Genomic DNA, 56,935 nt, shown 5'->3' on the forward strand with positions numbered 1-56,935 from the left:
AACGCCTGCCTGGGCTTCGTCAACGGCATCACGCTGGCCGCCAACATGATCGACTCCGGCCAGATCAAGTACGCGCTGATCGTGGCCGGCGAGGACGCCCAGGCCACCCAGGAAACCACCTTCCGCCGCCTCAACGCCGAAACCTCCACGCGCGACGACTACTTGCGCGAGTTCGCCACCCTGACCCTGGGCTCCGGCGCCGCGGCCGCCGTGATCGGCCCGGCCGACACCCACCCCGGCGGCCACCGCATCCTCGGCGGCGTTTCCCGCGCCGGCACCTCCCACCACGAGCTGTGCGTGGGCGGCCCTGACGGCATGTTCACCGACACCAAGGGTCTGCTGGACAACGGCCTGGAACTGGTCACCGACGCCTGGCACGAGGCCCACGCAAACGGCTGGGACTGGCGCAGGATGGACCGCTACGTCACCCACCAGGTCTCCAACTCCTACACCAACGCCATCATCAAGGCCGTCAACCTGGTCCGCAGCCGCGTGCCCATCACGTTCCCGAAGTGGGGCAACGTGGGCCCGGCGTCCCTGCCCATGACGCTGGCACAGGAGGCCCAGACCCTCAACCCCGGCGACCGCGTGCTGTGCATGGGCGTCGGCTCCGGCCTGAACACGGCCATGATGGAGATTGCGTGGTAGCTGGGACCTTGGCTGCCTCCCCCTCTTTTGCGGCCGGACCCTGGCCGGACTCTTTCGCGGCCGAACCCTGGCCGGGCGTGCGCGCGTCCTGGCGCCGCACCCTGGCCGTGCCGTCCACCGCGTCCGTGGACGCCCCCGGCACGTCGCGCCAGTGGCACTTCCTGGACAACGCCGGCGACGTCGCCGCCACCGGCATGGAACCCGCCGGCACCCTCCTGTGCGTGCACGGCAACCCGACGTGGTCCTACCTCTGGCGCACCTTCCTGGCCGGCGCCACCTCCCCCGCCGTGCTGGCCGCCGGCGGCCCGTGGCGCGTCATCGCCGTCGACCAGCTGGACATGGGCTTCTCCGAACGCACCGGCACGTTCCGCCGGCTCGAGGACCGGATCACCGACCTTTCCGACTTGACCGCCGCCCTGGGCCTGGCCGGGCCCGTGGTCACGGCGGGGCACGACTGGGGCGGGCTCATCTCCCTCGGCTGGGCCACCCGCCACCGCGGGCAGCTGGCCGGCGTGGTCCTGACCAACACGGCCGTCCACCCCGCGGGCTTTTCCCTCCCGCCCGCCCTGAAGCTGGCGCTCCACCCCGCCGTCCACAAGTGGGGCACGACGACGTCCGCCGCCTTTTTGCGCGTCACGCACGGGCTCGCGCAGCCCGCCCTCGCACCCGCCGTGCGGGACGCGTTCATGGCGCCGTACCGCACGGCCCTGCGCCGCGCCGGCGTGGGCAACTTCGTCGCCGACATCCCCGCCGATCCATCACACCCGTCCTGGGCGGCGCTGGATTCGGTGGCCTCCGGCATCCGCACGCTGGGCGTCCCCGCGCTGATGATGTGGGGACCCAAGGACCCGGTGTTTTCGGACCGCTACCTGCGCGACCTGCTGGGGCGCCTGCCGCAGGCCGACGTCCACCGCTTCGAGGGCGCCAGCCATCTGGTCCAGGAAGACCGCGACACTGCCGCCCCCGCCTTCGACTGGCTCGCGAAAAACGTGATTGGCGGCGCTTTCGACGGTCGAACGGCGGGCCCCGCGAACGCGTCGAGACCCGGCCCCGGTCCCGGTGGTCGAGCAGCGAGCCCCGCGAGCGCGTCGAGACCCGGCTCCGACGCCGAACCATTCCGCCCGATGCTCGCCGAGCTGGACTCCCGGCGGGACGACCACTCGACCGCCATCGTGGACATGGTCCCCGCCGCCGGCAGTGCTCCATACGCTGGACGGCCTGCAGGCCCCGCGAGCGGCGGGACCGGCGGGGAATCGAACCCTGGTTTCCAGTCCGTGTCGTGGGCGCAACTGGCCCGCGACGTGGACGACCTCGCCGCCGGACTGGCCGACCTCGGCGTCCGCCGCGGCGACCGCGTCAGCCTGCTGGTCCCCCCCGGCATCACGCTGACAACGCTCATCTATGCCTGCCTTCGTTTAGGCGCGGTGATGGTGGTGGCCGACGCAGGCCTGGGCACCCGGGGCATGAGCCGCGCCATCAGGGGCGCCGGACCCGCCTTCCTCATCGGCATTGAACGCGCCCTCGCCGGCGCCCGCCTGCACAACTGGCCGGGCGTAAGGGTCAGCGCGGGGGACTTCACACCGGCAACGGACGCGGCCAAGCGCAGGCTGCTCGGCGTCGCCGCCACCGTTCCGGAACTGCTGGCCAACGGCCGCGTCCTGCGGCTCTCGGAAGCCGCCCCCGCCTTTGAACCGGCGCAGCCGGACGAGGATGCCGCAGTGCTCTTCACCTCCGGTTCCACGGGCCCGGCCAAGGGCGTCGTCTACACGCAGCGCCGGCTGGCCGCGATGCGCGACACCCTCAAGGCCACGTACAAGCTGGAGGCCGGCACGGCATTGGTGGCCGGCTTCGCGCCGTTCGCACTGCTGGGCCCGGCACTGGGCGCCACCTCCGTCACCCCCGACATGGACGTGACCGCCCCGCGGACCCTCACGGCCGCCGCCTTGGCGGACGCGGCCGCAGCCATCAACGCCACGGTGGTCTTTGCCTCTCCTGCCGCCCTGGTTAACGTGGTGGCAACCGCGGCGCAACTGACGGCCACCCACACGGCTGCACTGTCCGGCGTCGACCTTGTGCTTTCGGCGGGCGCTCCGCTGGGCGAGCCGCTGCTGGCCAAAGTCCAGGAGCTGGCCCCGCGCGCGGCACTGCACACGCCGTATGGCATGACCGAGGCGCTCCCCGTGACGGACATCAGCCTGGCCGGCATCCGCGAGGCCGGGGCCGGCAACGGCGTGTGCGTCGGGGTGCCCGTCAGCGGCGCCTCCGTGGCCATTGCGCCGGTCAATCCGGATGGCAGCGTGGACCCGGTCCCCACCACGGACGCGGAGGTCACCGGCGAAATCCTGGTCCGCGCCCCGCACGTGAAGGAGCGCTACGACCGCCTGTGGATCACGCAGGAACACAGCACGTCCATCCCGGGCTGGCACCGCAGCGGCGACGTCGGCCACCTTGATGCCGAGGGGAGGCTCTGGGTTGAGGGCCGCATGGCGCACATCCTGGCCACGGCCGACGGCGTCCGGACCCCCGTGGCCGGAGAACTCACCGCGGAGCAGGTGCCCGGCGTGGCCCGGGCCGCCGTGGTGGGCGTGGGACCCGCCGGGGCGCAAGTTGCCGTGGCCGTCGTGGAGACCACCCCGCCCGCGAAGCGCTCCGGGTTGGCCGGGCCTGCATTGGCCGCGCAGCTCCGTGCCGCCGCCTCCGGCGTTGGCCTGGAACTGGCAGCGGTGCTGGCCATTGACGCCATGCCCACGGACATCCGCCACAATTCCAAGGTGGACCGCGCGGCGCTGGCCGCCTGGGCGTCGCGCATGCTCGCGGGGCAGAAAGCGGGCCGGCCGTGAGCACTCCGGCCCGTGACCGGGTCCTGGTGACGGGAACCAGCGGACTGCTGGGGCGGGCCGTGGCACAGCTTTTGCATGACCGCGGCTACACGGTGCGGTCCCTGCAGCGCAGTGTGGTCCACGATCCGTGGGAATCGGTCCGGGGATCGGTGGCGGACCCCGACGTGGCGGCGCGCGCGGTGGCCGGGGTCGGCGCCGTCGTGCACCTGGCGGCGAAGGTGTCCTTCGCCGGCGAGTGGACGGAGTTTGTGGCCACCAACATTGTGGGCACGCGCCAGCTCGTGGCCGCGGCGAAGCATGCCGGCGTGCGCGACTTCGTGTTTGTCTCCTCCCCGTCGGTGGCGCACTTCGGCGCATCGATCGCGGGTGCCGGGGCCGGCACCGCGGACCCTTCGCGGGCCCGCGGATTTTATGCCCGGTCCAAGGCCGCCGCGGAGGAGCTGGCCCTGGCCGAGGACTCCCCCGGGTTCCGCGTCGCGGCCATCCGCCCGCACATTGTCTGGGGTCCCGGCGACACCCAGCTGGTGGAGCGCGTGGTGGAACGTGCCAGGGCCGGGCGCCTTCCCCTGCTCGACGGCGGACGCGCCCTCATCGACTCCACGTACGTGAACAATGCAGCCGAGGCCATTGTGCGCGGGCTCGAGCGCATGGAGCACGCGCACGGACAGGCCCTGGTGGTGACCAACGGCGAGCCGCGGCCCGTTGGCGAGCTGATCGCCGGCATCTGCGCCGCCGCGGGCGTGCCCGCCCCGGCGTTCTCCGTCCCGGGCTGGCTGGCCCGCGGAGCCGGATCCGTCATTGAGAGGGCGTGGACCGCCGCCGGGACACGGGGCTGGGTCCATGACGAGCCACCCATGACCCGCTTTCTGGCCGAGCAGCTTTCCACGGCGCACTGGTTTGACCAGCGGCACACCCGGGCCGTGCTGGACTGGACGCCGTCCGTGTCCATTGACGAGGGCCTGGCCCGGCTGGCGGAGTACTACCGCGGCCGGTCCTGACCGGACGGTCCCGTCGGTCCCGAACCGTCACCAAACCTTCCCCCGCGGGTGCGTTTCAGCGGGGCTTAGCCACCGCGGGTGCGTTTCAGCGGGGGTTAGCCACAACGCCCACGTTTCAGCTGGGGTTAGCCACCGCGCCCACGTTTCAGCTGGGGTTAGCCACCGCGCCCACGTTTCAGCTGGGGTTAGCCACCGCGCCCACGTTTCAGCTGGGGTTAGCCACCGAAAGGGCGTTCTAACCCCAGTTCCAACGGCTAACGCACGTGCCATCGTCGCGGCTGCTGTGCGCCCCGGCGGCAAGCACTGAACCGCGGCAAGCATTGAACCGCGCCAAGCATTGAACCGCGCCAAGGCGGAGGAGCTTCAGCGGTGTGTGTGGAATCACGGCGGGTGCCGGATCAGGCCGCCCGGGCTCCGACCGCTCGCTGGTAAGCGGCAAAAATCCTCGCGCAAACCTGTTCAGGGTTTTCCAGGTGCTTCCACTTAAGCCGGACGAAGGTCCAGCCCTGTTCCATCAGGGCGCTTTCGCGTTCACGCTCCTTAATGAGAGCGTCAGGCGTGGATGTGTAATCGAAGTACTTGCCGTTGCCGTCGAACTCCACAATGAGCTTGGCTTCGCGCCAGGCAAAGTCCGGGCGGTAATCATCACCATCAACGGTCAGCGTGATTTGAAGTTCGGGGGGAGGAATCGGCAGGTCAGCCATGATCAGACGAGTCCGGCTCTCCCCGGCAGATTCGGACAAGGCGTTCAGCGCCCGCACCACCTTCCGCGCCATCTTGACGCCTTTCCGCCCGCCCATGGCCATCAGCGCAGCATTCAACTGTTCCATGGTCAATCCGTGATGAAGTGCGGAATCTCCGATGACGACTGCCTGCGCAAAAGACGCCGTCATGGCGCAATCCAGAACCGTGCGGGCCAGGTCGGTGAACTGCGTAGTTCCAATTCCAGCAAAGAACTTGCGCACGATGTCGCCAGGCGGAATCTCGAAGTTGTGCAGCTTCACATCGGCGGAGGAGCCGCGCAGCGATGACTGGTAACCGGCATTGGCGTGGATGTCTGCCGGGCAATCCCAGGTATGCAGTCCGTGCAGGCGTGCCGCGCTGAAATGCGTGTACACCAACGCGCCGTGCGAGACGGCAATGTGGGCGGCCAGACGAATCTTGGCCTGCTGCCACGGCGGCTTGCCGGTCCACCTGTACCGCGGAACGTAAACGCCGCGCCGCAGCCGCACCAGGAGTCCCATTCGGACGCCGTCGGAAATGAACCGCGTTCCCAGGCCGGCTGCGTGCAACTGATCCGCAGTGGCCACCAGCCGGTCCGCCGGCCAGAGCCTGCGAAACATGGCCTCAACAATAGGTCTGTCCATGTCCATGAGTCTGGAAAGTAAATGGACCCGGCACAAGGTACGCACGCACGATTGTGGAAAAGACGCCGATGGTGCCGCGCAGGGCGCCCACAATTCTTGGACTTGGCTGCGTTGCCGGTGGTTCCAGCACCGCTTTGGTCCCCCAACGTCCAGCAGTCACGGGTGTCCCCGGGACTCCAGCGCTCCAGCGCCGCCGGGACTACAGGCGGGCGTTGCGTGGTTTCGGCTGGCAGAAGGGACAGCTGTAGGAGGACCTGTTCATGAAGGTGTCGCGGCGGATGGTGGTGGACAGGCCGGCAGCGGCGCACCGCAGGCACGGCCGGCCCTCGCGGCCGTAGGCATTCAGCGACCGGGAGAAGTAGCCCGACGCTCCGTTGACGTTGACATACAGCGAGTCAAAGCTGGTGCCTCCGGCCTCGAGGGCCCGGGACATGACGTCCCGGGCAGCGTGGACAATCCGCTCCGTGTCCGGCCGGCGCATGGTGTCCGTAGGCCGGGCGTAGTGCATTTTCGCCGCCCAAAGGGCCTCGTCCGCGTAGATGTTGCCGATGCCCGATACCAGCGCCTGGTCCAGCAGTGCCCGCTTGAGTCCCGTTTTCCGGGCGCGGAGCCTGCGGTGCACGGCGTCGATGTCGAAGTAGGGGTCCAGCGGGTCGCGGCCAATGTGGGCGGCCTCGGAAGGGATCAGGGCCCGCCCAAGACCGGGCGCGCTTCCCTGTCCTTGCAGCCCGCTGCCGGCGGCATCGCGGGTTTGAATCCCCCACCCCCCGGGCAGGCCGTCCGCAGTGGGAACCAGCGAGGTGACGAACAGTCCGCCGAAAATCCGCTGGTCGATGAAGCGCAGTTCCTCGGGCGCGTCGTGGCGGGGGGAGAAGGAGAACCGGACCTTCAGGTGCTTCTCGTACGGCTGGCCGGCGGATTCCACCAGCAGCTGACCGCTCATGCCCAAGTGGGCAACGAGCGCGGTGTGCGGCGGCTCGGACCCATAGGCGGCGCCGGCGGCGGGCGCCCCGGCAGTGACTGCCGCCGCCGGCGGCGCATCCGTCAGCGGCATCCACAGGAACTTCCCGCGGCGCACCACGTCCAGAACGGTGGCACCCACCAGGTTTCCGGCAAAGTCCTCAACGCCGAGCGCATGGCGGCGGATGGAGCGGGGGTCCGGCACGGCGACAGCCGTAATGGTCCGCCCCGCGACCCAGCGTTCCAGGCCGCGGCGGACCACCTCGACTTCGGGCAGCTCCGGCATTTACCCTGCAGCGCGCCCGGCGGCTGCATCCGGGCCGGCGGCAGCGGCATCCGCAGCCCCGGCAGGAGGGGCAGGCGGGGCCCCCGCGGAGGGGGCTCCGGCGTCGTACCCGGAAGGCCCCGCATGCTTCGAGCGAGAAAAGCGCTCCTGCAGCACCGTCCAGCCGTCGGCGGCGGCGGCGCGCTCAGCCTCCTTCTTGGACGGGCCGGAGCCGGTGCCGAAGTGCTGTCCGCCGATGAGCAGGCGCGCCTCAAAACTGCGGTCATGGTCGGGGCCGGTGCCGGTGATGTCGTAAACGATCGGGCCCAGGTGGCGGGCGGCGGAGATTTCCTGGATGTTGGTTTTCCAGTCGGTTCCGGCGCCAAGGACATCGGAGTCTGCCAGCAGGGGCCCCACGAGGCGCATGACCAGGTCGCGTGCCACTTCAATGCCGTTGGTGAGATAGGTGGCGCCGATGAGCGCTTCCATGGTGTCGGCCAGGATCGATGACTTGTTGCGGCCCTTGGTGAGGCGCTCGCCCTGGCCGAGGTAGATGAATTCGCCCACGCCCAGCCCGCGGGCAATCGAGGCGAGGGCGCGGGTGGAGACCACCGCGGAGCGGCGCTTGGCCAGCTCGCCCTCGGGCAGCGCGGGGTTGTCGCGGTAGAGGGCGTCCGTGACGGAGAAGCCCAGGATGGAATCGCCCAGGAACTCCATGCGCTCGTTGGTGGGGATGCCACCGTTTTCATATGCGTAGGAGCGGTGGGTCAGGGCAAGACGAAGCGTCCCGGCATCAATAGTGACACCGAGACGCTTCAACAGCAGTATGTGTCCGTCCTCGAGCTTCGGGGGTTCCGCGACCGAGGACATGAGCAGCTCCTGCAAAAAATATTAATCAGTGAACGAACGGGCCTGTTGGCCGCACGGACATCTTAGACGTCGGCGACCTTGCGGCCCTTGTACTCCAGGAACAGGGCGGTGCCTGCGGAGTCGGTGACGACCTTGGCCTGGTGCGGCAGGCTGTAGACAACCTGCCCGTTTTCGATGGTCTTGACCAGGTTCGGCGCGGTGGCCTTCCACTGGGAACGGCGTGCGCGCGTATTGGCACGGGACATCTTCCGCTTGGGAACAGCCACGGCAAACTCTTTTCTCTCGATAAGCTGCCGGCACATGCCTGCAGCTAAAACTTACGTTGCTAGTTTTCTTCGCCGGTTAAGCCCTGTAGGGCAGACCACCTGGGATCCAGGATCTCGTGGTGGTGCCCAGGCTCATCCGCGAGGCGTATTCCGCATTCGGAACACAGGCCCTCGCAGTCTTCCCGGCACACCGGCTGGAACGGCAGGGCGGTTACCACTGCGTCCCGCAACACCGGTTCAAGATCGATAGAATCGTGCTCGACCCAACGTTGCGTGTCTTCGTCTTCATCCAGGCCCACGGGGGGTTCCTCGTAGAAGAAAAGTTCTTGCACACCAACTTCAAGTTCGTGCTCGAAGATCTCCAGGCACCGGGAGCACTCGCCTGTCACATCGACAAGCACGCTGCCCGACACCAGAATTCCTTCGTGGACGGCCTCAAAGCGGAGTTCCAGATCCAAATCGGTTCCGGGCGTCACCTTGATGAGCGGGGTGCCAAAATCCTCTGGCACGGGAATACGTTCATTGAAAGTCCGCATGCTGCCCGGGCTTCGCCCAAGCTCCCTGACACCTATGGTGAGGGGCGTGCCGTGGTTGGACTTGTTGCCCAACGTGGTTGCGCTAATGAGAACTCCTGAATGAACATACGACCGACGCACCATCCTATCCCGAATACTCGCGGGCATCAAAACGTGCGGTTACCAAAGCCATTTCGGCCTTGTTCAGTCTACGCCAGCCTCCGGTGGGGAGTCGAACCGTCCCGGGGCGCGCCGCCCGTGATCTGGCTCTCAGGAGGCACGACGCCGGACGGCCGGGCGCACGACACTGCTGTGCGCCGCGGCCCGTACGCACAACGGGACCGTAAACCGCGGCACGCTACAGGCGCGGCGGGACCACCGGCGTCGGACGCGTGTCGGGGCCAACATCCCCCTGCAGCCGGCGCAAAACGGCGCGGGGCACAAAGTCGGAAACGTCCCCGCCCAGGGAGTGGACTTCCTTGATGAGCGTGGAGGAAAGGTGCAGGTAGCGGCTGTCTCCGGGCAGGAAGACGGTTTCAACGCCGGAGAGCTGGCGGTTCATGGTGGCCATGGGCAGCTCGTAGTCAAAATCGGAGGACGAGCGCAACCCCTTGACAATGGCGGCGACCCCGCGCGCGTGGCAGAACTCGGAGAGCAGCCCCTCCCCCATCGGCTCCACCACAATCCCCGACAGGGCCGAGAACGTGGTCCGGGCCATGTCCAGTCGCTCGTTCAGCGTGAACCGGTACGTCTTGGCATAGTTGGTCGACACCGCCACTATCACCTCATCAAAAAGTGCTGTGGCCCGGGCGATGACTTCAATGTGCCCCTTGTGGATCGGATCAAACGATCCTGGGCATACGGCGCGCTGCATAGCTGTGAATCTATCCGATGAACGCCGCCGTGACGACCTGTTTTGTTCCATGTCGCCCCGTGACCTGGCCTACTGGCCGGTAGGCTTCGGGCCCCCGCGCCGGCAGCGCGCCAGCCCCGCGCCGGCCCCGCGCCGGCAGCGCGCCAGCCCCGCGCCAGCCCCGCGCCAGCCCCGCGCCGGGTAGCCTATTGACGGGAGCGCAGCAGCCCGGACCAGCCGGGCGGTCCCTGCAGCAAGGAGCAGCAATGAGCACGCCATGGCAGCGCACCGCGGAAGGCGCCAACCTGTTGGGGCCGGACGGCTCCCTGGCGGTGACCATCTTCGAGGAAATCACCACGCTCGCCAACCGCCACGGTGCCATCAACCTGGGCCAGGGCTTCCCGGACGAGGACGGCCCCGCCGAGCTCGGCCGCATCGCCCAGGACGCCATCGCCAACGGCAACAACCAGTACGCGCCGGGCAAGGGCATGCCCGACCTTCGCGCGGCCGTCGCCGAACACCAGGAACGCTTTTACGGCCTCACCCCGGACCCGGAAACCGAAATCATCATCACCACGGGGGCCACGGAAGCCATCGCCTCCGCCATCCTGTCCCTGACCGGCCCCGGCGACGAGGTCCTCACCTTCGAGCCCTTCTACGATTCCTACGGCGCCATGATCGGACTCAGCGGCGCCAAGCACACCACGGCGGCGCTGCTGGCCCCGGACTTCATGCCGGACCTAGCCACGCTGGAGGACGGCTTCAGCCCGCGCACCAAGATGGTCATTGTCAACAACCCGCACAACCCCACCGGTGCCATGTTTCCCGTGGAGGTGCTCAGCGAAGTGGTCCGCCTCGCCATCAAGTACGACGCCGTGATCCTCACCGACGAGGTCTACGAGCACCTCACGTTTGGTCCCCGGCACATACCCGTGGCGACGCTGCCCGGTGCAGCCGACCGCACGCTGACCGTGTCCTCGGCGGGCAAGACGTTCTCCTTCACGGGCTGGAAGATCGGCTGGCTGTCCGGGCCGGCGCGGCTGGTGGCCGCCGCCCGCACCGTCAAGCAGTTCCTGACCTATTCCTCCGGCACCCCGTTCCAAACTGCCATCGCGGCGGGCCTGCGCATGGATGAAAGCTTCTTCACCGATGCCGCGGCCACCCTCCGGCGCAAGCGCGACATCCTCAGCGAGGGCCTGCGCGCCGCCGGCCTGGACGTGCTGCCCTCGCAGGGCACGTACTTCATCAATGCGGACACCGCCGGGCTCGGCATCACCGACGCCACCGGGCTGGCCCGCAGGCTGCCCGGGCTCATCGGCGTGGCCGCCATCCCTGTCCCCGTGTTCTGCCACCCGGACGGCGCCCGCCGCACCCGGTCCCTGCTCCGCTTCGCGTTCTGCAAGAAGGAAGAACTGCTGGAACAGGCCGCGGGACGGCTGGCCACGCTTAAGGACAGGATGTAATGGTGCTGGCCAGCCGCTACCTGCGCGACAGCGGCGTCCACGCCACCCTGGATGCCGATCCCTGGCACGCGGACGCCTTTGTGCTCAGCATCGACAACGCCGAGCAGTCCCAGGTCAACCTGGCCCACCCGGAGGAGGTGTTCTACGAATACCTGCACCGGATCGCCAACGCCGTGGACCTGGTCAAGCCGGCCGGGGAACCCGTCACCGCCCTGCACCTGGGCGCCGGCGCGCTGACCCTGGCCCGCTACATCCAGGCCACGCGCCCCGGCTCCGTCCAGCACGCCGTGGAGCTGGAACGCGAGCTCCTCGACTTTGTCCTCGAGCACCTGCCCCTTCCCGCCGGCACGGACCTCACCAGCCACGTGGGCGACGCCCGCGCTGCACTCGCCGAGCTGCCCGCGGGACTGAGGTTCGACGTCGTCATTCTGGACATTTTCAGCGGACCGGACGCGCCGGCCCACCTGGCGTGCACGGATTTCTACCTCGAGGCAGCGGCCGTGCTGGCGCCCGGCGGCGTGCTGGCCGTCAATGTGGGCGACGAGCCCGGGTTCTCGCTGGTGCGCAGCCAGACGCGGGCACTGCGCGCGGCCATGCCCGGCGTCGCGGCGTACGGCGCCGCCCAGCTGTTCACTCGGCGCTACCCCGGCAACATCATCCTGCTGGGCCGGGACGGGGGCTGGCCGGCGGAATGGTCGGCGGCCCTGGTGGCGGCCGGCCCGCACCCCGCCACGGTCCTGGCCGGCGTGGACCTCGACGACCTCGCGGGCTAGGCCGGCCGTGGGAGGGCCGGCCTGGCTGCGGACTGTCAGGCGTCTTCGCGCAGGAAGTCCGGCAGCTGCTCCACGAAGACGGTCTGCGGCGGCTCGAAATACATGACCAGGACGCGTTCACCCACGGGATACACGCTCGTTTCGTCGTAGGGGTGGGCATGGAACGCTGTGGTGCCGCCATGGAACGCAATCATCACCTCGCCCACCGTCCCGGGACCCACCAGCCCCGACACGCGGCCCACCCGTCCCGTCAGGCTGCGGTCCAGGTCCCTACGGTTGGGGCGGCTGCCTGCCATCGCCCCTGCCCCTCTTCAGCGAATCGGTCAGGGCCGGCAGGTAGCTGCCCACCTGGGCCAGGATGCCGCCCACCATCTCGTTGACGCCGTCGCCGCCATTGAGGACCGTCAGTTGGCCCACGTGGCCAAAGGGCTCGGCGGCCGCGGCAACGATTGCGGGCATGTTCTCCGCCAGCTGCTGGGAAATGACGGCCTCCTGGTTGGTGCCGAGGGCCTCCGCCCGGGCCCTGATGCCGTCGGCTTCGGCGAGGGCCTTGGCCTTGATGGCCGACGCCGCCGCCTCCCCGCGCGCCTTGGTCGCCGCCGCCTCGGCCTCGCCCGTGATCTTCGTGGCGCCGGCCATGGCCGCGGCGGCCGCGGCGTTGGCCTGCGCCTCCACCTCGGTCTTCCTGGCCCGCGCCTCGGCGGCACTGATGTCCGCGGACTTTTGGGCCTCTGCCTCCGTCCGCTGCGCGTAGGCCCGGGCGTCGGCCGGTTTGCGGACGGTGGTTTGGAGCTTTTGTTCCTCGCGGTCGGCCTCAAGCTTGGCCACCTGGGTCTCCTGGACCACCACCTGCTGGCGCGCGGTCGCATCCGCCAGCGGGCCGGCCTGCGCCGCGTTCGCCCGGGCCCGCTCGGCGTTGGCCGCTGCGGCCGACTGCTTGATGGCGGAGACACTCTGCGCGTCCGCAATGAGCGACGCCGCCTCGGCCTCCTTCTCGGCCGCCTCGCGGTTCCGGGTGGCCTCGGCGATCCTGGCTTCCATCTTCACCTGGGCAATGTGCGGCTTCGCCAGGTTCTGGATGTACCCGGTGGGGTCCTCCAGGTCCTTGATCTGCAGCGAGTCCACCACCAGGCCCAGCTTTTCCATTTCAGTGCCGCTGGCGCTGCGCACCTGGGAGGCAAGCTTGTCGCGCTCCCGGATGATCTCCTCGACCGTCATGCTGCCGATGATGGACCGCAGGTGGCCCTCGAAGACGTTGTACACCTGGCTTTCCATCTTGGCCTGCTGCCCCAGGAAACGCCGGGCCGCGTTGGCGATGAACGGCGTCGAATCCCCGATCTTGAAGATCACCACCCCCTGCACCACCACCTGGATGCCCTGTGAGGTAACGCAGTTGACCTGCAGCTCGGTTTCGTTCAGGGTCAGCGACAAGGCGCGGACGGTCTGCAGCCCGGGAACCACAAACGCACCCTTGCCGGTGACGATCTTGAAGTCCATGCCGTCCGTGGTGGCGGGCCGGCCGCGGGTGAAGCCGGAGATGATCAGGGCCTCGTTGGGTTCGGCCACCTGCCACATCATCTTCACGGACACCCGCACCAGCACCAGCAGCACCACCAGCGCCACGATGATGGCGATGAGGGGAAGAAACGCTAACAGTAGTTGCATGGCCGTGGCCTTTTCGCGGGGCCAGCACTCGTCCCGACGGCTGGCCGTGGGCCGCCGGACTGGCCGACGGCCTGAAAATGAAGTTGTGGGTTGTCCGCGGTGTCGGGGCACCGCTGGATGCCGCCGCCGCGCCAACGGGCTCGACGCCGGCAACGCGCCGGCGGCGGGAACGAACGGCTCTGCGAACGGGCCGATTCCGCACGGGAAACGGGCCTCGTTGTTGGGTGCAACGCTACTCGCACATGCTTGGATTTGGCCCTCTGCCGGCCGTGAAAACTGCGCCGCGGCGCGTCGCCCTGCCGCGTGGCGCGGGTGCCAAGCGGGCCGAAGCCCGTCCCGATAGACTTGAGCGGGCGCGTTTTGGCGGGCCCGACCATCACCTGCGTTCCTGGAGCCTAAATGACACCGTCCCGCACCACCCCCAACCGACCCGACAAGCCGAAGGGCCAAGGCCAGGCACGTCGGATGACACGGGCGCCGGGCGGTGCCTGGGCCCGGAAGCGTGTCGCTGCCGCCGGCGTGGCCGGGGCCGTCGTTGCCACCGCCGCGGTGTCACTGGTGGTGGCGGGGATGCCTCTCCTCCACAACGTCCTCGGCTCCAGCACCGCGGAAAAAACAACGCAGGCCCCCATAGTCATCACCACCCCCGCCACACCGTCCGTGTTCCCGACGTTTGAGCGGCCGGAATATGTTCAGCCCGCCGTGCCGGCGTCGGCGACAGCAGCCGTCAAGGCCACCACCATCAAGGTGGGTTCCGACAAGACGGGCAGGATCATGCCGGAGGGACTGGCCGGACTCTCGATGGACACCGACCACCTGGTGGACATGCACATCGATCCGGCCCGGTCGAACTTTGCCCAGATCCTGAAGATGAGCGGCGATCCCGTCATCCGCTTCGGCGCGCAGGCCGTGGACCGCCGGTTCTTCTGGACCTCCACGGACGAGCCCATCCCGAACTGGAAGGTGGTCCCGGCCTACACGAGTGACAAGCGCCAGGTCATCAAGATCACCCCGGCCACGCTGGAGAACCTGAAGCACCTGCTGGACCAGGGCAACGCCCGCGTGCTGATGGCCGTTGACATGGGTCACTACGATCCGGCCCGCGCGGCCGACTTTGCCAAGTGGGCGCACAAGATCCTCGGCGACCGCATGGTGGGCATCAGCCTGGGCAATGAGCCCAACGGCTACAACCGGGTGCAATATGCCTACCTTGCCCTGCGGCCCGCGGACTACACCTTCGCCGACTGGGCCAGGGAGGCCCGCGCTTACTCGGAGGCAATTGCCAAGGCCGCTCCCGGCGTCAAGGTGGTGGGGCCGCAGGCCTACAGCGAAGTGTGGTGGAAGGGGTTTGCCGGGTTGGACCTGCCCAACGCCGGGGCCCTGACCTACCACAACTACCCGTTGTCGACTTGCGATGCCCCGGCCAATTCGCCGCAGGCGAGAACCATCAAGAATGCGCTCTCACGCACGCTTAGCGACTACAGCGCCAACTATGCGGCGTCGGCCGTGAAGGCTGCGGCGGGCCACAACATTCCCGTGTGGAATTCGGAAACGAACATTTCCACGTGCTTTGGCGGCAACGAAGTGCTCAAGACGCAGGCCTCCGCCATGTGGACCATAAATTATGCGATGCGCTCGGCCATGGAAGGCGTCACGCAGTTGAACTTCCACGGCGGACTTGAGGCGTGCAAGGGCGGGGCGCCGGGCTCTCCCCTGTGCGACAGCGGCCCGTATGGCAAGCCCAGCGGAGAGCTGACCATGCGCCCCCAGTACTACGGAATCATGATGGTCAACAAGCTGGGCGCCGGCAACTTCCTCAAGTCTGAAGTGGACGGGGACCAAAACGTCTACGCGTACCCGGTCCAGCACAAGGACGGCACCATGGGAGTCATGGTGGTCAACCAGAACGACCCCGCCAAGCAGGCCCCCGTCAAGATCACCTTGATGCTGCCGCGCCAGGCCGCCACGGGAACCATGACGCAGCTCTCCGGCCCCACGCTGACCGCCCAGGACCAGACGCGTATTGACGGCGAAAAGTCCTCGGGGAAGCCACTTGCCAAGCAGGCCCGGATCCCCGGTTTCAAGGCTGGCGAACAGTCCATGACCCTCGAGCTGAATTCGGGTACCACAAGCATCCTGAACTTCACGTTCTAGGCACGGACCGCTGGAAGGTGTACCCGTGGCCCGTGGAGACCGCTTCGCACGGAGCTGCTACCCCGCGGGCTCGGCGAACCAGAGCCGCGTTTCACCGTACTTTTTCTCCGCAAACATCTCCAGCGACGCGGGCCAGGCGGGCTCGGGCGTGCGGGATGAGCGCTCCACCACCACCACGGCGTAGGGGCTGAGCCGCGGGCCAAGGAGCTCCAGCACCAGCGAAAGTTCGTCCTCCGTCAGAGGATACGGTGGGTCCAGGAAGACCAGGTCCCACTGGTCCACGCCGGCCTCCGCAACCCTGGCCAGGAATGACTCCACCCGCGAGCGCTGCACGGAAACAATCTTGCGGCCGCGCACCTTGTTCACCAGCTCGGCGTTGCGCTGGCACACGCCGGCGGCCTTGTCGTTGAACTCGACCAGCTCCACCGACTTGGCCCCGCGGCTGGCGCTTTCCACCCCGAGCGAGCCGGAGCCGGCGTACAGGTCCAGGACCCGGACATCCGCCAGCATGTTCATGGATTCCAGGCGCGAGAACAGCGCCTCCTTGACCCGGTCCGTGGTGGGCCGCGTGCCGTCGCCGGGCACCGACACCAGCGGCGTTCCACCGGCGGCGCCGGCAACAATCCGGCTCACGCGCGCACCCAGCCGGCGACCGAAGAACTGCTAGCCACGCTCAAGGAAGGCCTCATTCCGTTCAGTCAGGTACGTGTCGATTTCCAGTTTCAAGGCGGCATGTTCTTTCAGCTCCGGATCGGCGCCAACAATTTGCGTGGCATCCGCCCGCGCCCGCTCGATGAGCGCCTCGTCCCGCAGCACGCTGAGCATGCGCAGCCCGGAACGTCCGCCGGACTGCCTTGCCCCCAGGATGTCCCCTTCGCGGCGCAGTTCCAGGTCCTCGCGCGCCAGCACGAAGCCGTCCGTGGTCGCCGCCACGGCGTCGAGGCGCTTCCGGCTCGGGTGCCCACGCTCCAGGCCGGTCACCAGCAGGCACAGGCCCGGGTGTCCGCCGCGGCCCACGCGACCGCGCAGCTGGTGCAGCTGCGACATCCCAAACCGGTCCGCATCCAGGATGACCATCAGCGTGGCATTGTGCACATCCACGCCCACCTCGATCACGGTGGTGGCCACCAGCACGTCGATGCCGCCGGCAGCGAATTGGGCCATGGTGCCCTGCTTGTCCGCCGAATCGAGCCGCCCGTGCAGCGCCTCAATGCGCGTGCCCGCCAGGGCCGGGACCGTGCGCAAGTACTGTACGACGTCGAGTACCCCGGCCATGGGGCGGTCGTCGCCGTCGTCGGGGGTTGAGTCTGTCGAAACCCCGGGTCTCGACGCGCTCGCAGGGCTCGCTGCTCGACCACCGGAATCCGCTGCTCGACCACCGGGGGCGTCGTCGTCACCAATCTTGGGGCACACCACGTAGACCTGGCGGCCTTCGTCGATCTCCTCGCGGGCCCGCTCCCAGACCCGCGATTCCCAGGACGGGTGGTCGGCCAGCGGCGCCACATGGGTGGTGATGGGGGCCCGGCCCTTGGGCAGTTCCGTCAGCTCGGACACTTCCAGGTCTCCGAACATGGTCATGGCCACGGTCCGGGGAATGGGGGTGGCCGTCATGACGAGCAGGTGCGGCGGCTTGGCGGCCTTGGAGCGCAGGACGTCGCGCTGCTCCACGCCGAAGCGGTGCTGCTCGTCCACCACGATCAGTCCCAGGTCGGCAAACTGCACGTTGTCGGAGAGCAGGGCATGCGTGCCGATCACGATCCCGGCCTCGCCGGAGGCGGCCGCCAGCAGCGACTTTTTGCGCGCGGCGGCAGGCATGGACCCTGTCAGCAGCACCACATTGGTGGCGTCCGGGCCTCCCAGCAGCGGGCCCTGGCCCAGGTCGCCGAGCAGCGCCAGGATGGAGTTCAGGTGCTGGGCGGCAAGCACCTCGGTGGGGGCCAGGAACGCGGCCTGCCCGCCGGCGTCGACCACCTGGAGCATGGCACGCAGGGCCACCACGGTCTTGCCCGAGCCCACCTCACCCTGGAGCAGGCGGTGCATGGGGTGGCCGGCGGCAATCTCCCGCGCCACGAGGTCGCAGATTTCCTGCTGACCGCCCGTCAGCGCATAGGGCAGCCGGGCGTCAAAGGCGTCCAGCAGCGCGCCGGGAACCAGGGGCCGCGCCGTGGCGTCCTGCCGCAGGGCCTCGACCCGCTTTTGGGCCAGGGCGGCCTGCAGCGCCAGGGCCTCCTGGTAGCGGAAGCGCTGCCGGGCCCGGGGCCAGTCCTCCATGGTGGCGGGCCTGTGGATTTGTTCGTACGCCTCCCACAAGGGCATGAGCTTTTCCCGGGCGGCGATGGCGGCCGGCACGGGGTCCGGGACCTTGCCGAGGTCCAGGGCCGGCAGCAGGGCGGTGATGACGTCCTGTGTCTTCCAGCTGGGGAACTTTGCGGTGGCCGGGTAGACGGGGACGGGCTTGACGGCCTGGATCTCCGCCTCGTGCTCGGCGAGGGGATCGTCCGGCAGCAGCACGTAGTCCGGGTTGGTCAGCGACTTGTGGCCGCCGTACAGGGTGACGCGGCCGGAAAACATGGCCAGCACGCCAGGCCGCAGCTCCTTTTGGGCCTTCCAGCCGTTGAAGAAGCTGATCTTCAGCCCGGACGGGCGCCCGCTGTTGTCCGTAATCACGACGTCGCTGATGGTCCCCTTGCGCCGTTGCATGGGGCGGGTGGCCAGATCCACCACGCGGGCCAGGATGGTCACCTCCTCGTCCAGCGGCAGCTTGTCCAGGTCGGTCAGTTCGCCGCGGGCCAGGTACCGACGCGGGAACTGGTGGAGCATCTGGCCCACCGTGGAAATCTCCAGGTGCTTCTCCACCGCCTTGGCCGTGGCGGCCCCCACCAGGCGGGACAGCTGCAGGGCAAGGTCGGGGTACTCGCGCACGCGCGGCGGCTGCGGCTCGTCCGGCAAGCCGCCCGGACCGGAATCGCCGCCCAAGCCGGGCACGCCGCCCAGGCCGGGGTCGCCGGCGTCGTACCCGCCACAGTCGAAGGCGGAGCCGTCAGAGGAGGTCATGGGCATCCGCAGTGGCGTTGGGGCTCAGCGCGGAGATGCTGACGTTGCTTGGATCACCCACGGCCTGGATGGCATCCAGCGCGGTGGCCGGCGACGGGACGTGGACGTGGACGCGCCACGGGTACGCGCCGCTGTCGTCGGCCTGTTCGGTGACGGCGCTGAAGATGACGGACTCGCCCAGCTCGTCCAGCTGCATGCGCAGGCCGGCGGCCGCCAGCGGCGTGAGGTTGATGGTGCACATGACCTCCACGCCCAGCTGTTCGGGCATGCCCAGGGCGATGTTGGGGTCCTGGACCTTGTAGCCGGAGAGCCCGTCCAGCAGGTCCTCCTGGAGTGGCTCGCCCACCACCACGGACCGCAGGCAGTCCAGGATCAGCAGCAGCCCGACGCCACCGGCGTCCACCACGTGGGCCGCCGCCAGCACGCCAAGCTGGGATTCGGTCAGCACCACGGCCTCCCGGGCCGCGGCCACGGCGCCGTCCAGGGTCTCGGCCAGCGCCTGGTTGGAGTCGTCGCCGTTGAGCGCCGACTCCACCTCGGCGGCGCCGCGGGCCGCGGCCTCCAGCACGGACAGCATGGTCCCGGGCATGGGCTCGCTCAGGGCGCTCCAGGACCGCAGCTGGGCGCGGTGCAGGCCCGCGGCCAGCAGGGGACCGTTGATCCGCTGCTGCCCGGCAAGGGGCTCGGCCATGGCGCTGAGGAACACGGAAAACAGGGTGCCGGAGTTGCCGCGGGCCTGCTCCATGGCGGCGCGCCCGGCGGCGGCCATGGTGGTTCCGGCGTCGCACGGCTCCAGTTCCGCCACGGCCTGGGAGGCGGACCGTACGGTCAGGTAGAGGTTGGTCCCGGTGTCGGCGTCGGCCACGGGGTAGATGTTGATGGCGTTGAGCCTGTCGCTGTGATTGGCGAGCGTTTGTTCGGCCTTGGCGAGCCAACGTCGAATTACGGGTGCAGTTGCGGCAATCTTAGACTGCAAAATGATCCCATCCCACAGCGCCGTCCACGACGCTTTTGAAGTTCCGTCCGTCAAGGGAAACCGCCGGTTGGCCGGCGCCCGCGGACACTACTGAGCCTATCCCAATGAAGCTGGGCGGGAGCGCACCATTGGCTGGGAATGTGGATAACAATCCGTGGTCTTCCCCGCCGCTGAGCACCCATTGCAGCGGGTCCGCCCCCAGTGCCCGCCCGCATTCGGCCAGCCGTTCCGCCAGCCTTCCCAGTACGACGCCGTCCAGGTCCAGCCGGGTGCCGCTGGCCGCGGCGAGGCGCCCGGCGTCGCGCAGCAGGCCGTCGGAAATGTCCATCATGGCGGTGGCCCCGGCGCGGGCCGCCGCGGGTCCGGCGACGAGCGGCGGCTGCGGCCGGTTGAAGAGGTCCGCCGCGTGCTGCAGCGCGGGCGTGTAGTTGGGGGGGGCGATGCCGCTTTCCTGCAGCGCCCACCCGGCGGCGGACCATCCCACGTTGCCGCACACGGCCACCACGTCGCCGGGGCGGGCGCCGCTGCGCAGCACGGGGTCCCGGCCGTCCAGGGATCCGGTCACGGCCACGGTCACCACGATTTCCGAGCCCCCGGACAGGTCCCCCCCGGCCACCGAACACCGCCCGGCGCCGAGCGCGAGGATCGCGGCACCCAGGCCGTCGGCCAACCCCTCAACCCAGGCCACCGGCGTCGTGCCCGGAAGGGTCAGGCTTACCACCATGGCCGTGGCCTCGGCGCCCATGGCGTTGATGTCGCTCAGGTTTTGCGCGGCGGCCTTCCAGCCGACGTCGTAACCCGTGGTCGCGTAGCCGTTGGGCCAGGCGAGGCGGAAGTCCCTGTCCTGGACCTGGGTGTCGATCGAGATGACGGTGCGGCCGTCGGGGGAGGCGATGATGGCCGAGTCGTCGCCAGGTCCCAGCAGCGTGGAGGTGCCGGCAGGCAGGCGCGGGAAGATGCGGGCCAGCAGGGCCGATTCGGAGAGTTGGTCCACGGTGGGCGTCATGGTTTAACCGTAGCGGGTGGGGCTGACACGGTGCGTCCGCCGACGGCCGGCCCGGTTGCGGCCCGCGTGGCGGCCTGTGAAGATGATTGTGATGACTGACATGGAGCGGTATCTTCAGGCCTATGACGACCAGCTCCGGACCGATGCGGAAACGCCCAGCGCGTTGAGCGTGGCCGCGATGGGTCCGCTGCGGCTGGTGACCTTTGCCGGCGGCCGCGGATTCATCACCTACCGCGACCTCGCGGGGGCCGTTGACATTGCCGCCCTGGTGGCGGACGCGCTGGGCCATTTCCGCGTGGACCCGGACATCACCGGCGTTGAATGGAAGACCCGGGGCCACGACCACGCCCCGGGCCTGCACGAGGCGCTGGTGGCGAACGGATTTGTGCCCGGCGAGCCCGAATCCATCATGGTCGGCCCGCTGGAGGGCCTGTCTGCGGACGCCCCCGTGCCGGCCGGGGTGACGCTGCGCAAGGTGACCTCCAACGCCGACGTGCGGGCCATGAGTGCCATGGCCGACGATGCCTTTGGCGAGTCCGTCAACACGCGCACCGCGGACGCGCTGATCGCACGCCTTGCCCGCCACGACGGCATGGAACTGTGGGTCGCTGAAATCGATGGGCGCATGGTCAGCGCGGGACGCCTGGAACCGGTGCCGGGCACGGACTTCGTGGGGATCTGGGGCGGCGCCACCCTGGCGGAGTTCCGCGGCCGCGGCATCTACCGGGCGCTGACGGCGGCCCGGGCCCGTTCGGCCCTGGCCATGGGGAAGAAGCTGGTCCACAGCGACTCCACGGAATTCTCCCGCCCCATCCTGGAACGGTCAGGGCTGGTCAAGGTCTCCACCACCACCCCGTACGAGTGGACGCGCTGACGCGGGTCCGGGTCCGCCGATTGCGTGCCAGGCTGGCGGGACCGCATGACACTTCGCCCGCCGCGGACGGCGGCACGCCGTGAGCGCGGGTCTGCGTCGCGCGGGGCTCGGTCTCTCTCGGTCACTCGCGCGGAGCCGGGTCGGTGAGCCACCGGACCGGCCGGGACGGGTCGGGCTCGTAGCGGCACATCCTCCCGGTGCTGATCCCGTCGCGCAGCAGGCGGGCCACGTCCGGCTCCGCTGCGGCAATCCCTTCCAGGGCGGCGGCGACCGCCTTTCGCACTGATGTCCGAGCCCGTTCAGACGCCGGACCCAGGGCGCGCGGGCGCCCCAGCAGCCCGCGGGCCGCGGCCAGCTGGTGGATGAACTCCTGCCGTTCGCTCCGGGCTGCGGCGGCGCGGTCCGGATCGTTCCAGTCCTCGGCCTCGCCGATCTCTTCATCCAGCTCCGCCAGGCGCCGCCGGTAGGCCGCCAGGGCCCGAGGATCGAGGACGGGGCCGCCCGTGTCCTGGTCAGCCCGCAACGCCCTGTCAAACCCTGAAACAAGGTCAACGCTGGCAATGTCCTTCCCCGGGTTCCGCAGCAACAGCCGCAAGTAGGAGAATCCCACACGCGCGGGAAAGGCCTGCGCGGCCCCTTTTCGGCCGATCTGCCAGATCCCGGGTGTCCCGGGCGCAAACAGCAGTTCAGCCGGCAGCGCGCCTGCGGGGTGGCCGGAAGGACCCGGCCGGCTCCCCGCGCCGCGGTGACCCGCCCTGCCGCCGGCTGCCGGGCCCCGGTCACCCGTGCCGTCACCGGCGCCAGCGGCGAGGCGCGCGGCCCACCAATCGGCCCCGAGGGCGGCATACGCGTTTTCGGCGGCCGCACGGTGCTTCTCCGCACGTCCACCGTCGCCCAACAGGGCGTAGGCGCCGGCCAGATAGTGGTCCACCACGCCGTGGAAGCTTACCGCCGCGGCGTTCACCACCCCCCGCCCCGCATAGGGTTCAAGGACGCCGGCCATGAGTGCCGCGGCTGCCCGGTCGCCGGTCCTCGTCGCAACCTCCGCCACCTGCGTTGCTGTCAGGAGCCAGTCGACGTCCCGGGGAATGCCGGCAAAGCCGTCGCCCATGATGCGGCGTGCCAGGACGGACGCATGTCCGGGCTCCCCGGCGTCGAGCCACAAAATGGCGGCCTGGGCGAGGATGGACGGCACACCCTCGGTGGTCGCGTAGTCCTCATACCTCGCTGCCTCGGCCCGGAGCAGCGCCGGGGCATGGCCGAGCTGGCGGGCAATCTCGCCGCCGAGCGCATGCTCCACGGCATACGCGTCCGCCTCGCCGGCGCGTGCACCGGAGGCTGCGGCGGCAGCGGCCAACTGTTCGGCCTCGCCGGTCCGGCCGGCGAGGAGCGCGGCCATGGCCCTGCGGCACTGCGAGTAAAAGAGCGCCCGTTCCGCGCCGGACTGCCGGGCCAGCAGTTCGAGGTCGCGCAGGCGGCGCTGAAGGGCCAGCCCGTCAAGCCGTTCGAGGGCACTGGTCAGGGCCCAGCACAGGGCGCGGAGGCGCAGGTCGACGTCGGCGGTATGCGCCGTCAGCTCTTCCAGCTCGGCGCAAAGCGGTGTCCGGGCACCAAAGTCGTCCGGCCCCCAGTGCGTCAGCAGCCCTGCCTCCAGCGCGGCGGCGACGTCGTCGGGGTCTCCGGATGCGCGGGCCGTGTCCAACGCCTCCGCGGCGAAGGGCGCGGCGCGGGCGGCCTCACCGGCGTACACCCAGAGCCGCGCCAGCGCCACGGCCAGGCGCCCGCGCTCAGGCGGCCCCGCAGCGGAGTAGGCCTGGTGGAGGAGGGCCGGGAGCGTGCCGGCCGGGGTCCCAAAGCGGTGGTGGCCCACAAGGGCCAGCGCGGCGGATACCAGCACGCCCGTTTGGCCGGACTGCGAGGCCGCCCGGCAGGCGGCAAGGTACAGCTCGTCGGCGTCGGGCGATTTGGACCGGCGTGCGGCGTCCGCGCGCCGGAGGAGGTCCTCGGCGGATGGCCCGGAAGAGCCGGCCCCGCCGGATGAATCGGACCCCATGGCAGTGGCCATGCATAGATCATAGACATCCGGCCGGACCGTTCCCACCCTTGCGCGGCATCAGGGCCGGATCAGTGTTTCCGCGGCCGCGTGTTGCGTCCTGAGCGCCTGGTCCCAGTCCCCGGTGCAGTAGACGGACAGTTCGGCCACCTCCCCGCCGGCGACGTCCGCCCGGGCCATCTCGCGTGCGGTCCACTGTTGCCCGTCGGCAGCCCAGGCTTCCTCAAATTCGATGACGAAGCCGCCGGGGGTGGCGTCGGCGCGCCAGCGGGGCACGGTGCCGGGGCTGGGGTGGCCCGCACGGCGCAGCTGCTCGGCGGCCCGCCTTCCGCGGACCTGCTTGCGCCACAGGGGAAGGGTGAAGTCGACAAAGACGTCCTCGGCAAACAGCCCATCGGGCGCCGTTCCCGTCTCGAGGAACTGGACGAACCGGCGCGCCAGGGCCTCCCTGGCGGGGTCCATCCGGGCGGAAAGGGTTTGAGCTGTGGTTTCTGGCATTGCAGCCACCTCCTTGTTTGGTGTTGATGCAAGGAAGGCGTGAGAAACGGCTTCACAGTGTGACCCGTCGGAGCACAGGTCCGTGGCCCCGGGCCTCCGAGGGCCTGCCATGCCGGCGTCGGTGGGCCCGCGGGACCGGACCGGGCCAGCGGCTCACAGGGCCAACGGCTCACACGGCCAGCGGCGCAAAGAACTTCCGCAGCTCGGTGACCACCTGCCCCGGCGCCCCGGCCGGTCCGGAGCCGACGCCGGCCAGCCCGGCGTAGGCGTGTTCCTCACCCCTGGGCGGCAAGGGCTGCGGGTTGAGGGCGGCCGCACCGTCGTCACGGGGCCACTCGACGTCGCCCGTGACGGTTCGGGCCGGGATGAGCCAGTAGTCGCCCGTCCGGTACGAGGCCGGGGATCCCCCGTCGGCGACAGGGAAACAGACCTGCACCCCGTCCTCAAGGTCCTGCCACAGCGGCTGCCCCGCCGGGGATTCGACGACGGCCACGGCCCCGCCGGCAGCCGCGTCGCCGCCGTGGTCCCAGCGGCGCAGGTACGGGTGCAGCCGCGGGTCCAGGCCCGATTCGGGGTCCGCCTGCCCTTCCAGCACCACGGCGAACTCGTCGCGGTCGATCGAATGGACCCGCAGCAGGGGCGCCGCAACGTGCCGCAGAGTGGAATTGTCGTCCACCAGTTCCACCCAGCCGCCCACCACCAGGCCCAGGTCCGTGTCCCGCCCCAGCGTGGCCAGTGTGACAGTGGTGGTGTTGGACGCGGCGTCCACGGCGGGTGATCCGGCCAGCGGCAGGGTCACGGAGCCGTTGTCCCGCGACCACTTGAACGTGGCGCCCTGCCCCGGTCCGCCGGCAGGTCCCGGGGCGTGGATTTCCACCCGGTACAGCTGGTTTTCCAGGCCCCGGTAGCGGGCGGCGGGATCCACCGAGCAGGGGTCGTTGTTCGTGGCGGGCGGCTCGGCCCGGGCGGCCAGCAGGGGCACGGCGCGCGCAAAGTGGTCCGCCACCCCGCCCCCTCCGTCGGCGGCCCCGCCGGGGAGGACCCGCACCTGCCAGGTGAGCTGGGCACGGGTGGCGGTGTCCGGTCCGCCAAGGGCCGGCTCCAGGAGGCCGGGGCCCTCCACGGCGCTGATGTGCCGCTCCCACACGTCCAGGTAGATGGTGTAGCCGGGCAGATCGGCCAGAATGTCGGTGGTGGTCGCGGCGTCGAACGGGTAGCCCGGTTGCTCGCTGTACAGCAGGGCTGCGGGATTTTGGCACATGGCCCCGTTGACGTAGTAGCGCCCGGCGCCGATCAAAAAGTCCCCCGGCACCAGCTTCTTGCCCAGCGCCTTCACCGCGGCGGGGTCCGTGATGACGGCAAAACCGGCATTGTCCCGCGGCCCGCCTTCGGGGCCGATCAGGTCCCGGGCCAGGAGCCGCTGGGCGTGCATGGCGATGGCGGACTGCTCGTTGAAGTCGGCGTCGAGGTGGACACGTCCCTGTTGCATGAGGACGCGGGTGTAGTGGTTCCGTGGATCAAAGGTGTCCCGGCTGAAGTCGCCCTTCATGATGTGCCCCTATCTGGTGTAAAAGATGCCGGCGGAATAGCTGGCGACGGTGTATTCATCCAGCCGTGCGTGCAGGTTGGCGGCACGCTGGGGCTGGAAGAGCTCGTGGAAGGCGCCCATCTCGGATTCATCGGAGGCGCCGCGCACAATTTCCGCGGCCGTGCCCGGGGCCAGCCGCCCGTACACCGGGTTGCCGTAGCGCCGGCTTTCCAGCGCGGGGCGGACCCGCAGGGCCTCCCGGTCCTCCGCCGCGGCTGCTGCGGCCGGGTCCGGCGCCGGTGCCAGGGCGGCAGCCTCCCGCACCAGGTCCGGCTGGCAGTGGTAGCGGCGCGGCGTCCCGGATCCGGGCGGGACGTAGCAAAAGCGCAGGCAGCCGAGCTGGCGGCGGTCCGCCAGAAGCGTGCCGAGGAAGATGGTGTCCTCCCCCAGCGTGACGGCGTGGGCCAGCACGTCGCCGATCACGGTGCAGCGCTGCACGCACAGGGCGCTGAACGCCGTGCCGCCCCCCTCGTCTCCCAGCACGATGCCGCACGGATCGGTGGCATCCCAGAGGGAGTCGGCGAGCGCCAGCACGGGGGCCTGGCCGTTGTCCGGGTCGCGGCGCACCTGCACGGGACCCAGGATGCTGCGGGTGATCCGCACCGCGGCACGCGTACCGTCCAGGAGGATGCTGGGCTCCTCGGGGCGCTGCGGTTCGCAGTCGCAGTCCAGGTTCCAGCCAGGCACCAGTGTGCAGTGGCGGATGGACACGTCGCACAGATCGCCGCCGCCGGTGGGGTCCTCGCCGTCGCTTGCGGCGCGGCGGGCGGCCGGTCCGTTGACCACCAGCCCGCGGCCAACCACCAGCAGCCCGTCCAGCACGAAGCGGGCGGCCGCCCCGCCGGTGACGCTGAGGGGGTCGGGCTGGTCCACCCGGTAGTCCAGGAGCCGCAGGACGGGCCGGGCACCGTTGGCCGCCCGCAGTTGCAGGTACTCGCCGGGGACAAGGACGAATTCGAAGCGTTCCTCGTAGGCGCGGCTGTCCATGATCTCCAGCACGGCGGACTTGGCGCCCGGCGCCGGGTCCGCCGCGTCGCGGTCGGTGCACCATTGGCTGTAGGCGGCGGACACCGTGGCATATTCGCCGGCCAGCCGCCCCTCCTTGCGCACCCGGTAGACGCCCGCGCCGTCCGGCTGGGCGGTGGGGCGCGGATATTCGCCGCCGCCCAGCTCCATGCTGAAGCCGTAGTGGTAGTCCACCGTCACCCCGCGGGGCAGCTGGCCGGCGGGGAACACGAGCCGGCCGCGTTCGGGATCGACCAGGACCTTGGTGCGGGGTGCCTTGTAGGCGTGCCAGTCGGAAAGGTTGGCCGGGATGACGTCTGCAGGGTCCAGCACCAGCCGGGCCTGTCCCCGCCATCCCCACGCCGTGACGGAGATGCTGCGGCCGGGCCCGAAGTACGACGCCGACGCCCTGGCCTTGGGCGGGCGGCGGCTCTCCACCTGCTCGAGTTCCCGGCGGCCGATGGCCCTGGGCAGGCGCAATTCCGGGCGGAGTGCGTCGGCCGAGCCGCGGTCCACGGGCTGGGTGAACAGGGGGGTGTCATGGCCCAGCACGCTGAAGGTGAAGCACTGGCTGCCTTCCTTTTCCACACAGCATGCGGGGGCGTCGGTGAGACCGTAGGAGGACAGGGGCGCCACGAAGAGGCCGATCGAGGGAATGTTGTGCCGGCCGCGGGTGCGGTGGGAGCCGGGACGCCGGACATCGACGGAATGTGCCGTGGCGTCGTCGGGGCCGCCGAGCCTGGCCAGGGCACGGCCGTCGCGCAGGGACGCCGTCCCGCCGCGGTCCACGTGCTGGTGGTTGAGCTGCTGGTTCCAGCCCAGCAGCGTGAAGAACTCGGCGGCGTGGGCCTGCCAGCCCGAGGTGTCCAGGGCCAGCTGTTCCAGGACGGCCAGGGTTCCCTTCCGCCGCCTGAAGTTCACGGCGTGGGCCGCCTCGCGCCGGGGTGCCAGGATCCTGTTGCGGGCGGCACTGGACGCCCCGGCCCCGGGCAGGCCGGCGTCGTGCACGGGCTGGTAGCCCACCAGCTCCCCCAGGTAGGGGACGGCCCAGTCCTCGGCCGTCTCGATGAAGAAGTTCCCGTAGAGCGTGGCCATGTTTTGCTCAATCAGGGCGCCCTGTTCGTCCATGACGGCCAGCAGCTCACGCAGCGGGTATCCCTGCTCGGCATCGCGGATGCGGTAGATGACGGGCAGGAGGTTGTACAGGTAGTCTGCCGGCCGGTTCATGGGCGCACCTCGTTCAGGATCAGGCTGTCCGGGACAGCGGCTTGGAACCAGGCCAGCTGGGCGGGCAGGGCCGTGCCGCCCTCCACCCGGTCAGGGGCCACGCGGATGCGGCGGGGCGGCTGCGTGCCGGGATCATCGCCCGCCTGCCGGGGCGAATTCGGCGTGGGTCCCGCGGCCAGGTCCGCGACGCCGGCCGTGAGCTCCGATGCCTGGAGCGTGCGGAGGATGTCCAGGTCCACGTAGTCCACGCCCGGCACGGCGGCCATGGCGGCGATGACGGCGCTGGTGGGCACGTCCCGGCCCAGCGCCATGGCGTCGAAGCCATGGGTCCGGAGCAACGCGGACCGCAGGGCGGGCTCCACGAGGGTCCAGTCGTGGTCGGCAGCCACTTTCACGTTGGCGCTGAGCACCAGGGCCAGCGCCTCGCGCGCCACCAGGTTGACGCGCAGCTGGGGGTCTCCGTAAAGGATGAGGGCGCTGCGGAGGTTGCGGAACAGGTCCGATCCGGCATCGATGGGGACATCGCCCAAACCGGCAATCGTCACCTGAAGCAGGGCCGAGCCTCCGGCGTACAGGAGGGCGGAGCTTGCCTTGCCGATCCCGGCGAAGGTGGCGGCGAAGTCCGCATAGTCCCCTACGGACACCAGCCGGTCCAGGGCCGTGACGGAGCGCGGGGCGTTGCTGCGGGTCAGTTCGGAGGGCTCGGGGTCGGCCCCGCCGGAGGTCCGCAGCGGGTTGGTGACGGCGGTAACTCCGAGGGGGCGCGTGGCCAGCTGGCTGATCTGCCCGGGCCGGACATTGCCCGGCGTCCCGATGCCGCTGCGGTACCAGGCCCGGACGTTGTCCGTTCCGGTGGGCAGCCGCTGGCCGTGCGGCGGATTGCCGAACGTGATGGTGGTGGTGCCCGTGGGCGCGGTGGTGGTGAAGAATCCGCGCCGGGGTCCGGACAGGTAGCCCAGGGACGGTGCTTCCGGCCACTGCACGCCGTTGACGCGGACCACCAGGGTGCTCGCGACCCCGGCGGGCGTGGGCGCGGCCAGATACGTCAGGGGCGCCTGCTTGAGGGTGAACTGCTGCAGTGGCAGTGCGGCGTTGCCGGCGCCGAGGACTTCCTGCCGCGTTTCGCCGTGCGTGGCATGGACAACGTTGCCAAAAACGCTCACCGTGTCCCGTTGGTAGGTGTACGCCAGCGGCCGGGCAAACGTCAGGAAGGTGTGGCGTTCCTCCCCCGCCAGGATGCCCCCGTCGCCGCTTTGGCCCGTGTGGACGACGGCGGCCAGCATGAGCAGCTCGGCGCCCTGGATGCCGGCCGCCGCCAGATCCGTCCGCACCCCTGTCACGATGACCCAACGCCCTGCGGTCAGCCCGTCGTAGAGCCCGTCGAGTTCGAGTTCCCTGCCGCCGACGTCGTCGGTGATGGGTTCCTGGGCCAGCTCCAGGGCTTCCTGCCCGGCGTAGGCGGTGGAGGCCCGCAGCGTGCCCATGGTGTCGGGCCCGTCGGGGAAGTCCCGGCCCCTCGGCTTCCACCAGGCATCGGAGAGGACCAAGGTGGTGGCGGGAGCCGACAGCCCGTAGGCGAGCCGGGAGCCGGTGCGGACGGTCTTGATCACGGTCAGTTCGGCGGTGAAGCTGCCCGGATCCGTGTCGGAGGCGTGCTGCATCACCACGTACTGGCCGGCCTGGAGCAATGCCTGCGCACCGTCCAGGTACGCGACATTGGCGTGTTCGTCGAGGGCCAGGGCCCAGTCGGAGGTGGGTGGGACATAGACGCCGCCCTTGAACGAGCCGGGGACCGGGGCGTTGTGGCCAAACAGGGGGCAGCGTTGGCGCAGGGCCTGCACGCTCAGCGTGGTGGAGCTGCTGATGCGCTCCGCGGTCAGTGCCGGGAACAGGGTGGGTGCCAGGTTGGCGTACAGGCCGGACAGCAGCTGGGGGTAGACCTCGCCGGCGCCGGCGAACGTGGCCGTGTAGGAGCGTTCCAGCTTTTGCGCGTTGGCCGGGGGCACGGACGCGGGACGCAGCAGGCCCGCCACCAGGGCGTCCACGGGGTTCTCCTCGCGGCCGCCGGCGCGAAATGCCGTCCACGCCGGTGTCCGTCCCGCCGGCCCGGCCACAGGCCGCGGTCCGCCCGGACCGGGGCCCGGACTAAAGGCCGCGATGGGGGCAAGGATGGCGTGGGCCGCCTCCAGTGCGGGTATCAGCCGGGCGTAGCCCCTGTCCCTGGCCGCGGCCAGTTCCCGGACCAGCGCGGGCAAGGCGTTTGCGCCGGCCTGGCGGGCCAGTTCGGCGGCCGGCACGGTGCCCGCGAGCCGCTCCAGCTGGTCGAGCAGGAGGCTTACCCGTTGGGCGGTGGCGGTCCCGGCGGCCGCGTCCATGGCGGCCCTGGCTGCGGCGAGCGCGTGCCGTTGGGCGGCCGCGCCGAAGCTGCCGCCCTGCCAGTCCGCCAGCTCCACCCGGGTCAGCTGCGCAACGGGGTCTTCGGTGACGGTTTTGACCCGCACGGCCTGGACCGTCCCGGCGCCCAGGTCCAGCACGAGGGGGTCGTTGGGTGCCAGCTTGGTGGCCGTGCCGGCCAGGTACAGGCCGTCGGCGATGACCGAGGCCGCCGTCTGGGCACGGGCCATGCGGGGGCGCAGCTGGTTCCAGGCGGATCGTGCCGGGAGGTCGTCGCTGCTTTCAAATGCCTGCATGGTCTCCCCCGGGCCGGGGATGCTGTTGGCCCGGGACCCGGCCGGAATGAGGACCTCGGGCGTGTTGGGGTCCACCGTGTACGCGAGGTACGCGGTGGCCGCGACGCCGGGGCGGGGCCGCCACCCGACCAGTGCGGCCAGTTCCCGCACCGAGCGTTGTTCCGTGGCGGAGCGCAGGTAGCCTTCGTTGCAGAGCCGCTCCTGGTAGAAGGTGAGCACGTCCCCGGCCGTGGCCCAGGCATCCAGCATGGCCATGGACGCGTCGCCGGGGTCCCGGGTGCGCAGCGCGGCCAGCGGCGCGTGGGCGGCGCTGGAGAGCCTGGCGGTCATGGCGGCCAGGAAGCTTGGCCGGGACCCCACCCGGTAGGACAATGGTGCCTGTCCCGGCGGGTTGGACGTAGCTGCCGGGGTGGCCGCGGAGCCGCCGCATCCGCAATCACCGCACCCGACGCACCCGCCTGCTGGCGAATTGTTCACAGCCCGCCTCCCAACGTCAATGTGAGCTTCCCGTGGTCCGGGAAGTCCGGGGAGTTGTCCAACCGCACGATTTCCAGCGGCCCCACGGCCAGCACGCCGGTTTCCAGCTCATGGTTGGCCGCCTTCCCCTGCCGCTGCAGCCGCGTCACGACGACGCTTTCGACGCCGGGCACGGACTGGGCGGCTGCCACCAGGGCCGAAGCGTAGAGGCCGCCGCCAAAGGTGAGCCGGTCCGGGTGGAAGAAGCCAGGCGCCCCGTTGCCGGCGTCGCCGCTGCCCAGCACGCGCAGCAGCCGCGCCCTGACATCCCCCCGGACATGGTGCGGGAGCACGCACACGGACAGTTCGACGTCGACGGGCACGTAGTCGGCCGCCGCGACGGCGAGGTCGTGCCCCATGCGCCGGCAGGGGGCCAGACCGGCGCGGGTGTCGGCGAGCAGTTGCGCCGTGGGTTGTTCGCTCCCCCAGGGATCCACGCCCACCCTGGCCTCGTACCAGCTTCCCGTCCAGGCCAGCTGGGCGGCCGCCCGTTGCAGGCCGGGTTGCGTTCCGGCAAGTTCGGCGTAGTCCTCCGCCGTGATGGCCCGCAGCCGCCTGCGGCGGAACTCGTCGGGCGCTAGCAGCCGGGCCTCGGCCACGGGTTCGGGTTCGGTGCCGCCCGCGGCGGCCAGCGGATTCCGCGGCCTGACGCTTGCCCCGCTCCAGGACGCGTTCCGCAGCACCAGGAAGGCGATGCTGTCCCGGCCCACATTCCCCGCCGCCCCGTTGCCCACCCGGTAGCGTGCCGTCCCCACCAGCCCGGCGGCCGGCTGTTGCCCCAGGGCGCCGTCGCCAAACCGCAGGCAGGCGCGGCCGCCGTCGTCGATCTCCGCCACGAACACCCGGTCCAGGGGTCCGCTGTCCAGCAGGGTCCGCCGCGGCTCCCACAGCGTTGGGGCGCCCGTGGCGGGGTCCGTGAAGGAAAGCTCGACGGCGGGCAGCGCCCGCCGCGGGTCCCGGACCAGGACGTTGGCGGCCGGGCCCGGCACCACGGTGTCGGAGTGTGTGAGCGGGCCCCGGGCAAGGGTGGGGGTGATGACCGCGGCGATGCGGGTTTCCTCCACCGCGGCCCCGTCGCAGGAGCACCCGCCGGTGACCAGCAGCGTGGGGACGGGGTCCCAGGGCGGGTCTGCCACGGTCCGGCCGTGGTCCACGAGCACCGCGTTGCCGCGCGCCACGGAGATGCCCTCCACCGGCGTGCAGTCCGGGGCCGGGGTGCGGGTGGACAGGCACAGGGCGAACGTGAGCGCGTCGGCGGCGGCCCATGCGACGTCCACAAGCCAGCCGTCGTCGGCCGGCGGTGTCACCGCGGTCAGCCGCACGGCCTGGCGGTGGCGGGGGTCGGCGTCGGCGGGGTCGCCCGTGGCGGGCCCGCGGACCTCTTCGAAGATCAGCACGTCGCCCGCCGCGAGCTGCAGCGGCTGCCCGGGGATGGGGGCGCCCCAATGGGCCGGCGGCGGCGACTCCGGGTTGGCCTGCCGCCAAAGGGCCTTGTCCACCAGGGTGGCGTGCGTGGCACCCCTGGGCAGGGCGCACTCCTGTCCGCCACCCGTGTCCAGCGCGATTTCGCTGTGCGCGGCCCGGAACACCAGGCCCGTGGCGGTGGCGTCGGCGGGTTCAAACACGCTGTAGCCGCCGGCGGGCAGCTGCGCCAGGGCATCGTCCGTGAGGACGGTGCCCGGCGCCGCGGCCAGGTCCGGAAAGCCCGTGATGAAGTAGGCGTCGGCGGCGTCCACGGGAGGGGTGTCCCGGTCCGTCCACACGGTCAGCCAGGCGCGCGCGTTCAGGCCCTCGTGGAGGTAGTAGTCCACCAGGCGCACGTGGCGGCGCACCGAGATCCGCCGCCGCGCCGTGCGCAGGTATGCCTCGGTCGCGACGGCGTCCTGGTAGTAGCTCAGCTCGTCCGCGGCGTAGGCCATCGCCTCCACCAGGGCGATCCCGACGTCGGCCGCGTGGCGTTCCCGCCACGCCGGCAGGGTGGTGGCGAGCCTGTCCAGCAGGAGTGTGCGGAAGCTTTCGTAGTCCTTGGCGAGGTAGTCGATGGAGGTGTCCGGCGGTGCGCCGGCCGGAGTGTCGCAGGCGGGCACGCAGTCGATGCCGGTGGGGCAGGCGGCCTTGAAGCTGAAGCAGGCGGCGGAGAAGGAGGGGTTGAATCCGGGCAGGGCGCCCCACCCCCCGTCCGGTGCGGGGACGCCCAGGCTGAGGGTGTAGGTGGAGAAGTCCCCGCGCCGGTCCACCGTGACGGCCAGCGCGGTGCCGGCCGGGTCCGCGCCGGAGTCGTCGCCCGGGGCGGCGCCGTCGCCGGCTGCAAGCACGTACAGGCCCGTCGCCGCGATCCCGGTCACGGCGTCGCCGCCGGTGATGCGGACGTTCGCGGTCCGAAGGCCATCCGACGTGCCGCCCGCTACGGCGGGCACGGCACCCATGAAATACACGAAGAGGGTCAGCTGGTCGTCGGAGACCTCCACGTAATCGACCGCGTTCAGTTGCGCCCGGTTGGCAAAGGCCGCCGCCCGGGCCACGTCCGTGCCGCAGCGGGAGGCGCACCGGGCGCCGCAGGGCGTTCCGCAGCTCATGGCGCACCCCCTGCCGTAAAGGTTTCCGTGCGGACATCGCCGCTGCCGGCCAGCCGGTAGCTGATGTCCACGCTGATGGTCGAATCGGTGCTGTCCACGGCCAGGGACTGCACGTCCACGACGTCCCCGAGCCACCGCTGCAGCCCGGCCTGGACGGTGAACTGCAGGGCGGCGGCCAGTTCGGGGCTGTTGGGGCCGAAGACCAGCTGCTGCAGGCCGCTGCCGAAGTCAGGCCGGTTGACCCGCTCGCCGGGGTTCGTGAACAGGAACTGTTCGATCATGTCGCGCACGTGGCCGGCGTCGTCGGTGCCCGCCGTGCGGCCCTTTTCGTCAAAGTGCCACGGGTAGTCGATGTTCATGGTGTCCCTCACATCCCCGTGGCCCGCAGCTGGAAGGCGACGGGCAGCAGCGGCGTGGCCGTGGGTGCGCACAGCGCCTGGCTGTCGGCCAGCAGCAGCGGCACGCCGCCGGAGAGCAGGCGGGTGGCAGCGGTCGTCCAGGTGGCGGTGGCGCAGGGGCCGTTTCCGGCCGACGGCGGCGGCATGGGGCAGCCGGCCACGGTCCAGGGCGGTGTCATGGTCACGGTGGGCTGCCCGCCCACCGTGACGCGCGGGTTGGGCGTGGTGGGCTGCGCCTGGCCGCCGTGCGCGCACAGCACCGTGGCGCCCACGTGGAGCAGTGGTCCCGGCATGGTGTTCCCCTTTCGTTCCGGCCCTCAGGTGACGGCCAGCGCCCCGTTGTTGATGGTCACCGTGGGCCCGGCCAGCACTATCGTGGCCGCCCCGTTGGTGATGGTGATGCCCGTTTCGTTGACCAGGATGGCCGCCCCGCCGGCGCTCTTGATCTGGATGCCGCCGGCGGGCCCGGGCAGGTCGCTGATGGTGATGGAGTTCCCGAGCCCGCTTTGGAGCACGATGCTGGGGCTGAGCGGGTTGCCGGCGAGCGCAATCGTGGGCACCTCGGCGGCGCTGCCCCAGAACCCGCCCGTCCAGATCGGGTAGTCCAGGTCCCCCTGTTCGTACTCGATCCAGACGGCCGATCCGATGGCCGGGACCACGAACACGCCCGACTGCCTGCCCGTGAACGGCACGCACGGCATGGCCCACGTGGTGGGGATGACGTTGGTGGCGCTGGGGACGATCGCCTGGATGCGGCCCATCTGCTGCGGGTCCACGTTTTGCACCACGGTGCCGCGGAATTTGCCGAAGTAGTCCCCGCTCATGCCGCCACCGCCGATACCGTCGAGATGAGCCCGTTGCGGCTGAGCGTGAATTTCTGCGTGAACTCGCCGCGCTTGATCGAGTGCCGCACCCCGGAGACGTAGTAGAGGCCGTCAAAGGCCATCCCGGCGCCGCGCACGCCCACCAGCTGGCGTGGGGACAGCAGCCGCCCGTAGCGCAGCACGTCCAGGGAGCCGGTGCCCTCCACCGTGTCCGCCGTGTTCGCCGCGGTGGCGATCCCGACCATGATGGCCTGGGCCGGGGTGTACTTGGCCGTGTCCCTCAGCGGCAGCGTGTTCGACGGCGGCGGGTTCACGAGTCCCAGCGGCGGGTTCAGCGGGGTGATGGGCGGGATGGGGATGACGAGGGGGATGTGGGTTTGTTCGTTTTGGATGAAGACCAGCGGCAGGACGGACTTTTGCGGCTTGTAGCTGAAGGTGATCGAGACCGCGTTGGTGAAGGCGTCCATGTCCAGGTTCAGGGCGGGCTGCGGGGTGCCCACCTTGATCCGCGGCCCCCAGTAGGCCGTGCTGGTGCCGGGGAGGGGGCCGGGCGAAAGGTAAAACACGTAGCCCACCTTCGTGGCCAGTGCCGTGATGTATTTCAGGTCCGTGCCCTGCTGGGCGGGGATCTTCTCCGTGGGGATGGGCACGTCGAGCATGATGCTCGGCACGATCAGCGGCAGCACGCCCAGGGCGGCGTACTTGGCCAGCACCAGGGCCACGGCCGCCTCGGCGGGCATGGCCGGGAACGGCAGCCCGGTCAGGTCCAGCTTGTCCATGAGCTTGGTCAGGTCCTCCCCCGTGACCTGCAGGATCGAGTGTGCCGCGTCGCTGCCGGGCAGCACCTGGACCTGGGTCACGACGCCGTCGGCCAGCACCGTCACGGAGCCGTTGAGGGTGGCGGTGAGCACCACCCGCACGATCGGGAAGGGGGATCCGCCGGCGACCAGGAAAAGGGTGGGGAGCACGGAGTTGTTGCTCATGGTGAACTGGAGCGTGAAGGCCCCGGGGCCGGTGTCCCCCGCCGTGACCTCGACGCTCGTGAGCGCCTCGATGACGTCCCCGGGGACCGGAACCGCGATGGCCGGGCCCACCATGAGCCCCAGCTGCAGCGAGCTAGACATGGGGCACCCCCGGGACGCCTTCGGGCTGGGCGATGCGCAACGTGGTCCCAGGCTCCCCGGTGAGCTCGCGCGGGAGCATGGCCCGGTTGGCGTCGGCCACCCGCCACCACAGTTCCGGGTCCCCCAGCGCCGCGGCGGCAATGTTGTCCAGCCGGTCCCCGGCCACCACCACGTGGCTGCCGGTCCCCGCCAGGTTTTCCGGGTGCGGGAGGAAGCGGCGGGCCAGGTAGGCAATGGCCTGCCCATCCGGCGTGGTCCACGTCCGGGATTCCGTGGCTGCGTAGCGGCTGTTGGCGGCAAAGTTGGCGGCCATGGCTAGATCCCCCTGATTCCGAGCGTGTCCAGCGTGGCCTGCGGGCTGCCGGCGGCGAACTGTTCCTTTTGCGCCAGGTAGCTCATGAACAGGCTGCCCGCGCGGTGGTCGAATCCGGTGTCGTCGACGGTGAGCACGCGCAGCCCCAGGCTGACCTTGGCCTGGATGGGGTTGAGGTTGACGTCGAACGCCTCCTCGGTGATGGAGAATTCGGTGATGCGCACGGGGACCACCCGGTTCCTGCTCCACACGAAGAGCGGCAGCGGCGCCTCCATGGGCAGGATTTCCAACGTGCCGGCCTGTTGCAGGGCGTTGTTGGCGAGCAGTTGGGCGCTGGTGGGATACACCATGGTTTCCAGGGCGGCCAGCTGCGGGAAGATCCCCGAGGCGGTGGCCGGGCCGGTGCCGAGCTCCAGCTGGTCGACGGCGTCGATGTCCGCCTCCAGCTTGATCGTCTCGGTGGGCGGGCCCTTGATGCGCAGCACCTCGGAGCGGTCCGGGGTGTCCGTGCCGGCGCCGTGCACGGCCAGGGTGCGGGTCAGGGTGGCCGGGTTGTATTGCAGCGCGATGATGCGCACGACGGCGGCCGTGACCGGGTCGATCAGCACGATCCCGCCGCGGACCAGCCGGGGGGCGATGGGCGGGGAACTCATGGCTGGTGCCTGCCGTTCTCCTGGAGGGCTGCCGCCCTGGCCATTTCCGCCCGTGCGCCGCCAAATTCATCGGCCATGGTTCAGCCCTCCCATCACGGCGCCGGCGATGGAACGGCCCATGGCCCGCGGGTCGGAACCGCCGGGCAGGGCCACCGGCGCCGGGCGAAGGGCCGGCACCGCCGCATTGGCCGGCATCCAATCCGCCGCCCGGGCGCCGCCGTCGCCGGCCTCCGCGGTGTTCCCGGCAGCACCGCCCAGCCGGCGCGCCAGCTCCGTCTCGAGGGCGGTGGAAACCAGGGCTGCCGAGCGGGCGTCCACATCCAGCCCCTCCAGGACCAGCCTGTCGATCCTCACGTCAATGTCCATGGCGGTCCGCCTCCGTGTGCCAGGAAAAATCGGCGTCGATTATGGGCCGCTCCAGCTTGCGGAACTCGCTGCGCGCCGCGGCCAGGACCAGCGGCATGGTGACCCGGCCGCCGTCGTTCGCGGCCAGGAATGCCGCGTTCAGGGCCACGCTGTGGATGCTCCCGCCGGTGAGGTTCAGCCGGGCCAGCCGGTCCAGGTCGAGGCCACCCACGGGGGCTTGGGCCGGGAAGGCCCCCTGCCAGATGGACAGCCGTTCGGCCTGCGCGGGGAACGGGAAATTCACCACAAACCGCAGGCGCCGCAGGAAGGCCGGATCCAGGCTGTCCTTGCGGTTGGAGGCCAGCACCGCCAGTCCGTTGAAGCTCTCCATGCGCTGGAGGAGGTAGCTCACTTCAATGTTCGCGTAGCGGTCATGGCTGTCCCTGACCTCGCTGCGCTTGCCGAACAAGGCGTCCGCCTCATCGAAGAACAGCACCGCCCCGCCCCCCTCCGCGGCGTCGAAGAGCCTGCGCAGGTTCTTCTCGGTTTCGCCAATGTACTTGCTGACCACGGCGGAGAGGTCAATCTTGTACAGCATCAGGGCCAGCTCGTTGGCCAGCGCCTCCGCGGCCATCGTCTTGCCCGTGCCGCTCTCGCCGGCAAAGAGGACGCTGATGCCGGTGCCGCGGTTCATCCGGGCGCCGAACCCGTAGCCGTCGTACACGGCGCGGCGCTGCCCGGCCTGGCCTGCAATTTCGCGCAACATCGCCGTTTCGACGGCCGGCAGCTTGAGGTCGGCCAGCCGGGCCCTGGCGTCGACCCGGCGGGCCAGCCGGTCCAGGGCGGGCCGGGAGGTTTCCAGTGCCGCGGCCCAGGCCAGTGCACCGTCCAGCCCGCCTTGCCGTTTCCCGTCCTCCGCCGGGGAAGCCGCATCTGCCGGCCCGGCCGCATCTGCCGGGGAACGCGCCGGCATCCGGAAGACTGTTGACGGCAGGGCTGTTGCCTGCGCCAGCGGGCCGGCCTGCGCCAGGGAGGCGGCCTGCGCCAGGGACGCGGCGATCTCGCCAAGTTCAAAGTCGAAGCTGTTGGCCAGCGCGGTGGCCGCCCCGGCACTCCCGGGCCCCAGGCCGGACCGCCAGGCGTCGGCCTGTTCGGCTGCGGTGGGCTTGCCGATGGTGACGGCGGCCGCCCCGAGCCTGGGCCAGGGCTCCCTGACGGCCACAAAGACCAGCCCGCCGGTCTGGGCCAGCCACCGGCGGACAGCGTCCGCCTGCGCGCCCGCGGGCTCGGTGTCCGTGGCGTCGATGAACAGCGCCACCGCGGACAGCAGCGCCTCCCGGTGCCACAACCGTGCGCTCGCCGTCACGTCCGCGGCCCCGGAGGGCAGCTCGGCGCCGTCGAGCTTGAACAGCTCCAGCCCGAAGCCGGCCGCCACGTGGGCTGCCACGAGTTCCTTGCCCAGCTGGTTCGGCCCCGGCAGGGCAATGGCCGGGGTGGCGTCGGCGCCGGCAGCCAGCGCGGCAATCCGTGCCGCGGCGGCCGCCTGTGACGGCGGCAGCGAACCGGAGGCCGGCAGTGGCGCCAGCAGCGGTTCAAAGAATCCGTCCAGGTGGTCCAGGCCCTTGATGTAATTGACAATCCGTTCGTGGGCGGACAGCCGGGCGCCCGTCAGGGGGGCAGCCCGTTCGACGGCGGCCAGCGGCCAGTGGCGCAGCGGCCGGTGCGGCGCCATGGCCTCCCAGGCGGGGTTGTCAAAGGCCGCCAGGGCCAGGGCAAAGGTCGGGTAGTTGCGCTGCGGATCGTGCTGGGCCCGGGCGCACAGCCCGCCGAGGCCCGTGTCCAGTTCCATGGCCGCGCACAGGAACAGCACGTCCTCTTCAAAGCTGCCCAGGCCGAAGGCGCGGGCCAGCCGCTTCAGCGGCAGCTCCGCGCTAAGCCCGCCGTCCACCGCCGGCTCACCCGGCCCGGGCGCAACCGCCGGCCCGGGCGCAACCGCCAGCTCGGGCGCATCCGAACGCGGCGCTTCAGGACGCAGCGCTTCCGGACGTGGCGCCGCCGGGCCGGAGCGCCGAATTCCGTTCTCGCCGGCGCCCCCGCCGGCAAGCGCCTCCAGCCTCCCCCGCAGCCAGTCCAGCCGCGCGGCCAGGAACTCGTCGTTGGCCGCCAGCCACTCCTGCTGCGCGTTCATGTGACCCTCACCTGCTGGGCCGGGTCGAAGGCCGGCACGGGACCCGTGAAGAGTACGGGGATGCTGTCCACGCCGTCCACGCGAAGCCTGACGGGGTGGAGCCCGGCAGCAACGGCCGGCACGGCAAACGTCACGGTGGTCGGCGTGCTGGCGTAGCCGGGGTCCCCGGGCGAGGGGTTGCTCACGGCCGCCTCAGCCGTGGCGCCGCCGCACAGCACCACGACGTCCTGGCCGTCGCCAATCCGGGGCGAGCAGGTCAGCGTGACCGTGCCGCCCACGGACACCGTGGCGGGGTTGTGGGGGCTGACGGTCACGGCCGGGGCCAGGGCGAAGGCCACCTTGTTGCTGGCCACGGCCGGGAGGCCGGGCGTTCGCGTCACGGCGGACACGGTATAGAAGCCGGGCACCCATTGGCCCCAGGCGGCGGGGTCCGCGGCAAGGCCCGGCGGCACCACCACCAGCTGGCCGGGCTCGGGGCCGGGGGCCGGGGCCAGCTCCACCGGCGGCAGCGGCCGGCCCGGCGGCAGCGGGCGCCACATGCTCGTGAAGCGCAGCACCGTGTCCAGGACCGCCAGCCCGCTCCCGGCCACCACCACGGACTGTCCCTGCGTGGCGGCCGCCTGCGAGCGCGGCGGCACCAGCGCGCTGAGCGTGGCAGCCGCACCGAGGACCGTTTGTGCGCCTTCGTCGCGGCTGCCGCGGGCCAGGACGGGGAGGGCGGCGCTCCCCTGGCTGTGGCTGTCGATCAGCACCACCGTCACCTCGTAGGCGGCCGAGACGTGCAGGGTGGTTTGGAATGCCGTCCACAGCTTGGACAACTCGTCGGTGGAGAGCGGCAGCGGCGTGATGCGCAGGCGTTCGGGCTGGCCGGCCACGTCGCTGTGGGCCAGCGCCGCCGTCAGTTCGTCGGGGCTGAGCACCGGGTGGTCGTGCAGCACGCTCATGGCCGCGGCCAGGGCCCGGTGGCTCACCGCGTCCTGGTCCGTATCGTCGCGGCCGTAGGCCGTGACCAGGTAGTGCAGGTTCAGGGACAGCGGCGGGGTGGCCGACTCCCCCGGCCTGGTCCGCGGCAGGTCCTGGTTGCGCCAGCCGGCGTTGACGGCCGTGCCGTAGAGGAACACGTTCAGGGATGCCCCCGTGACGGTCTTGCGGGCCATGTCCGGCGTGCGGGTGGTCACGCTGAGGTCGGAAAGGGCCGGATCCAGCACCGGGACGGTGTTCTGAAGCAGGTTCCGCAGGGCCGCGGTCACGACGGCGACCGCCCAGGTGCTGCTCATCGCCGCCCCTTCAGGTACTCATCCAGGCTCATGAGCCCGGATGCCGGCGGCCCCGCTGCGGGACGTTGTGCCGGGGCCGCCACGGCCTTGACCTCGATCCGGCCTATGTGGACGTGGATGTGCTGTTCGGGTGCCGGGGACGCTTCCCGGCGCGCGAGTGGTTCCATCCGCGGCCGGACCGTGCCGGCTTCCGGGTCGTGGGGCGGCGCAGGCGTTTCGGTGCGGCGCTGTGCCGGCGCCCCGGCGGGCCGCCACCCCGTGGCCTCCCCGCGGACGACGCCGGCTGGCCGCGCCAGCTGCCCGGCGTCGCCGACGGGGGTGTGGCGGCCGCCCGGGGCAGCCGCGTCCGGCCGGACGCCGGGTTGGGGCACGGCCGGGGCGGGGCCGTCGGGGTGGTTCGCAGCGGCCGCGCCCGGCGGCGCGGCGTGCACCGGCAGGGGCCGGCGTTCCCGGACGGCGGGAGGCGCCGCGGCGCCAGGCCGGGCAGCATCGACTCCGCCCGGACGCGGCGCGGCGGCTGCGGCCGGCGCGGACCCCGGTGCCGGCCGCGGCACGGCAGCACTTTCCGGTGCCGGGGCACTGGCGGCAGCGGCGGCACGCGGGCTGCCGGCGGGAGTGCCGGCGGGAGTGCCGCCTGCCCACGGACCCGCGTCCTCGCCCATGGGTGCTGCCAGGTTTCCGCTGCCCGGCCACAGCGGGGCGCCCGGCTCCTCAAAGCGGGAGGCAAGGCGCGGCACCACGGCGCCCTCCGGCGTCGTTCTTCCCGCTTTCAAGGTACCGGCGCCCGAGGTTCCGGCACCTGGGGCGGCGGCGGGAAGCTCGCGGCGCAACAAGCCGGCCAGGTAGCTCACGGGGCCACCAGCTCCAGGTAGGCCTGGCGGCGGCGCGGCGGCAGGGCCAGGATGTCCCGCTCGGACCAGCCGTAGGCGTGCGCCAGGGTGTGGATGTCCAGCAGCACGCGCCGGGCCCAGTGGTGCAGCTCCGCCCACAGGTAGGAGGCTATGTGGAGCGGCGCCAGCCAGTGCCGGGCGCACCCGGGGCACTCGAGCGCCAGCTCCGTGGTGGCGGCAGGATCCGCCCGGCCCAGTTCCTCCCCCAGGGCGGCCACCATGCCGGCGGGCAGGGATGCCGGCTCCACGGCGACCCCGCCGGCCGAGGCGCCGGCGATGCAGCGGTGCACCAGGGCCGTGTGTGCGTCGGGCTGTGCGCCGGCGGATTCCAGGCTGAGCAGGTCGTTGCTCGTGACGGCGCGCAGGACAACCTCGAAGCCGTCCCGCCGGACCGTGACCGGCTGCGCGGCGCCCACAGGCCCGAGGGAGCCGGCCGGGAAGGACAGCTCCACCTCCAGGCCGCAGCCGGGGCACTGCGCCATGGCCTCCAGTTGCGGCCCGAACAGTTCCGTCCTGAACGCCAGCAGCGCCGCGTCGCGCCGGCCCAGCGGCCAGCCGGCCAGCTCCCCTTCCGACTCCTGCGGGCAGGCGGCGGCCAGCAAGGTCAGCGCACGCCGCACCGGCTCCTGGTCAAGGCCCCGTTCCCACACCTCCAGCAGTTGGGCTGCCCCCGGCCCCGGCACGGCTCATCACCCGTTCGCCGAGCTCAGGGTCGGTTCGGTCGGTTCGGTGACGGAGGGGTCCCGTTCCCAACCTTCGTTTTCCAGCTTGATGTGCGCAATGGCGACGGCGTTGGCGTTGGCGTCCAGGTCCGGCAGCGCCTGGTATTCGGAAACCCAGCAGCGGTAGATGTTGTAGGCGAGCACCTTCTGGCCTGCCTCGTTGTAGACCTCCAGGATGATGTCCTTGCGGAAGTCCTTGAGTGAGACTTCGGCGCCGAGCCCCGAGCCAAAGTCCCACACCTTGGCTGCCCACGCCTCAAAATCGGTGTCGTGTGTGACGCCGCGTTCAATCGTCACGGCGTCGAATTCGGTGCGGCCCGGGGACTTCCTGGACGACGACGGGTCCCCGCCTTCGCGGTGCTTGACCACCTCCGTGGTGCGCTTGAGGCCGCCGACCTTGCTGACCCCGGCCACGTACCTCCCGTCCCACTTGATGCGGAACTTGAAGTTCTTGTAGGGGTCAAAACGCTGGGCATTGACGCTGAACTGGGCCATGGTCCCCTCCTAAACCTGCACCGCGCCGGCAATTTGCGCCAGCGTGATGACCACAAATTCGGCCGGCTTGAGCGGGGCGAAGCCGACCAGGATGTTGACCACGCCCAAGTCGATGTCGTTTTGCGTGGTGGTCTCGCCATCACATTTGACGAAGTAGGCGTCCTTCGGAGCGGAGCCCTGGAACGCGCCCTGGCGGAACAGGTTGTGCATGAAGGCGCCCACGTTGAGCCGGATCTGCGCCCAGAGCGGTTCGTCGTTCGGCTCGAACACCACCCACTGCGTGCCCCGGTACAGGCTCTCCTCAATGAACAGGGCCGTCCGGCGCACCGGGAGGTACTTCCATTGCGAGGCCAGCTGGTCGTTTCCTTCCAGGGTCCGGGCGCCCCAGGCCACTGTGCCGGCGGCCGGGAAGCTGCGCAGGCAGTTCACGCCCAGCGGGTTCAGGTTGCCGTTTTCGGCGTCGTTCATGGTGACGGTCAGGGCCTGCGCGCCGTTCAACGTGGCGTCCAACCCGGCTGGCGCCTTCCACACGCCCCGGCTGCTGTCGGTGCGTGCCATGATGCCGGCCATGGCCCCACAGGGGACCAGCTCGCCGGGCTGGTTGCCGCGCAACGGGTCCGGGGACAGGATCCGGGGGAAGTACAGGGCCGCGTAGTTGCTGGTGGTGCCGATCAGGCCCGTGCCGAACTGGGTGACGGCGGTGGCCGCGTCGCCCCAGGCGTGCGGGGAGTCGAGCAGCAGCACCGCCCGGCGTGACTGGCAGTAGGCCACGGCGTCCGGAACCAGCCCGGCGTAGTCGATGTCGCCGTCGTTCGGGCCGTTCAGATACGGCGGGATGCACAGCAGGTTGAACAGGTCCGCGTTGGCCAGGGCGTACAGGCCCGTCTTGCCGTCCTGCTTGCCGGGGCCGTTGAAGTCGTTGGTGGCCAGGGCGCCGCCGTCACTGGCCATTCCGGCGGGGGCAACCACGGCGTTGGTGGCCGGCAGGGCCGGGATGGCGGGGGTGGGCGGGACGGTGGTGTTGTCGGCCGGCACTTCGGCCACGGCGTTGTCGCCCCACTTGTCGAACTGGTGCCTGGCGGTGTCCGGGTCCGGGCTCTTGTCCGGGCGCGACGCCGGAAGCCCGGCGGCCGTGACCAGCCCGGAGCCGCCAGCCAGCACCACGTCCACGCGACGCACATCCGAGGGCAGGACCGAGACGTTCAGGAACGTCTCCACCTTGCCGGTGGTGCCGTCGCGGACCAGCAGGTTGAAAACGTCCGGCTGTTCCACTCCGTTGACGGTGACGTATTCCACCCGGGCCCGCAGGCTGTTGCCCCAGGCGCCGGGGTACTTGGCGTTGAGTGTGAGGGTGGAAATAGCCAGCTGCGCCGCGTCAAGCGGGGTGGCGGTTGCCGCGGCCGCCGTGGCCGCCTGCCCCACGGTGGCAGCTGTTGCGCCGGATGCCGTGGAGGCGGCCTGCGCGGCGGCGGCCACGACGTCCGCCGCGGCCTTCTCCGGTCCGCTGGCGTATGTGGCGGCCTTGGCGGCCGCCGCGGCGGCGGCGGCCTGGGCGCTGCTGCCCGTCGCTGCCGCTGCCGTGGCGGTTGCGGCCGCGACGGCGTTGGCCCGGGCAGCGGCGTCGGCGTAGTTGTTGTGGAAAAGCCGCACCACGATGGCCCGGCTGCCGCCGTTGCGGTAAAAGTCGCGGGCCGCGTAGCCCAGGGAACTGCCCAGCCACAGCCCGCCAAAGGTGCGTTCAAAATCGGAATAGCTGTTAATGGTGACCGGTGCATCCACGGGTCCGCGGGCCGCCCTGCCAATGAAGGCGGTGATGGACGTCGCCACACCCGTGATGGTGTGGACTCCGCTGGACACTTCGGTGACGTAGACGCCCGGATAACTTGTTGTGACTGGCATTGGATCCCCCCACCAGAACTGGAGCTCTTAAATTGTGGGTGCTAAACGGGGGTCCTGATGTTGGACCCACCGTCGCGGTTAGTGTCGCGGCGACGCGATGCAGAATAATGCCTAGAATGCGCCGCTGCGGTCCGTCCTGTCAACAAGTATTTTGCCCGGCCCGGCCCGGCACACGCGGGCCCGCAGCCATTGGAATTGGGGACGGGCCGGCCGCGCGAGCGCTCAAGGCCTGCGCGTGGGCACAGGGCCCCGGAGCGAGACCGGGCCGGATTGCACACATGTGTCAATAGCAGCCAACCGTCCCACGCAGGAGCCAATTCATGGCACCAGGAAGCCCCCGATCACGCTTCCGGCACCTGGAGCCCTAGGTGACGTCAAACCACAGCGTGTTTGACTCCCAGGAACCGGGCCGCCACTGCACAGCGTGGCGGCCGGGCGTGCCAAAACTGTATTCCGTGATGTCGAAATTGAAGTCAAGGCCGGGCCCCGGGACGACCCGACCGTCGTAGGACGGCGGAATGAGCGGCTGGTCATCCGCCGGCCCCTGGGACAACGCCAGTTGCCCGTCGATGTACTCGCCGGTGACAGGTTTGGGGCCCATGGGATACAAGGGGGCGTCCGGTGCCACGGATTCGCAGACATGGATGATTCTTACTGGCTGGCCCACTTTGCATGCCAGCCCTTCGGCCAACAGGGTCAGCCGGTAGCCGCCAGCCGCGGCGCCCTTGTCCGGCGCCTGTGAATAGCCCGCCGCCACGGCCTGGTCCGCCGGGGGCGCGTCGACGATGCGCCCCCCTTCCCGGACGACCAAGTGGGGCCGCCCTGCTGAATTTTCCGGGGGATTGTGCACGGCGCTACGGCCTGACCACTACGTCTTCGCCCTGGGACGGTGACGGCCCCGCGGACGTGGTAAACCCGTTGACCGTGCAGGGGTGTGGATCCTTTTGGAGCCGGAACACGATGCGCGTTCCGGTCACGGTGATAATCCGCTTGATGAGATAGCCCGAATTGGGAATGGCTGTCGGGGTGGTGACGCCGCTGCCGGGCGCGGTGAACGTATCCAGCTGTTCGCGCTCCATGCTGCCGTTGCCGCCATGGTTGTCGGCGCAGTCGATAATCCTGGCCTTGCCCTCCGTGTGCTGGTCATCGGGGATCGGGAACCCCGCCATGTACCCGCTGTTGTTGCTGCGCCCGGCCGGGACGCTCGCATAGGAACCGGTGTGGTTCAAGGAGGAGCTGACCTGTTCACTGTCCTGAACCGCTGCCATGTCGGCGTCATTGCCGGTTGACGACGTCAAGGTGATGGCGATGGCCATCCCCGCGACGTCGGGCTGGTCAATCGGGGTATGCGCGGGACCGTTGCGGACGGCCACCGGCACGGGGCCGGACGGACCGGCCGGGCTGCCGCCCAGGGCCGCGCCGATTCCCGCGCCCAGCGCCGCGCCGCCCAATCCGCCGATGATGGCCCCGGGCACCCCACCCAGCAGAAAGCCGGCAATGCCACCCACCACGGCACCAATGCCGCCGCCGATGAGGGCCGCCGTTGACCTGTCATCGGTGGATTCCGCCTCCGTGACCGCCAAGCCGCGGCCGTCGCCGGCACCGGCCTTCGGAAGAAGCGCCATGGTGTGGCCGGCAGCCAGGCGTTGGGCTGCGGGCCCCCTGCCGGCCGCCATGGGCCGAGTGTGCACCGGAATCCTGGAAAAGTCGTGCCCCCATCCGAGGTCCGCCGTGCCCGGACGGGCGTGGTTCGCGGTCTGGTGTGCCGCAGGCCTGACTGCTGGAAGTACCCGCACCGCACGGCCGGGGGCAGGCAGACTTTGAAACTGCCGCACATTCTCCGATCCCATGGTCGGCTCCTCGGCGTTGGCCGCGCGGCGCCCCAGAAGTGAAACCCCGCTTCGACCATCCCAGTATCCGCCCAATTCAGGGGGGCGGTCAACGACGCGTGGACACCGGGCGGCCGAAACTTTGAAGCTGCGCACGGCTGGCGGCTGGCGGTGCGCCACTTCAAGAGTGGCGCGGTGCCGGCGGGCAACAGGGCGCACGTTCAAAGTCCGGCGCCGGCAGCCCCACCGCCGCCGGCGTGCCGGCCTGGCTGGGGGCGCGCGGAATTTCGCACGCCCCCCGCCTGGCACGCCGTCACCGAGGGAACGGCTACTGCTCCTGCATCGGGATGCGGACGCCGCGCTCGGCGGCCACCTCGACGGCGCGCTCATAGCCGGCGTCGACGTGGCGGATGACGCCCATGCCGGGATCGTTGGTCAGCAGCCGGGACAGCTTCTCCGCGGCCAGCGGGGTCCCGTCGGCCACGGAGACCTGGCCGGCGTGGATGGAGCGGCCGATCCCCACGCCGCCGCCGTGGTGGATGGAGACCCAGGTGGCGCCGGAGGAGGTGTTGAGCAGGGCATTCAGCAGCGGCCAGTCGGCAATGGCGTCCGAGCCGTCCTTCATGGCCTCGGTCTCGCGGTACGGGGAGGCCACCGAGCCGGAGTCCAGGTGGTCGCGGCCAATGACAATGGGCGCCTTGACCTTGCCGTCGGCGACGAGCTGGTTGAACAGCACGCCGGCCTTGGCACGTTCGCCGTAGCCCAGCCAGCAGATGCGCGCCGGCAGGCCCTCGAACTCGACGTGCTCCGCCGCGGCGTCGAGCCAGCGGTGCAGGTGCGCGTTCTCGGGGAACAGTTCCTTCAGCGCTTCATCAGTGACGCGGATGTCCTCGGGGTCGCCGGACAGGGCCACCCAGCGGAACGGGCCCAGGCCCTCGCAGAACAGCGGGCGGATGTAGGCCGGGACAAAGCCGGGGAACTCGAACGCCCTCGCGTAGCCGCCCTTGCGGGCCTCATCGCGGATGGAGTTGCCGTAGTCAAAGACCTCGGCGCCGGCGTCCTGGAACTCGACCATGGCCTGGACGTGGCGGGCCATCGCGTTCTGGGCCTTCTTGGTGAAGCCGTCCGGGTCCGCCTGGGCCTCGGCGGCCCACTCCTCCACGGAGTATTCGGTGGGCAGGTAGGAGAGGGGGTCGTGGGCGCTGGTCTGGTCGGTGACAATGTCCACGGTGAACTCGCCGGCCTGGTGGCGGCGCAAGATCTCGGGGAAGATCTCGGCGGCGTTGCCCACAACGCCCACGGACAGCGGCTTCTTGGCGGCCTTGGCCTCAAGTACGCGGGCCAGGGCCGTGTCCAGGTCGGGGGCCAGCTCGTCGAGGTAGCGCTTGCCAACACGGCGCTGCAGTCGCTCGGCAGAGACGTCCACGATCAGGCAGGCGCCGCCGTTGAGCGTGACGGCCAGCGGCTGGGCGCCGCCCATGCCGCCGCAGCCGCCGGTCAGCGTCAGCGTCCCGGCCAGGGTGCCGCCGAAGCGCTTCTCCCCGATCGCCGCGAACGTCTCGAAGGTGCCCTGCAGGATGCCCTGGGTGCCGATGTAGATCCACGAGCCGGCCGTCATCTGGCCGTACATCATCAGGCCCTCGGCCTCGAGCTTGCGGAATTCGGGCCAGGTGGCCCAGTCCCCCACCAGGTTCGAGTTGGCCAGCAGCACGCGCGGCGCCCAGACGTTCGTCCGGAACACGCCCACGGGCTTGCCGGACTGGACCAGGAGGGTCTCGTCGTCGTCGAGCGTCTTCAGCGTGGCCACGATCGCGTCGTAGGCCTCCCACGAGCGGGCGGCGCGGCCCGTGCCGCCGTAGACCACCAGGTCCTCGGGGCGCTCGGCAACCTCGGGGTCCAGGTTGTTCATGAGCATGCGCAGGGGCGCCTCGGTCTGCCACGACTTGGCGGAGAGTTCGGTGCCGCGGGCGGCCCGGATGGTGCGGGAGGGGTCATGCATCGTTGCCATGATGGTTTCCTTAGTAGTTGGTCCGAAAGTGAGGTGGGATTTCCCTTACTTCCATCCAACCCCCGAGGGCCTTGCAATCCTAGGCCTGTGGCCACCGTGGTGTCTGTGATCCAAGACAATGCGCCCGCCGGCACGTACGACGCCGGGACCCCGCCTTGGGCGGCCCGCCCACACCCCGGCTCACCCCTCCGTCGGGGACGGCAGGGCCACTCCGGGAAACGTAGGCGCCGTATCCGCGGGCGGCAAATGAACAGACACCAACCCTTGCACCGCCTTCACCCGGTGCTTATTGCGGCAGGGACCGCAGGTATTCACGCAGGCCGGGTATGGCGTACCGGACCACGCCGTGCCCTGCCGGCTCAACAATGCCGGCGTCAATGAGCCGCGCCCGCTGGTTGCCCACCACGGAGGAGCTTGCTCCCATGCGGGAGGCAATGTCCCGGGTCGCCGAATCGCCTTCGTCGCGGGACATTGCTTTCAGGAAGTCCAGGTCCCGGCCGGATGCTGTCGAGAGGGCCGCCTGGATGACAACGCGGGTGTTTCGCTTTTGCGCATGCTCGATGGCCGCCTCCGCCGCCGCGTCTGTGAGAACCGGGTTCAATTCAGCCTCCCGCCACAGGAAGTAGCCGACCAGCTGGATCAGGAAGGGGTAGCCGGCGGTGGCTTCCGCGGCGGCGTGGACAACGGCACTCGACAGGTCGAAGCCGCCCTCGGCGAAGAGTTTCGTGTAGGACTTCTCGACGTCACGGACCGCTGCCGCGTGCAGATCGATGCGGTCGGCCCGCCGAAGGAACGTTGCCACGCCCTCATTGAGGAGATCGGAGACGGCCGAGGGCAGGCCGGCGAAAACAAGCCCGATCGGAAGCCCTTCGCGGATGAAGTGCTGGACGCTGGCGGCAAGTTGGGATATTTCGGTGCGATCGGTCGCGTGGATTTCATCAACCGTGATGATCAGCCCTGTTCCTTGGGCATCAAGGAGGCGCAGGAGTTGTCCCCCGGTGTTCCGCCAGCCCACCTGTTCCGCGGGCGGCAGCGCGGTGGTGATGCTGAATCCGGCTGCCGAGACTGATGTGACACGGCGGCCAGGGGTTGTGTCGCCGAGTTCATTGGCCAGGCGCCGCATGGATTCGCCCATCCGGCCCATGAAGCCCTGCGTCGCGGTCTCCGAAATGACAGCCCAGCCGGCCTCCCGGGCGAGGTCTTCAGCCTCGCTGAGCATGACCGTTTTGCCGATACCCCGGGCGCCGGTGAAAATGGTGAGCAGGCCGGGGGCGCCGGAGCCGATGCGCATGCCGTAGCTGAACTCATCCAGCAGTCCCTTGCGGCCGATCAATTCAGGCGGGGTGGACCCGGCGGTGGGAACGAACGGATTGTCCATGATCCGGCCTCCTGAATATGCGTGTAAGTCGTGTAAGTCGTGTAAGTCGTGTATATGCACCATGATACGCGGCTCACGGCTCCAACGACCGCAAGCGGCCGGCCCACCAAGGTAGGACGGCCGCCAAGGCGGGACGCCCACCAAGGCGGGACGGCCGCCGTCGAGCTTCGGTCACGCGCGGCTACACGAACGCGGCGATCCCCGTGATGGCCCGCCCGGCCACGAGGGTGTTGATCTCGTAGGTGCCCTCGTAGGTGTAGATGGCCTCCGCGTCACAGAAGATCTTGGCCATCTCGTAGTCGACGGACACGCCGTTGCCGCCCAGGATGCTCCGGCCCAGCGCCACGCTCTCGCGCATGCACTTGGTCACGAACGCCTTGGCCAGCGCGGAGTGCTCGTTGCGCGTGGTGCCGGCGTCCTCCAACTGGGCCAGGCGAACCATCATGCCCATCGAGGCCTGCGCGTTGGAGAGCATGGTGACGAGCTGCTCCTGGATGAGCTGGAAGCTGGCGATCGGCTTGCCGAACTGGTGGCGTTCCACGGCGTACTTGCGGGCCACGTCGAAGGCGGCGAGCTGCATGCCCACGGCCTGCCAGCCCACCGTGGCGCGCGTGGTCTTGAGGACCTTGTTGGTGTCCCGGAAGCTGTTCGCATGAGCCAGCTTGTTAAACGAAGGCACGACGACGTCCTTCAGGACAATGTCGGCGTTCTGGACCGCGCGCAGTGCGATCCGGTTTTCAATCAGGGTCGCCTTGAACCCGGGCGTGGAGGTTTCCACGAGGAAGCCCTTGACCTGGCCGTCCGCCACGTCCTTGGCCCAGACAATGACGTAGTCGGAGAAGGTGGAGTTGCCGATCCACCGCTTCTCGCCGTTGAGGACCCAGGAGTCCCCGTCCCGCACGGCGGTGGTTTGCGTGCCGCCGGCCACGTCGGATCCGGCCAGTGGCTCGGTGATGGCAAACACGCCGGTCTTCTTCAAAGAGTAGATGTCGGGCAGCCAGGCCGCCTTCTGCTCCTCCGAGGCCAGCAGCTCGATGGAGCCGGTGAACAGCCCGTCGTGGCCGCTGAAGAAGGTGCCGAAGGAGGCGTCCACGCGGTGGATCGCGGCCGTGACCATGCCGGCGAGCAGGTGGGAATGGCCCTGCCGGCGCACGGGGCTGATCATGTCCAGCTCCGCGACGCCAGGGATCAGGTGGACGGGGAATTCGCTGCGGTTCCAGTAGTCGCGCGAGATGGGGCGCACATGGGCCTCCATCCAGTCGCGGATCTCGTTCAGCCGGGCCAGCTCGTTGGCCGGCAGCAGGCTTTCAAAGAAGAAGAAGTCGCCGTCGATGTAGGGCAGTGCGGTGGTCTTGCTCATGGAAGTGCTCCTCCGGAACAGGAATAGAGGGCGGGAAGGGGGTGTCCATCGAACATATCCGCCGGGCGCCCGCAAAATGGCGGCGATCACACCATTTGCCGCTTCGTCTGTGATCACAGACTGGATTCGTGGGCCGGATCACTGGCGGCCGCATCCCCCGTGCTCAAATTGATGAATTGCCCCTGCGCCACACTTTCCATCGGAGGAACCGCATGTCAAGGATTCAAACAGTCAGGAAGTCCGGACCGGTGATTGAACGCCGCTCCATCGACTTCGTGCCGCACGGCGAGCGCCACGGCAAGCCGTTTGGCCAGTTCACGCTGTGGTTTGGCGCCAACATGCAGATCACGGCCATTGTGACCGGCGCCCTCGCGGTGATCTTCGGCGCGGACGCGTTTTGGGGCATCATCGGCCTGTTCATCGGCAACATCCTCGGCGGCACGGTCATGGCCCTGCACGCCGCACAGGGGCCCAAGCTGGGCCTGCCGCAGATGATCTCCAGCCGCGCCCAGTTTGGCGTCTTCGGTGCGGTGGTTCCGCTGGTCCTGGTCATCATCATGTACCTGGGCTTCGCGGCCACGGGCGCCGTGCTGGCCGGCCAGGCCGTGGGCCAGATCATCCCCACGGGCCACCCGGCGGTGGGCGTCATCATCTTCGGCGCCCTGACCGTCCTGGTGGCCACCCTGGGCTACAAGTACATCCACGCCCTTGGCCGCATCTCCACCGTGGTGGGGATCCTCGGCTTCACCTACCTGGCCGTGCAGCTGTTCCTGAAGCACGACGTCGGCGCCGTCCTGGGGACGGGCGGCTTCGCCTTCCCCACGTTCCTCCTGGCCATCTCCCTCAGCGCCGGCTGGCAGCTGACGTACGGGCCCTACGTGGCGGACTACTCCCGCTACCTGCCGGCGAACACCCCGGCGGGCAAGACGTTCCTTTCCTGCTTCGCCGGATCCGTGCTGGGCGCCCAGTGGTCCATGACGCTCGGCGCGCTGTTTGCCGCGATCGCCATGCCCAAGGGCCACGAGTTCCTGGATGGCCAGGTGGCCTTTGTGGGCGAGCTGTCCGGCGGCGGCGCCATCGCCATCCTGCTGTACCTGGTGATCGTGGTGGGCAAGCTGACCGTCAACACGCTGAACGCCTACGGCGGCTACATGACCATCCTGACCTCAGTCAGCGCCTTCACCCGCCAGCTGCGGTTCGCCCCGTGGGTGCGCTTTGCCTACGTGATCGGCTTCATCGCGGTCTCCGTCATCATTGCCATCGCGGCCTCGACGGACTTCATCTCCAACTTCAAGAACTTCGTCCTCCTGCTCCTGATGGTCTTCATCCCGTGGAGCTCCATCAACCTGGTGGACTTCTGGCTGGTGTCGAAGGAGAAGGTGGACGTCCCGGCGCTTTACGACCCCAAGGGCCGCTACGGCGCCTGGAACGTGCCTGCACTGCTGACCTACGCGCTCGGGGTGGCCATCCAGATCCCGTTCCTGGCGCAGACCATGTACACCGGCCCCATCACCCCGCTGCTGGGCGGCGCGGACATTTCCTGGCTGGTGGGCCTGGTGGTCACCGCGGCGGTCTACTACCCGGTGGCGCGCAGGTTCCAGCGCCCGCCGGCGGAAATGGTCTACCCGGCGGAGGAGACCCCGGTGGCGGCGCCCCCGGTGGTCGAGCCTGTCGAGACCCCCACCGTCTGACAGCCCGCCCCGCCCGGCCCAGGCGTTCCCCCGCGGGCTGGAGGCGTCCCCGCCGGTCTACTCCAAGGCCGGCGGGACGGCCCCGCCCACCTCGATCAGGATTACGGCACTGCCCGCGGCGTCACGACGAAGGCTCGACGTACTCGTGCCTGAGGTCGGTCATCGAGGCGATATGGTCGACGTCGCGGTCTGCAGCCAGCACGGTCGCGTCGTTCACGATCGCATAGCCCGCAATGAGAATGTCGAGCGGGCCCGCCGCCGGGACAAGGCCAGCACTCCACAGGGCGCCCTGAATGTCGAGGACCAGCGATTCATCCGGCGCTCGCTCCAGGGGGAATCCGAGCGAGATCCGCTCCCGGTATTGCGCGTATTCAGCGGGAGTCCTGGCACTGTGGCAGAACTCCAACACCTGGGGCGGACAGGTTACAAAGAGGTCCGACGGTGCGCGCTCAATGCGCCGCAGCCGCGACGTGATTCGTTTATCGCCGGACGCGAGCCGTGCCCAAACGGAGTTGTCGACCAGGTAGTCGGTCAAGGGAGGTGCGCCGGGGCGACGACGGGCGCGCCCAGTTCGGTTTCGAGATCATTCAGGGCGGAGATGCCGTCAATCATCGTGCCCTTTTGCTTCGCGGCAATGAGGCGGCGCAACGCGAGGTCGAGAACGGCGCGGTTCGACTTCTCGCCGGTGAGCGCCCTTGCCCGTTCCATCAATTTCGGGTCCAAGTCGACACTTGTGACTGCCATGGCTGCCTCCCTTCGTTATATAAATATCTCCGAAGCGCTCGACTTTGCCACGACCGATCGCACAAAACTGCAGGTGCCGGATCCTCGGGCCCCGGAGCGACAAGAGCCCTACCCGCTCGGCCGCAGCCTCCGCGAGATCTCCGCCGCGCAGCGCCTCACCTCCGGCAGCCACTGCGTGGCGAGGTCCTCCAGCTGTACCGTCCGCTCAGGTGCCAGGCCTTCGGCGGCATGGCGCGCGGCGGCCGCCGTGGACAGCGCCGGCCGGTTGGCCACCGTCAGCGTCACGCTGGCCACGGCGTAGCCGCCGCGGTCCACCACGGGCACGGCCAGGCTGGAGAAGCCGTCCGTGACCTCGTCCTGCTCCCACGAAAAGCCCCGCTCGCGGATGCGCGCCAGCAGCTCGTTCAGCGCCTCCACCGAGTGGACGCCGTTCTCGTAGCGCGTGGGGAACGCCTCCGGCCCCGGGTAGAGCGCCGCCAGCTGGGCGGCGGACATGGAGGCCAGCATGGCCCGGCCGCTGGCGGTGAGGTGGGCCGGGAGGCGGACGCCGGCGTCGGTCACCAGTTCGCTCTGCCGCTTGGCCCGCTCCTCGATCACGTAGATGACCTCCCGCCCGTGCATGACGGCCAGGTGGGCGGTGCGCCTGGTGCGGGCCACCAGCTGCGCGATGGGGAAGCGGGCTATGCGCTGCAGCGGCGCCTGGCGCGAGTAGCCCGTGCCCAGCTCGTGGGCGGTCACGCCCAGCGCGTACTTGCGTTCCTCGGGCAGGTGCACCACGAAGCCGTCGTCCACCAGGGCCGCCAGCAGGTGGTAGGTGGTGGAGCGGGGCAGCCCCACGTCGCGCGCAATGGCGGCGGCGCCCACCGGGCCGGCCTGGGCGGCCACATAGCGCAGCACCGAGAGGACGTTCTTGGCGGCCGGCACCTGCGCCGGCCGCTGGGGCGAGTTCATTCCACCATCCTACTGCGCAACATGTCTGTGATCACAGACGGTTCGCGGGGACATCATGTGCCGCGGGACCCCTTTCGATGGTCCGATGGAGGGTAAGCCCTCCCGGACTGCCGGGCCCGCCACCACCGCCGAAGGACCTCCCCCGCCATGCCCTCCATTCCCGAAGCCGCCCTCCCCTCCCCCGCCGCCGGGCTGGGACGCCCCGGCTCCCTTGAGGGCCTGCGCGTCCTGGACCTCTCCCGCGTCCTGGCCGGCCCGTTCTGCGCCATGATCCTGGCGGACCTTGGCGCCGAGGTCATCAAGGTGGAGAGCCCCGACGGCGACGACTCCCGCCACTTCGGCCCCTGGTACAACGGCGAGTCCGCCTACTACCGGCTCTTCAACCGCAGCAAGTTCGGCGTCACCATGGACCTTAAGGACGACGGCGAACGCGCCCGCCTGCTGGACCTCGCCCGCCGCTCCGACGTGGTGATCGAGAACTTCCGCCCGGGCGTCATGGAACGGCTGGGGCTCTCCGCCGCGCGGCTCATGGCGGAAAACCCGCGGCTGGTCATTGTCAGCATCTCCGGGTTCGGCCAGGACGGCCCGCTGCAAAAGGCCCCCGCCTACGACCTGATCGCCCAGGCGATGAGCGGGCTGATGTCCATCACCGGCTGGCCCGGCGGCCAGCCCACCCGCGTGGGCATCAGCATTGGCGACGTCATCCCCGGCCTGTACGGCGCCATCGCCGCCCTGGCCGCCATCAACGAGCGCCACCACACCGGCCGCGGCCAGCACATCGACGTGGCCATGCTGGACAGCCTGGTCTCCGTGCTGGAGTCGGTGGGCATGCGCGCCCTGCACGGGGAGGAGCCCGTGGCCTGCGGCAACGACCACGCCATGTCCACGCCGTTCAGCACCTACCAGACGGGGGACGGTGCCATCGCGATTGCCATTGCCGGGGACAGGCTGTTCCCGCGCCTGACCGAGGCGCTGAACCGCCCGGAGTGGCTGGAGGATGAGCGATTCATGGAGCAGACGCGGCGCAACGAATTCCCCGTGGAGTTCCGCGAAGCCCTCGAGGCGGCCCTGCGCCCGTTCACGGCCGACGAGGCCATCGAACTCCTGTCCGCGCACCACGTGCCGGTGTCCAAGGTCTCCACCGTGAACCAGGCGCTCAGCAGCGAGCATGCCGTGCACCGCGGCGCCGTGGCCACGGAGTCCGACGGCTTCCGCACCCTGGCCTCGCCGCTGCGCCTGACGGGTTCGGTGGCGCCCTCCCCCGCCCCCACGCTGGGCCAGCACAACGGCCTGATTGACCAGTGGGCGTCCGGGCCGCTGCGCACGGGGCACTGACCCGGCCCGGTTAGAATGGGGCAATGCCTGCCCTCCGACTCCCCCGCAAGAGAACTGTGCTCATTGCGGGGGCGGTTGTTGTGGCACTCCTGCTGGCCTGGCTCCTGGCGGCCTACCAGCTGTTCTACAACGTCCACACGCCCGCCCCCAAGCAGGCGGACGCCGTGGTGATGCTGGGCGGCGCCAGCAAGGAACGGCTGCTTGATGCCATGATGCTGCGCAACGAACTCAACGCCCCCTACCTGGTGATCTCGCACACGGACACCCCGGGCAACGCCAGCGCCGACGACTACTGCAACACCCACAGCAACAAGGCGATCTACCCCGACGTGGTGTGCTTCACGCCGGCCACCATGGACACCCGCGGGGAGGCCTCGGCGCTGGGCAAGCTGGCCGCGGAGCACCAGTGGAAGAACATGGCCGTGGTCACCTCCAAGTACCACATCCAGCGGGCCGGCCTGCTGATGCACCAGTGCGTCAACGCGGACGTCAGAATGTTCTCCACCACGCCGCAGTTTTCCACGTGGCAGTGGCTGCGCCGGTTCGTCATCGAGACCGGCGGGCTCCTCGACGTCCACCTCCGCCCGCAGTGTGAGTCGCTCGTCGGCAAATAGTGCGGAATATCTCGGATAAACTCGAGGCGTCACCGCGTCCACTTAGCTGGGGAGAACCATGCCCGTCATCATGCCGATTTACGGCACCCGCCCGGAAGCCATCAAAATGGCCCCGATCGTCGCCGCACTTCAGGCTTCCGACGCTTTCGAGTGCGTCGTGACGGTGACCGGACAGCACCGGGAGATGCTGGACCAGG

General features: G+C 70.2%; 50 protein-coding genes (2 of these 50 running past the window's edge). 11 read left to right on the top strand and 39 right to left on the bottom strand.

Annotated elements, in window-relative coordinates:
* The 3 genes in view from G6034_RS07730 to G6034_RS07740 are tightly spaced (each overlapping or abutting the next) and all read left to right on the top strand, a layout consistent with a single transcriptional unit that may run on beyond the window.
* On the top strand, positions 1-648 hold the 3' portion of the coding sequence (locus G6034_RS07730; RefSeq protein WP_176634529.1) for a 3-oxoacyl-ACP synthase III. 378 nt of this gene lie to the left of the window's left edge; only the last 648 of its 1,026 coding nucleotides appear in the window; its start codon lies beyond the left edge, outside the window; it ends in the stop codon at positions 646-648.
* Positions 642-3,488, top strand: a complete 2,847-nt coding sequence (locus tag G6034_RS07735) for an alpha/beta fold hydrolase (RefSeq protein WP_425485480.1) — start codon at positions 642-644, stop codon at positions 3,486-3,488. Before G6034_RS07730 ends, G6034_RS07735 begins: the two co-directional genes overlap by 7 nt.
* Positions 3,485-4,486, top strand: a complete 1,002-nt coding sequence (locus G6034_RS07740; protein WP_176634530.1) for an NAD-dependent epimerase/dehydratase family protein — start codon at positions 3,485-3,487, stop codon at positions 4,484-4,486. The genes G6034_RS07735 and G6034_RS07740 overlap by 4 nt, the downstream gene beginning before the upstream one ends.
* A 398-nt stretch (positions 4,487-4,884) precedes the next feature.
* Here the strand turns inward: G6034_RS07740 and G6034_RS07745 are convergent, their stop codons facing one another.
* From G6034_RS07745 to coaD, 6 genes are all read right to left on the bottom strand, one after another.
* The gene (locus G6034_RS07745; protein ID WP_176634531.1) at positions 4,885-5,853 is read right to left on the bottom strand and encodes a type IV toxin-antitoxin system AbiEi family antitoxin domain-containing protein; all 969 of its coding nucleotides are present in this window, start codon (positions 5,851-5,853) and stop codon (positions 4,885-4,887) included.
* Positions 5,854-6,052: 199 nt separating this feature from the next.
* Positions 6,053-7,099 (bottom strand): Fpg/Nei family DNA glycosylase, encoded by a 1,047-nt coding sequence (locus G6034_RS07750; RefSeq protein WP_176634532.1) that lies wholly within the window; start codon positions 7,097-7,099, stop codon positions 6,053-6,055.
* A complete protein-coding gene (gene rnc, locus G6034_RS07755) occupies positions 7,100-7,948 on the bottom strand; it encodes a ribonuclease III (protein ID WP_176634533.1) in 849 nt (282 codons plus the stop codon). It abuts the gene before it with no gap.
* A gap of 62 nt (positions 7,949-8,010) precedes the next feature.
* Positions 8,011-8,214 (bottom strand): 50S ribosomal protein L32, encoded by a 204-nt coding sequence (gene rpmF, locus G6034_RS07760; protein ID WP_113718495.1) that lies wholly within the window; start codon positions 8,212-8,214, stop codon positions 8,011-8,013.
* Positions 8,215-8,273: 59 nt separating this feature from the next.
* Positions 8,274-8,750 carry a YceD family protein gene (locus G6034_RS07765; protein WP_176634534.1) on the bottom strand — a complete coding sequence of 159 codons (477 nt, stop codon included), beginning with the start codon at positions 8,748-8,750 and terminating at the stop codon, positions 8,274-8,276.
* Between the two features lie 337 nt (positions 8,751-9,087).
* A complete protein-coding gene (gene coaD / locus G6034_RS07770) occupies positions 9,088-9,603 on the bottom strand; it encodes a pantetheine-phosphate adenylyltransferase (RefSeq protein ID WP_176634535.1) in 516 nt (171 codons plus the stop codon).
* A gap of 245 nt (positions 9,604-9,848) precedes the next feature.
* Between coaD and G6034_RS07775 the strand changes: the two genes are divergently transcribed.
* Together G6034_RS07775 and G6034_RS07780 are read left to right on the top strand one after the other, a co-directional pair.
* Positions 9,849-11,045 (top strand): aminotransferase class I/II-fold pyridoxal phosphate-dependent enzyme, encoded by a 1,197-nt coding sequence (locus G6034_RS07775; protein WP_176634536.1) that lies wholly within the window; start codon positions 9,849-9,851, stop codon positions 11,043-11,045.
* Complete coding sequence (locus G6034_RS07780; RefSeq protein ID WP_176634537.1) at positions 11,045-11,818, top strand: spermidine synthase; 774 nt, start codon at positions 11,045-11,047, stop codon at positions 11,816-11,818. Before G6034_RS07775 ends, G6034_RS07780 begins: the two co-directional genes overlap by 1 nt.
* A 35-nt stretch (positions 11,819-11,853) precedes the next feature.
* Here the strand turns inward: G6034_RS07780 and G6034_RS07785 are convergent, their stop codons facing one another.
* Entirely contained in the window at positions 11,854-12,114 is a 261-nt protein-coding gene (locus G6034_RS07785) for a hypothetical protein (protein WP_176634538.1), read from the bottom strand.
* Positions 12,089-13,483, bottom strand: coding sequence for an SPFH domain-containing protein (locus G6034_RS07790; protein ID WP_176634539.1), 1,395 nt, complete (start codon positions 13,481-13,483; stop codon positions 12,089-12,091). Before G6034_RS07790 ends, G6034_RS07785 begins: the two co-directional genes overlap by 26 nt.
* 465 nt (positions 13,484-13,948) lie before the next feature.
* Between G6034_RS07790 and G6034_RS07795 the strand changes: the two genes are divergently transcribed.
* The gene (locus G6034_RS07795; RefSeq protein WP_176634540.1) at positions 13,949-15,637 is read left to right on the top strand and encodes a hypothetical protein; all 1,689 of its coding nucleotides are present in this window, start codon (positions 13,949-13,951) and stop codon (positions 15,635-15,637) included.
* A 57-nt stretch (positions 15,638-15,694) separates the two neighbouring features.
* Here G6034_RS07795 and rsmD read toward each other — a convergent pair whose 3' ends face one another.
* The 4 genes from rsmD to G6034_RS07815 are packed head-to-tail and all read right to left on the bottom strand — an operon-like array spanning position 15,695 to position 20,673.
* Positions 15,695-16,270 carry a 16S rRNA (guanine(966)-N(2))-methyltransferase RsmD gene (rsmD, locus tag G6034_RS07800; RefSeq protein WP_176634541.1) on the bottom strand — a complete coding sequence of 192 codons (576 nt, stop codon included), beginning with the start codon at positions 16,268-16,270 and terminating at the stop codon, positions 15,695-15,697.
* A 30-nt stretch (positions 16,271-16,300) separates the two neighbouring features.
* Positions 16,301-18,691 (bottom strand): ATP-dependent DNA helicase RecG, encoded by a 2,391-nt coding sequence (locus G6034_RS07805; protein WP_218063703.1) that lies wholly within the window; start codon positions 18,689-18,691, stop codon positions 16,301-16,303.
* The gene (locus G6034_RS07810) at positions 18,678-19,667 is read right to left on the bottom strand and encodes a DAK2 domain-containing protein (protein WP_218063704.1); all 990 of its coding nucleotides are present in this window, start codon (positions 19,665-19,667) and stop codon (positions 18,678-18,680) included. The genes G6034_RS07805 and G6034_RS07810 overlap by 14 nt, the downstream gene beginning before the upstream one ends.
* Positions 19,657-20,673, bottom strand: coding sequence for a thiamine-phosphate kinase (locus tag G6034_RS07815; protein WP_176634542.1), 1,017 nt, complete (start codon positions 20,671-20,673; stop codon positions 19,657-19,659). Before G6034_RS07815 ends, G6034_RS07810 begins: the two co-directional genes overlap by 11 nt.
* Before the next feature lie 91 nt (positions 20,674-20,764).
* Between G6034_RS07815 and G6034_RS07820 the strand changes: the two genes are divergently transcribed.
* Positions 20,765-21,547: a GNAT family N-acetyltransferase gene (locus G6034_RS07820; RefSeq protein ID WP_176634543.1), complete on the top strand. Its 783-nt coding sequence runs from the start codon at positions 20,765-20,767 to the stop codon at positions 21,545-21,547.
* Positions 21,548-21,668: 121 nt separating this feature from the next.
* On the opposite strand, the gene G6034_RS07825 is transcribed toward G6034_RS07820, so the two are convergent.
* The 24 genes from G6034_RS07825 to G6034_RS07940 all read right to left on the bottom strand — a co-directional run bounded on the left by G6034_RS07825 (position 21,669) and on the right by G6034_RS07940 (position 51,403).
* Positions 21,669-23,612, bottom strand: coding sequence for a hypothetical protein (locus G6034_RS07825; RefSeq protein ID WP_176634544.1), 1,944 nt, complete (start codon positions 23,610-23,612; stop codon positions 21,669-21,671).
* 48 nt (positions 23,613-23,660) lie between these two features.
* The gene (locus G6034_RS07830) at positions 23,661-24,098 is read right to left on the bottom strand and encodes a hypothetical protein (RefSeq protein WP_218063705.1); all 438 of its coding nucleotides are present in this window, start codon (positions 24,096-24,098) and stop codon (positions 23,661-23,663) included.
* A gap of 169 nt (positions 24,099-24,267) precedes the next feature.
* The gene (locus G6034_RS07835; protein ID WP_176634545.1) at positions 24,268-25,647 is read right to left on the bottom strand and encodes a DUF6519 domain-containing protein; all 1,380 of its coding nucleotides are present in this window, start codon (positions 25,645-25,647) and stop codon (positions 24,268-24,270) included.
* A gap of 9 nt (positions 25,648-25,656) precedes the next feature.
* The gene (locus G6034_RS07840) at positions 25,657-27,918 is read right to left on the bottom strand and encodes a hypothetical protein (RefSeq protein WP_176634546.1); all 2,262 of its coding nucleotides are present in this window, start codon (positions 27,916-27,918) and stop codon (positions 25,657-25,659) included.
* On the bottom strand, positions 27,915-30,938 hold the full coding sequence (locus G6034_RS07845) for a putative baseplate assembly protein (RefSeq protein WP_176634547.1): 3,024 nt from the start codon (positions 30,936-30,938) through the stop codon (positions 27,915-27,917). Before G6034_RS07845 ends, G6034_RS07840 begins: the two co-directional genes overlap by 4 nt.
* A 143-nt stretch (positions 30,939-31,081) precedes the next feature.
* Entirely contained in the window at positions 31,082-33,700 is a 2,619-nt protein-coding gene (locus G6034_RS07850; RefSeq protein WP_176634548.1) for a putative baseplate assembly protein, read from the bottom strand.
* The gene (locus G6034_RS07855) at positions 33,697-34,059 is read right to left on the bottom strand and encodes a GPW/gp25 family protein (RefSeq protein ID WP_176634549.1); all 363 of its coding nucleotides are present in this window, start codon (positions 34,057-34,059) and stop codon (positions 33,697-33,699) included. Before G6034_RS07855 ends, G6034_RS07850 begins: the two co-directional genes overlap by 4 nt.
* A gap of 8 nt (positions 34,060-34,067) precedes the next feature.
* Entirely contained in the window at positions 34,068-34,391 is a 324-nt protein-coding gene (locus G6034_RS07860; protein WP_176634550.1) for a hypothetical protein, read from the bottom strand.
* A gap of 24 nt (positions 34,392-34,415) precedes the next feature.
* Positions 34,416-34,922: a phage baseplate assembly protein V gene (locus G6034_RS07865; RefSeq protein WP_176634551.1), complete on the bottom strand. Its 507-nt coding sequence runs from the start codon at positions 34,920-34,922 to the stop codon at positions 34,416-34,418.
* Entirely contained in the window at positions 34,919-36,046 is a 1,128-nt protein-coding gene (locus G6034_RS07870) for a hypothetical protein (protein ID WP_176634552.1), read from the bottom strand. Before G6034_RS07870 ends, G6034_RS07865 begins: the two co-directional genes overlap by 4 nt.
* Positions 36,039-36,359 (bottom strand): LysM peptidoglycan-binding domain-containing protein, encoded by a 321-nt coding sequence (locus G6034_RS07875; RefSeq protein WP_176634553.1) that lies wholly within the window; start codon positions 36,357-36,359, stop codon positions 36,039-36,041. The genes G6034_RS07870 and G6034_RS07875 overlap by 8 nt, the downstream gene beginning before the upstream one ends.
* A gap of 2 nt (positions 36,360-36,361) precedes the next feature.
* Positions 36,362-37,012 (bottom strand): hypothetical protein, encoded by a 651-nt coding sequence (locus tag G6034_RS07880; protein WP_176634554.1) that lies wholly within the window; start codon positions 37,010-37,012, stop codon positions 36,362-36,364.
* A gap of 66 nt (positions 37,013-37,078) precedes the next feature.
* Positions 37,079-37,378: a hypothetical protein gene (locus G6034_RS07885; protein ID WP_176634555.1), complete on the bottom strand. Its 300-nt coding sequence runs from the start codon at positions 37,376-37,378 to the stop codon at positions 37,079-37,081.
* Positions 37,368-39,545, bottom strand: coding sequence for an ATP-binding protein (locus G6034_RS07890; RefSeq protein WP_176634556.1), 2,178 nt, complete (start codon positions 39,543-39,545; stop codon positions 37,368-37,370). The genes G6034_RS07885 and G6034_RS07890 overlap by 11 nt, the downstream gene beginning before the upstream one ends.
* Positions 39,542-40,822 carry a Pvc16 family protein gene (locus G6034_RS07895; protein ID WP_176634557.1) on the bottom strand — a complete coding sequence of 427 codons (1,281 nt, stop codon included), beginning with the start codon at positions 40,820-40,822 and terminating at the stop codon, positions 39,542-39,544. The genes G6034_RS07890 and G6034_RS07895 overlap by 4 nt, the downstream gene beginning before the upstream one ends.
* Positions 40,819-41,673, bottom strand: coding sequence for a hypothetical protein (locus tag G6034_RS07900; RefSeq protein ID WP_176634558.1), 855 nt, complete (start codon positions 41,671-41,673; stop codon positions 40,819-40,821). The genes G6034_RS07895 and G6034_RS07900 overlap by 4 nt, the downstream gene beginning before the upstream one ends.
* The gene (locus G6034_RS07905; protein ID WP_176634559.1) at positions 41,670-42,395 is read right to left on the bottom strand and encodes a hypothetical protein; all 726 of its coding nucleotides are present in this window, start codon (positions 42,393-42,395) and stop codon (positions 41,670-41,672) included. Before G6034_RS07905 ends, G6034_RS07900 begins: the two co-directional genes overlap by 4 nt.
* A 6-nt stretch (positions 42,396-42,401) precedes the next feature.
* A complete protein-coding gene (locus tag G6034_RS07910) occupies positions 42,402-42,929 on the bottom strand; it encodes a phage tail protein (RefSeq protein WP_113718523.1) in 528 nt (175 codons plus the stop codon).
* A 9-nt stretch (positions 42,930-42,938) separates the two neighbouring features.
* Entirely contained in the window at positions 42,939-44,828 is a 1,890-nt protein-coding gene (locus G6034_RS07915; protein WP_176634560.1) for a phage tail sheath family protein, read from the bottom strand.
* A gap of 364 nt (positions 44,829-45,192) precedes the next feature.
* Positions 45,193-45,639: a hypothetical protein gene (locus G6034_RS07920; protein ID WP_176634561.1), complete on the bottom strand. Its 447-nt coding sequence runs from the start codon at positions 45,637-45,639 to the stop codon at positions 45,193-45,195.
* A 43-nt stretch (positions 45,640-45,682) separates the two neighbouring features.
* Entirely contained in the window at positions 45,683-46,519 is an 837-nt protein-coding gene (locus G6034_RS07925; protein WP_218063706.1) for a hypothetical protein, read from the bottom strand.
* A gap of 466 nt (positions 46,520-46,985) precedes the next feature.
* Positions 46,986-48,665, bottom strand: coding sequence for a urocanate hydratase (gene hutU / locus G6034_RS07930; RefSeq protein WP_176634563.1), 1,680 nt, complete (start codon positions 48,663-48,665; stop codon positions 46,986-46,988).
* 286 nt (positions 48,666-48,951) lie between these two features.
* The gene (locus G6034_RS07935) at positions 48,952-50,043 is read right to left on the bottom strand and encodes an ATP-binding protein (RefSeq protein ID WP_176634564.1); all 1,092 of its coding nucleotides are present in this window, start codon (positions 50,041-50,043) and stop codon (positions 48,952-48,954) included.
* A 181-nt stretch (positions 50,044-50,224) separates the two neighbouring features.
* Positions 50,225-51,403 (bottom strand): acyl-CoA dehydrogenase family protein, encoded by a 1,179-nt coding sequence (locus G6034_RS07940; protein WP_176634565.1) that lies wholly within the window; start codon positions 51,401-51,403, stop codon positions 50,225-50,227.
* Between the two features lie 212 nt (positions 51,404-51,615).
* Between G6034_RS07940 and G6034_RS07945 the strand changes: the two genes are divergently transcribed.
* The gene (locus G6034_RS07945; RefSeq protein WP_176634566.1) at positions 51,616-53,094 is read left to right on the top strand and encodes a purine-cytosine permease family protein; all 1,479 of its coding nucleotides are present in this window, start codon (positions 51,616-51,618) and stop codon (positions 53,092-53,094) included.
* A gap of 121 nt (positions 53,095-53,215) precedes the next feature.
* Here G6034_RS07945 and G6034_RS07950 read toward each other — a convergent pair whose 3' ends face one another.
* The 3 genes from G6034_RS07950 to G6034_RS07960 all read right to left on the bottom strand — a co-directional run bounded on the left by G6034_RS07950 (position 53,216) and on the right by G6034_RS07960 (position 54,789).
* A complete protein-coding gene (locus G6034_RS07950; protein WP_176634567.1) occupies positions 53,216-53,629 on the bottom strand; it encodes a PIN domain-containing protein in 414 nt (137 codons plus the stop codon).
* Positions 53,626-53,838 (bottom strand): type II toxin-antitoxin system VapB family antitoxin, encoded by a 213-nt coding sequence (locus G6034_RS07955; RefSeq protein WP_176634568.1) that lies wholly within the window; start codon positions 53,836-53,838, stop codon positions 53,626-53,628. Before G6034_RS07955 ends, G6034_RS07950 begins: the two co-directional genes overlap by 4 nt.
* A gap of 108 nt (positions 53,839-53,946) precedes the next feature.
* Positions 53,947-54,789, bottom strand: a complete 843-nt coding sequence (locus G6034_RS07960) for an IclR family transcriptional regulator (RefSeq protein WP_176634569.1) — start codon at positions 54,787-54,789, stop codon at positions 53,947-53,949.
* Positions 54,790-54,936: 147 nt separating this feature from the next.
* Here G6034_RS07960 and G6034_RS07965 point away from each other — a divergent pair, with 147 nt between their 5' ends.
* The 3 genes in view from G6034_RS07965 to wecB are tightly spaced (at most 58 nt apart) and all read left to right on the top strand, a layout consistent with a single transcriptional unit that may run on beyond the window.
* The gene (locus G6034_RS07965) at positions 54,937-56,124 is read left to right on the top strand and encodes a CaiB/BaiF CoA transferase family protein (protein WP_176634570.1); all 1,188 of its coding nucleotides are present in this window, start codon (positions 54,937-54,939) and stop codon (positions 56,122-56,124) included.
* A gap of 23 nt (positions 56,125-56,147) precedes the next feature.
* The gene (locus G6034_RS07970; protein WP_176634571.1) at positions 56,148-56,738 is read left to right on the top strand and encodes a YdcF family protein; all 591 of its coding nucleotides are present in this window, start codon (positions 56,148-56,150) and stop codon (positions 56,736-56,738) included.
* A 58-nt stretch (positions 56,739-56,796) separates the two neighbouring features.
* Positions 56,797-56,935: the 5' portion of a non-hydrolyzing UDP-N-acetylglucosamine 2-epimerase gene (wecB, locus tag G6034_RS07975; RefSeq protein WP_176634572.1), read on the top strand. Its footprint extends 1,004 nt past the window's final position; the window shows 139 of its 1,143 coding nt (coding positions 1-139); it begins with the start codon at positions 56,797-56,799; its stop codon lies off the right edge, out of view.

The sequence above is a fragment of the Arthrobacter wenxiniae genome (assembly GCF_013376105.1).
Taxonomy (GTDB): domain Bacteria; phylum Actinomycetota; class Actinomycetes; order Actinomycetales; family Micrococcaceae; genus Specibacter; species Specibacter wenxiniae.

Bases quoted from the DNA above. Each gene is read 5' to 3' on its own strand.
- G6034_RS07745 (WP_176634531.1), bottom strand. From the start codon at position 5,853: ATGGACAGACCTATTGTTGAGGCCATGTTTCGCAGGCTCTGGCCGGCG.
- G6034_RS07750 (WP_176634532.1), bottom strand. From the start codon at position 7,099: ATGCCGGAGCTGCCCGAAGTCGAGGTGGTCCGCCGCGGCCTGGAACGC.
- rnc (WP_176634533.1), bottom strand. From the start codon at position 7,948: ATGTCCTCGGTCGCGGAACCCCCGAAGCTCGAGGACGGACACATACTG.
- G6034_RS07765 (WP_176634534.1), bottom strand. From the start codon at position 8,750: ATGCGGACTTTCAATGAACGTATTCCCGTGCCAGAGGATTTTGGCACC.
- coaD (WP_176634535.1), bottom strand. From the start codon at position 9,603: ATGCAGCGCGCCGTATGCCCAGGATCGTTTGATCCGATCCACAAGGGG.
- G6034_RS07775 (WP_176634536.1), top strand. From the start codon at position 9,849: ATGAGCACGCCATGGCAGCGCACCGCGGAAGGCGCCAACCTGTTGGGG.
- G6034_RS07780 (WP_176634537.1), top strand. From the start codon at position 11,045: ATGGTGCTGGCCAGCCGCTACCTGCGCGACAGCGGCGTCCACGCCACC.
- G6034_RS07785 (WP_176634538.1), bottom strand. From the start codon at position 12,114: ATGGCAGGCAGCCGCCCCAACCGTAGGGACCTGGACCGCAGCCTGACG.
- G6034_RS07790 (WP_176634539.1), bottom strand. From the start codon at position 13,483: ATGCAACTACTGTTAGCGTTTCTTCCCCTCATCGCCATCATCGTGGCG.
- G6034_RS07795 (WP_176634540.1), top strand. From the start codon at position 13,949: ATGACACGGGCGCCGGGCGGTGCCTGGGCCCGGAAGCGTGTCGCTGCC.
- G6034_RS07805 (WP_218063703.1), bottom strand. From the start codon at position 18,691: ATGACCTCCTCTGACGGCTCCGCCTTCGACTGTGGCGGGTACGACGCC.
- G6034_RS07815 (WP_176634542.1), bottom strand. From the start codon at position 20,673: ATGACGCCCACCGTGGACCAACTCTCCGAATCGGCCCTGCTGGCCCGC.
- G6034_RS07820 (WP_176634543.1), top strand. From the start codon at position 20,765: ATGACTGACATGGAGCGGTATCTTCAGGCCTATGACGACCAGCTCCGG.
- G6034_RS07825 (WP_176634544.1), bottom strand. From the start codon at position 23,612: ATGGCCACTGCCATGGGGTCCGATTCATCCGGCGGGGCCGGCTCTTCC.
- G6034_RS07830 (WP_218063705.1), bottom strand. From the start codon at position 24,098: ATGCCAGAAACCACAGCTCAAACCCTTTCCGCCCGGATGGACCCCGCC.
- G6034_RS07835 (WP_176634545.1), bottom strand. From the start codon at position 25,647: ATGAAGGGCGACTTCAGCCGGGACACCTTTGATCCACGGAACCACTAC.
- G6034_RS07840 (WP_176634546.1), bottom strand. From the start codon at position 27,918: ATGAACCGGCCGGCAGACTACCTGTACAACCTCCTGCCCGTCATCTAC.
- G6034_RS07845 (WP_176634547.1), bottom strand. From the start codon at position 30,938: ATGACCGCCAGGCTCTCCAGCGCCGCCCACGCGCCGCTGGCCGCGCTG.
- G6034_RS07850 (WP_176634548.1), bottom strand. From the start codon at position 33,700: ATGAGCTGCGGAACGCCCTGCGGCGCCCGGTGCGCCTCCCGCTGCGGC.
- G6034_RS07855 (WP_176634549.1), bottom strand. From the start codon at position 34,059: ATGAACATCGACTACCCGTGGCACTTTGACGAAAAGGGCCGCACGGCG.
- G6034_RS07860 (WP_176634550.1), bottom strand. From the start codon at position 34,391: ATGCCGGGACCACTGCTCCACGTGGGCGCCACGGTGCTGTGCGCGCAC.
- G6034_RS07865 (WP_176634551.1), bottom strand. From the start codon at position 34,922: ATGAGCGGGGACTACTTCGGCAAATTCCGCGGCACCGTGGTGCAAAAC.
- G6034_RS07870 (WP_176634552.1), bottom strand. From the start codon at position 36,046: ATGTCTAGCTCGCTGCAGCTGGGGCTCATGGTGGGCCCGGCCATCGCG.
- G6034_RS07875 (WP_176634553.1), bottom strand. From the start codon at position 36,359: ATGGCCGCCAACTTTGCCGCCAACAGCCGCTACGCAGCCACGGAATCC.
- G6034_RS07880 (WP_176634554.1), bottom strand. From the start codon at position 37,012: ATGAGTTCCCCGCCCATCGCCCCCCGGCTGGTCCGCGGCGGGATCGTG.
- G6034_RS07885 (WP_176634555.1), bottom strand. From the start codon at position 37,378: ATGGACATTGACGTGAGGATCGACAGGCTGGTCCTGGAGGGGCTGGAT.
- G6034_RS07890 (WP_176634556.1), bottom strand. From the start codon at position 39,545: ATGAACGCGCAGCAGGAGTGGCTGGCGGCCAACGACGAGTTCCTGGCC.
- G6034_RS07895 (WP_176634557.1), bottom strand. From the start codon at position 40,822: ATGAGCAGCACCTGGGCGGTCGCCGTCGTGACCGCGGCCCTGCGGAAC.
- G6034_RS07910 (WP_113718523.1), bottom strand. From the start codon at position 42,929: ATGGCCCAGTTCAGCGTCAATGCCCAGCGTTTTGACCCCTACAAGAAC.
- G6034_RS07915 (WP_176634560.1), bottom strand. From the start codon at position 44,828: ATGCCAGTCACAACAAGTTATCCGGGCGTCTACGTCACCGAAGTGTCC.
- hutU (WP_176634563.1), bottom strand. From the start codon at position 48,665: ATGGCAACGATGCATGACCCCTCCCGCACCATCCGGGCCGCCCGCGGC.
- G6034_RS07935 (WP_176634564.1), bottom strand. From the start codon at position 50,043: ATGGACAATCCGTTCGTTCCCACCGCCGGGTCCACCCCGCCTGAATTG.
- G6034_RS07940 (WP_176634565.1), bottom strand. From the start codon at position 51,403: ATGAGCAAGACCACCGCACTGCCCTACATCGACGGCGACTTCTTCTTC.
- G6034_RS07945 (WP_176634566.1), top strand. From the start codon at position 51,616: ATGTCAAGGATTCAAACAGTCAGGAAGTCCGGACCGGTGATTGAACGC.
- G6034_RS07955 (WP_176634568.1), bottom strand. From the start codon at position 53,838: ATGGCAGTCACAAGTGTCGACTTGGACCCGAAATTGATGGAACGGGCA.
- G6034_RS07960 (WP_176634569.1), bottom strand. From the start codon at position 54,789: ATGAACTCGCCCCAGCGGCCGGCGCAGGTGCCGGCCGCCAAGAACGTC.
- G6034_RS07965 (WP_176634570.1), top strand. From the start codon at position 54,937: ATGCCCTCCATTCCCGAAGCCGCCCTCCCCTCCCCCGCCGCCGGGCTG.
- G6034_RS07970 (WP_176634571.1), top strand. From the start codon at position 56,148: ATGCCTGCCCTCCGACTCCCCCGCAAGAGAACTGTGCTCATTGCGGGG.